The sequence below is a fragment of the Pseudomonas sp. D(2018) genome (assembly GCF_005502555.1).
GTDB classification, from domain to species: Bacteria; Pseudomonadota; Gammaproteobacteria; order Pseudomonadales; family Pseudomonadaceae; genus Metapseudomonas; species Metapseudomonas resinovorans.
In genome coordinates, this window is sequence record NZ_SCOK01000003.1 from 111627 (window position 1) to 169297 (window position 57671).

The 57671-nt window shown below is 64.1% G+C and carries 49 protein-coding genes, 2 tRNA genes and 1 pseudogene (2 of these 52 cut by a window edge); 14 read left to right on the forward strand and 38 right to left on the reverse strand.

The annotated features are described in order from the left end of the window. The 5 genes from livM to FFS60_RS03830 form a co-directional block, all read right to left on the reverse strand. Positions 1-31 carry the 5' end (the start) of a high-affinity branched-chain amino acid ABC transporter permease LivM gene (gene livM / locus FFS60_RS03810; RefSeq protein WP_137821188.1) on the reverse strand. 1256 nt of this gene lie to the left of the window's left edge, so 31 of the gene's 1287 nt are visible here — the first part of the coding sequence; the start codon lies at positions 29-31; its stop codon lies beyond the left edge, outside the window. Positions 32-33: 2 nt separating this feature from the next. After that, positions 34-948 carry a branched-chain amino acid ABC transporter permease gene (locus FFS60_RS03815; RefSeq protein ID WP_028630683.1) on the reverse strand — a complete coding sequence of 305 codons (915 nt, stop codon included), beginning with the start codon at positions 946-948 and terminating at the stop codon, positions 34-36. Between the two features lie 259 nt (positions 949-1207). After that, entirely contained in the window at positions 1208-2329 is a 1122-nt protein-coding gene (locus FFS60_RS03820) for a branched-chain amino acid ABC transporter substrate-binding protein (RefSeq protein ID WP_028630682.1), read from the reverse strand. 356 nt (positions 2330-2685) lie between these two features. Continuing rightward, a complete protein-coding gene (locus FFS60_RS03825) occupies positions 2686-3969 on the reverse strand; it encodes an FAD-binding oxidoreductase (RefSeq protein WP_028630681.1) in 1284 nt (427 codons plus the stop codon). Between the two features lie 29 nt (positions 3970-3998). Continuing rightward, positions 3999-5489, reverse strand: coding sequence for an aldehyde dehydrogenase family protein (locus FFS60_RS03830; RefSeq protein ID WP_137821189.1), 1491 nt, complete (start codon positions 5487-5489; stop codon positions 3999-4001). Positions 5490-5696: 207 nt separating this feature from the next. On the opposite strand from FFS60_RS03830, the gene FFS60_RS03835 reads away from it, so the two are divergent. After that, a complete protein-coding gene (locus FFS60_RS03835) occupies positions 5697-6590 on the forward strand; it encodes a LysR family transcriptional regulator (protein ID WP_137821190.1) in 894 nt (297 codons plus the stop codon). 170 nt (positions 6591-6760) lie between these two features. Further along, positions 6761-7780 (forward strand): DUF1338 domain-containing protein, encoded by a 1020-nt coding sequence (locus FFS60_RS03840; protein ID WP_028630678.1) that lies wholly within the window; start codon positions 6761-6763, stop codon positions 7778-7780. A 68-nt stretch (positions 7781-7848) separates the two neighbouring features. Here FFS60_RS03840 and azu read toward each other — a convergent pair whose 3' ends face one another. Continuing rightward, positions 7849-8298, reverse strand: coding sequence for an azurin (gene azu, locus FFS60_RS03845; protein ID WP_137821191.1), 450 nt, complete (start codon positions 8296-8298; stop codon positions 7849-7851). A 117-nt stretch (positions 8299-8415) separates the two neighbouring features. Between azu and FFS60_RS03850 the strand changes: the two genes are divergently transcribed. From FFS60_RS03850 to FFS60_RS03865, 4 genes are all read left to right on the forward strand, one after another. Further along, a complete protein-coding gene (locus FFS60_RS03850) occupies positions 8416-9039 on the forward strand; it encodes a LysE family transporter (RefSeq protein WP_137821192.1) in 624 nt (207 codons plus the stop codon). 250 nt (positions 9040-9289) lie between these two features. Further along, complete coding sequence (locus tag FFS60_RS03855; RefSeq protein ID WP_028630675.1) at positions 9290-9877, forward strand: TIGR00730 family Rossman fold protein; 588 nt, start codon at positions 9290-9292, stop codon at positions 9875-9877. 57 nt (positions 9878-9934) lie between these two features. Continuing rightward, the gene (locus tag FFS60_RS03860) at positions 9935-10306 is read left to right on the forward strand and encodes a DUF393 domain-containing protein (protein WP_028630674.1); all 372 of its coding nucleotides are present in this window, start codon (positions 9935-9937) and stop codon (positions 10304-10306) included. Positions 10307-10311: 5 nt separating this feature from the next. Continuing rightward, complete coding sequence (locus FFS60_RS03865; RefSeq protein ID WP_036997827.1) at positions 10312-10758, forward strand: GNAT family N-acetyltransferase; 447 nt, start codon at positions 10312-10314, stop codon at positions 10756-10758. A 155-nt stretch (positions 10759-10913) separates the two neighbouring features. Here FFS60_RS03865 and FFS60_RS03870 read toward each other — a convergent pair whose 3' ends face one another. The 7 genes from FFS60_RS03870 to FFS60_RS03900 all read right to left on the reverse strand — a co-directional run bounded on the left by FFS60_RS03870 (position 10914) and on the right by FFS60_RS03900 (position 23800). Beyond that, positions 10914-11765 (reverse strand): mechanosensitive ion channel family protein, encoded by an 852-nt coding sequence (locus FFS60_RS03870; protein WP_028630672.1) that lies wholly within the window; start codon positions 11763-11765, stop codon positions 10914-10916. A gap of 185 nt (positions 11766-11950) precedes the next feature. Continuing rightward, a complete protein-coding gene (locus tag FFS60_RS03875) occupies positions 11951-12886 on the reverse strand; it encodes a transglutaminase family protein (protein ID WP_028630671.1) in 936 nt (311 codons plus the stop codon). Beyond that, positions 12886-15384, reverse strand: coding sequence for a circularly permuted type 2 ATP-grasp protein (locus FFS60_RS03880; RefSeq protein ID WP_137821193.1), 2499 nt, complete (start codon positions 15382-15384; stop codon positions 12886-12888). The genes FFS60_RS03875 and FFS60_RS03880 overlap by 1 nt, the downstream gene beginning before the upstream one ends. A gap of 92 nt (positions 15385-15476) precedes the next feature. After that, positions 15477-18764, reverse strand: a complete 3288-nt coding sequence (locus tag FFS60_RS03885; RefSeq protein WP_137821194.1) for a DUF2126 domain-containing protein — start codon at positions 18762-18764, stop codon at positions 15477-15479. A 265-nt stretch (positions 18765-19029) separates the two neighbouring features. After that, positions 19030-20139, reverse strand: coding sequence for an SO2930 family diheme c-type cytochrome (locus FFS60_RS03890; RefSeq protein WP_137821195.1), 1110 nt, complete (start codon positions 20137-20139; stop codon positions 19030-19032). Next, on the reverse strand, positions 20136-21371 hold the full coding sequence (locus tag FFS60_RS03895) for a parallel beta-helix domain-containing protein (protein ID WP_137821196.1): 1236 nt from the start codon (positions 21369-21371) through the stop codon (positions 20136-20138). The genes FFS60_RS03890 and FFS60_RS03895 overlap by 4 nt, the downstream gene beginning before the upstream one ends. A 140-nt stretch (positions 21372-21511) precedes the next feature. Then, a complete protein-coding gene (locus tag FFS60_RS03900; RefSeq protein ID WP_028630666.1) occupies positions 21512-23800 on the reverse strand; it encodes a YgiQ family radical SAM protein in 2289 nt (762 codons plus the stop codon). A gap of 210 nt (positions 23801-24010) precedes the next feature. On the opposite strand from FFS60_RS03900, the gene FFS60_RS03905 reads away from it, so the two are divergent. Next, positions 24011-25918, forward strand: coding sequence for a diguanylate cyclase (locus FFS60_RS03905; RefSeq protein WP_028630665.1), 1908 nt, complete (start codon positions 24011-24013; stop codon positions 25916-25918). Between the two features lie 71 nt (positions 25919-25989). On the opposite strand, the gene alr is transcribed toward FFS60_RS03905, so the two are convergent. From alr to rnr, 8 genes are all read right to left on the reverse strand, one after another. Beyond that, positions 25990-27066, reverse strand: a complete 1077-nt coding sequence (gene alr / locus FFS60_RS03910; protein ID WP_137821197.1) for an alanine racemase — start codon at positions 27064-27066, stop codon at positions 25990-25992. A 71-nt stretch (positions 27067-27137) separates the two neighbouring features. Continuing rightward, a complete protein-coding gene (gene dnaB / locus FFS60_RS03915) occupies positions 27138-28532 on the reverse strand; it encodes a replicative DNA helicase (RefSeq protein ID WP_028630663.1) in 1395 nt (464 codons plus the stop codon). Positions 28533-28643: 111 nt separating this feature from the next. Next, on the reverse strand, positions 28644-29090 hold the full coding sequence (rplI, locus tag FFS60_RS03920) for a 50S ribosomal protein L9 (protein ID WP_028630662.1): 447 nt from the start codon (positions 29088-29090) through the stop codon (positions 28644-28646). A gap of 21 nt (positions 29091-29111) precedes the next feature. Continuing rightward, complete coding sequence (locus FFS60_RS03925; protein WP_137821198.1) at positions 29112-30005, reverse strand: hypothetical protein; 894 nt, start codon at positions 30003-30005, stop codon at positions 29112-29114. Positions 30006-30041: 36 nt separating this feature from the next. Next, positions 30042-30272, reverse strand: coding sequence for a 30S ribosomal protein S18 (gene rpsR / locus FFS60_RS03930; protein ID WP_003452992.1), 231 nt, complete (start codon positions 30270-30272; stop codon positions 30042-30044). A gap of 28 nt (positions 30273-30300) precedes the next feature. Further along, positions 30301-30708, reverse strand: a complete 408-nt coding sequence (gene rpsF, locus FFS60_RS03935; RefSeq protein WP_028630660.1) for a 30S ribosomal protein S6 — start codon at positions 30706-30708, stop codon at positions 30301-30303. A 208-nt stretch (positions 30709-30916) separates the two neighbouring features. After that, a complete protein-coding gene (gene rlmB, locus FFS60_RS03940) occupies positions 30917-31663 on the reverse strand; it encodes a 23S rRNA (guanosine(2251)-2'-O)-methyltransferase RlmB (RefSeq protein ID WP_028630659.1) in 747 nt (248 codons plus the stop codon). Beyond that, on the reverse strand, positions 31660-34407 hold the full coding sequence (rnr, locus tag FFS60_RS03945; protein ID WP_137821199.1) for a ribonuclease R: 2748 nt from the start codon (positions 34405-34407) through the stop codon (positions 31660-31662). The genes rlmB and rnr overlap by 4 nt, the downstream gene beginning before the upstream one ends. 205 nt (positions 34408-34612) lie before the next feature. On the opposite strand from rnr, the gene FFS60_RS03950 reads away from it, so the two are divergent. Beyond that, positions 34613-34699: transfer RNA gene (locus tag FFS60_RS03950), tRNA-Leu, on the forward strand. A 109-nt stretch (positions 34700-34808) separates the two neighbouring features. Continuing rightward, a tRNA-Leu gene (locus FFS60_RS03955) sits at positions 34809-34895 on the forward strand. 115 nt (positions 34896-35010) lie between these two features. On the opposite strand, the gene FFS60_RS29370 is transcribed toward FFS60_RS03955, so the two are convergent. The 14 genes and pseudogenes from FFS60_RS29370 to FFS60_RS04020 form a co-directional block, all read right to left on the reverse strand. Then, positions 35011-35895, reverse strand: a complete 885-nt coding sequence (locus tag FFS60_RS29370; protein ID WP_371926363.1) for a methyl-accepting chemotaxis protein — start codon at positions 35893-35895, stop codon at positions 35011-35013. After that, positions 35869-36573 (reverse strand): annotated as a pseudogene (locus tag FFS60_RS29375) (HAMP domain-containing protein); the annotation flags it as partial. The pseudogene FFS60_RS29375 and the gene FFS60_RS29370, both read right to left, overlap by 27 nt. Positions 36574-37101: 528 nt before the next feature. Beyond that, positions 37102-38397 (reverse strand): adenylosuccinate synthase, encoded by a 1296-nt coding sequence (locus FFS60_RS03965; protein WP_137821200.1) that lies wholly within the window; start codon positions 38395-38397, stop codon positions 37102-37104. A 104-nt stretch (positions 38398-38501) separates the two neighbouring features. Beyond that, complete coding sequence (locus tag FFS60_RS03970) at positions 38502-39686, reverse strand: ATP phosphoribosyltransferase regulatory subunit (RefSeq protein ID WP_137821201.1); 1185 nt, start codon at positions 39684-39686, stop codon at positions 38502-38504. 34 nt (positions 39687-39720) lie between these two features. Beyond that, positions 39721-39906 (reverse strand): DUF2065 family protein, encoded by a 186-nt coding sequence (locus FFS60_RS03975; RefSeq protein ID WP_003453007.1) that lies wholly within the window; start codon positions 39904-39906, stop codon positions 39721-39723. A 106-nt stretch (positions 39907-40012) separates the two neighbouring features. Further along, positions 40013-40882 carry a protease modulator HflC gene (gene hflC / locus FFS60_RS03980; protein WP_028630654.1) on the reverse strand — a complete coding sequence of 290 codons (870 nt, stop codon included), beginning with the start codon at positions 40880-40882 and terminating at the stop codon, positions 40013-40015. Next, complete coding sequence (gene hflK, locus FFS60_RS03985; protein WP_028630653.1) at positions 40882-42051, reverse strand: FtsH protease activity modulator HflK; 1170 nt, start codon at positions 42049-42051, stop codon at positions 40882-40884. The genes hflC and hflK overlap by 1 nt, the downstream gene beginning before the upstream one ends. 96 nt (positions 42052-42147) lie before the next feature. Further along, on the reverse strand, positions 42148-43449 hold the full coding sequence (hflX, locus tag FFS60_RS03990) for a ribosome rescue GTPase HflX (protein WP_028630652.1): 1302 nt from the start codon (positions 43447-43449) through the stop codon (positions 42148-42150). 12 nt (positions 43450-43461) lie between these two features. Then, complete coding sequence (gene hfq, locus FFS60_RS03995; protein ID WP_003453015.1) at positions 43462-43716, reverse strand: RNA chaperone Hfq; 255 nt, start codon at positions 43714-43716, stop codon at positions 43462-43464. Between the two features lie 94 nt (positions 43717-43810). Then, positions 43811-44785 (reverse strand): tRNA (adenosine(37)-N6)-dimethylallyltransferase MiaA, encoded by a 975-nt coding sequence (gene miaA / locus FFS60_RS04000; RefSeq protein ID WP_028630651.1) that lies wholly within the window; start codon positions 44783-44785, stop codon positions 43811-43813. A 2-nt stretch (positions 44786-44787) separates the two neighbouring features. Then, a complete protein-coding gene (gene mutL / locus FFS60_RS04005) occupies positions 44788-46668 on the reverse strand; it encodes a DNA mismatch repair endonuclease MutL (protein WP_137821202.1) in 1881 nt (626 codons plus the stop codon). Further along, the gene (locus tag FFS60_RS04010; RefSeq protein ID WP_162144833.1) at positions 46665-48101 is read right to left on the reverse strand and encodes an N-acetylmuramoyl-L-alanine amidase; all 1437 of its coding nucleotides are present in this window, start codon (positions 48099-48101) and stop codon (positions 46665-46667) included. The genes mutL and FFS60_RS04010 overlap by 4 nt, the downstream gene beginning before the upstream one ends. 8 nt (positions 48102-48109) lie before the next feature. Then, the gene (tsaE, locus tag FFS60_RS04015) at positions 48110-48577 is read right to left on the reverse strand and encodes a tRNA (adenosine(37)-N6)-threonylcarbamoyltransferase complex ATPase subunit type 1 TsaE (protein WP_028630648.1); all 468 of its coding nucleotides are present in this window, start codon (positions 48575-48577) and stop codon (positions 48110-48112) included. Beyond that, on the reverse strand, positions 48565-50064 hold the full coding sequence (locus tag FFS60_RS04020; RefSeq protein WP_137821203.1) for an NAD(P)H-hydrate dehydratase: 1500 nt from the start codon (positions 50062-50064) through the stop codon (positions 48565-48567). The genes tsaE and FFS60_RS04020 overlap by 13 nt, the downstream gene beginning before the upstream one ends. Positions 50065-50132: 68 nt before the next feature. Here FFS60_RS04020 and queG point away from each other — a divergent pair, with 68 nt between their 5' ends. Next, positions 50133-51215, forward strand: a complete 1083-nt coding sequence (queG, locus tag FFS60_RS04025; RefSeq protein WP_028630646.1) for a tRNA epoxyqueuosine(34) reductase QueG — start codon at positions 50133-50135, stop codon at positions 51213-51215. Here the strand turns inward: queG and orn are convergent. Continuing rightward, a complete protein-coding gene (gene orn / locus FFS60_RS04030) occupies positions 51205-51747 on the reverse strand; it encodes an oligoribonuclease (RefSeq protein ID WP_028630645.1) in 543 nt (180 codons plus the stop codon). The genes queG and orn overlap by 11 nt on opposite strands. A 95-nt stretch (positions 51748-51842) precedes the next feature. On the opposite strand from orn, the gene rsgA reads away from it, so the two are divergent. Beyond that, positions 51843-52874 (forward strand): small ribosomal subunit biogenesis GTPase RsgA, encoded by a 1032-nt coding sequence (gene rsgA, locus FFS60_RS04035; RefSeq protein ID WP_028630644.1) that lies wholly within the window; start codon positions 51843-51845, stop codon positions 52872-52874. A 98-nt stretch (positions 52875-52972) separates the two neighbouring features. Here the strand turns inward: rsgA and motB are convergent, their stop codons facing one another. Together motB and motA are read right to left on the reverse strand one after the other, a co-directional pair. Then, entirely contained in the window at positions 52973-54025 is a 1053-nt protein-coding gene (gene motB, locus FFS60_RS04040; RefSeq protein WP_137821204.1) for a flagellar motor protein MotB, read from the reverse strand. A gap of 10 nt (positions 54026-54035) precedes the next feature. Further along, positions 54036-54887, reverse strand: a complete 852-nt coding sequence (motA, locus tag FFS60_RS04045; protein ID WP_137821205.1) for a flagellar motor stator protein MotA — start codon at positions 54885-54887, stop codon at positions 54036-54038. Between the two features lie 117 nt (positions 54888-55004). Here motA and FFS60_RS04050 point away from each other — a divergent pair, with 117 nt between their 5' ends. The 3 genes in view from FFS60_RS04050 to asd are tightly spaced (at most 45 nt apart) and all read left to right on the forward strand, a layout consistent with a single transcriptional unit that may run on beyond the window. After that, complete coding sequence (locus tag FFS60_RS04050) at positions 55005-56528, forward strand: HDOD domain-containing protein (RefSeq protein WP_137821206.1); 1524 nt, start codon at positions 55005-55007, stop codon at positions 56526-56528. A 45-nt stretch (positions 56529-56573) separates the two neighbouring features. Beyond that, positions 56574-57389, forward strand: a complete 816-nt coding sequence (gene rhdA / locus FFS60_RS04055; protein WP_137821207.1) for a thiosulfate sulfurtransferase — start codon at positions 56574-56576, stop codon at positions 57387-57389. Positions 57390-57413: 24 nt separating this feature from the next. Further along, positions 57414-57671 carry the start of an archaetidylserine decarboxylase gene (gene asd, locus FFS60_RS04060; RefSeq protein ID WP_137821208.1) on the forward strand. 606 nt of this gene lie beyond the right edge of the window, so 258 of the gene's 864 nt are visible here — the first part of the coding sequence; the start codon lies at positions 57414-57416; its stop codon lies off the right edge, out of view.

Consider the following 57671-nt stretch of genomic DNA (forward strand, 5'->3'; position numbering starts at 1 on the left):
CCAGGGGTTTCCTGGCAATGGCAGAAGTCATGATTACACCTTGGCGACGTGCGGACGGCCCAGCAGGCCCTGGGGACGGAAGATCAGGATCAGCACCAGCAGGGAGAAGCTGAACACGTCCTTGTAGTCGGTATTGACCATGCCGGAGAACTGCGCCTCGGCGACGCCGAGGATGATGCCGCCGAGCATCGCGCCGGGCAGCGAGCCGATGCCGCCGAGCACCGCCGCGGTGAAGGCCTTGATGCCGATGATGAAGCCGGCATAGAAGTCGAAGGTGCCGTAGTTCATGGTGATCAGCACACCGGCCAGGGCGGCCATGGCGGCGCCGATGACGAACACGTAGGAGATCACCCGGTCCGTGTTGATGCCGAGGATCGACGCCATCTTGCGGTCCTGCTGGGTGGCGCGGCACATGCGGCCGAGCTTGGTGCGCTGGATGATGTAGGTCAGCAGGCCCATGCCGACGAAGGCCGCTATCAGGATGAATACCTTGGTGTAGGTCAGCTGCACGAAGCCGTCGCCGATGTGGAACTTCAGCGCGCCGTCGAGCAGCGTGGGCACGCCCTGCTGACGGGCACCCTGGCTGAGCTGCACGTAGTTCTGCAGGATCAGCGACATGCCGATGGCGGAGATCAGCGGCGCCAGGCGGGTGGAGTTGCGCAGCGGCTTGTAGGCGATGCGTTCGATCACGAAGCCGTACACACCGGTCACCAGGATGGTGAACAGCAGGGTGCCGAGGATCAGCAGCGGGAAGGACTCGACCCCGAAGAAGGCCAGGATGGCCAGGGTGATCGCGGCGAGGTAGGCGGAGATCATGTACACCTCGCCGTGGGCGAAGTTGATCATGCCGATGATGCCGTAAACCATGGTGTAGCCGATGGCGATCAAACCGTAGACGGACCCGAGGGTCAGCCCGTTGATCAGCTGTTGCAGGATAATACCGTCCATCACTCAGTCTCGTCTTTTGGGGGTCCGGCCTTGGGTTCGGCCAGCTCCCGCGAGTGGAATCAGACGGGCACCACTGAATTACCGTGTCAAATCGGGCAGTCACCCACCCGGCTCAAGCAAAAAAGGACTTCAGCAGTTTCCCGGAATGCACCGACCGGCCAGGCGCGGGTGGCGCCTGGCCGGTCAGCCGAGCTAGCAAACAGTGTCGATTCAGGATCGGGCGAGCCAGAGCCAGGCCGCAGACGATCCCGGCCGACACTTACTGCTGGGAGTACTTACCCTTGTCGTCCCACTCGTAGATCACGTAGTCGGAAACCTTCAGGTCGCCCTTGGCATCCCATTCCTTCTTGCCCATCACGGTCTGTACCGGATTGGCCTTCAGCCATTCACTGGCCTTGGCCGGATCGTTCGCGCCTGCGCCGTTGAAGCCGGCCGCCAGGGCTTGCAGGGTGGCATAGGCGTAGAGGGTGTAGCCTTCCGGCTCGAAGCCGCCGGCGCGGAACTTCTCGATCACAGCCTGGCCGTCAGCGATCTTGCGCGGGTCGGCGCCGAAGGTCATCTGCACGCCCTTGGTGTATTGCGGGCCGCCGGCGGTGGTAACCAGTTCGTCAGTGACGATGCCGTCGCCGGAGAGGAAGACAGCCGTCAGGCCCTGTTCGCGCATCTGGCGGACCAGCGGGCCGGCTTCCGGGTGCAGGCCGCCGAAGTAGACGACCTCGGCGCCGGTGGCGCGGATCTTGGTGACCAGGGCGTTGAAGTCTTTCTCGCCACGGGTCAGGCCTTCGTACAGGACTTCCTTCACGCCGCGCTTGGCCAGCTGCGCCTTGGTGGCGTCGGCCAGGCCCTGACCGTAGGTGTCCTTGTCGTGGATGATGGCGACCTTGGTGGCCTTGAGCTTGTCGACGATGTAGTCGCCGGCGACGATGCCCTGCTGGTCGTCACGGCCGCACATGCGGAACATGCCGGAGAGGCCGCGCTCGGTCACAGCGGGGTTGGTGGAGCCAGGAGTCATGGCGATGATGCCCGCTTCGTCGTAGACCTCGGACGCCGGGATGGTGGAGGAGGAGCAGAAGTGGCCGACGACAGCGATAGCCTTGTCCTGGTCCACCAGACGGTTGGCAACGGAAACGGCCTGTTTCGGCTCGCAGGCATCGTCAGCCTTGACCAGCTTGATCTTCTCGCCGTTGACGCCGCCAGCGGCGTTGATGTCCTCGGCGGCCTGGGAGGCGCCGCGCCAGTATTGCTCGCCAAAGGAGGCGTTTGCGCCCGTGTGCGGGCCAGCGACACCAATTACAACATCAGCCTGTGCAACGGAAGAAACGCCCAGCGCGGTGGTAACCGCCAGAGCCAGAAAGCCTTTTCTGAAAATCTTCTGCGACATGGAGTTTTGCTCCTGAGGTTTTTAGGGTTAGCGCTCGTGTTCAGCAAGTGGCGTGCCATTAGTTCTTGTAGTTGCTCCGCGCCCTGAAAGGCCCTTCCCACCTCCTACTCTTTTTATTTTTATTGTTTTAAATCAATAACTTCCAAACAAACGCAAAAAAACCATGGGCGAGTCTGGAAGCCGCACGGCATCAGTGTGCCAGCAGGTCCGGTAACAATAGACTCGCGGTACTTATTTGCACGTCACTGGTGCGCGAATTTTCCCACTCCGCACTGTTACTGCCCGGCCTTTGATCCCCCCATCCTGCAAGAAACAACCCGTTGCCTCAAAGCTGTGCAACGCACTTTTTTTGCGACCTATATCACTACGCGCAAACATTGACCGGCGTGGTAGAGCGAGAAACCGGCTTCATAAAGCGAACTTCTGAGCCCCACCGCCGAAACGGCGCGCATGGGCTGGAATGGCATGGGCAGAACCTCTTCATTGCCGCTCAAGAGGTAATCGGCGAAGGCCTTGCCCACCACGCTACCGGTGGTCACGCCACGGCCGTTGTAGCCCGTGAAGGCGAGCAGGCCAGGCGCCGGTTCGTAAAGGCGCATCAGATGATCGGGCGTGAAGTCGATGCAGCCCGTCCAGGTGAACTCCCAGTCCACCTTGCCCAGATAAGGGAAGTAATGCCGCTGGATACGATCGGCCCAGGCGCGCAGGAACCAGTCCGGCTTGCGCGAGCCATTACCCAGGCTACCGAGCAGCAGGCGACCGTCAGCATCGCGGCGGATGCTGCTGAGTACCTGGCGGGTATCCCACGAACCCTGGCCGCCCGGCAGGATGCGCGCAGCCGCCTCGCCCGAGAGCGGCGAGGAAGCCACCTGGTAGTAGTAGCCAGGGAAGAAGTGGCGGCGCAGTTCGGTCCACTCGCCTTCGGTGTAGGCATTGGAGGCGATCACCACCTGCGGTGCGATAGCCACACCGTGCTCGCTGACCACGCACCAGTTGGTGCCCTGGCGCTCCAGGCGCAAAACCTTCGAATGCTCGAAGAGCTGGCCGCCGAGGTACTTCACCGCGCGGGCCAGGCCGCGGGTGTAGCCCATGGGATTGAGGGTGCCGGCGCGGCGGTCGAGCAGCGCGGCGGCGATCTTGTCGGTGCCGGTGGCCTCGCGGCAGGCGGCGCCGGTCAGCAATTCAACGGGTGCGCCACGGCGCTTCCATTGCTCGCAACGGCTGGCGAGGTCAGCCTGGCCGCGGGCGTTGTGGGCCATGTGCAAGGTGCCTTCGCGGCGCAGCTGGCAGTCGATGTCGTAACGATCGACCAGGGAGAACACCAGCGACGGCGCAGCGCCCAGCGTGCGGTTGAGGCGGTCGCCGATCTGCTGGCCAAGGCCGGCCTCGATCTCGTCCGGAGGTATCCACATACCGGCGTTCACCAACCCCACGTTGCGCCCGGAGCCGCCGTGGCCGGCGGTGTGGGCTTCCAGCAGGCAGACGCGCTTGCCCGCCTCCAGCAGATGCAGCGCGGCGGAAAGGCCGGTGAAACCGGCCCCGATCACGCAGACATCGACCTTGACCTCGCCATGCAGCACGGGGCTTTCCGGCAGTTGTGGCGTCAGATACTCCCAGAGGCATTCCTGGCGCAGGGTCATGGGGTGCAGTCCTTAGGGCCTTAACCCACTCAGTCGAAGGTGATGCCCTGGGCCAGCGGCAACTCGTGGGAATAGTTCACGGTATTGGTCTGGCGGCGCATGTAGGCCTTCCAGGCGTCCGAGCCGGATTCGCGGCCGCCGCCGGTTTCCTTCTCGCCACCGAAAGCACCGCCGATCTCCGCGCCGCTCGGGCCGATGTTGACGTTGGCGATGCCGCAGTCGCTGCCCACTGCCGACTGGAACAGCTCGGCCTCGCGCACGTCGGTGGTGAACACGCAGGACGACAGACCCTGGGGCACGGCGTTGTTGAGGGCGATGGCGTCGTCGAAATCGCGATAGCCGATCACGTAGAGAATCGGGGCGAAGGTTTCATGGCAGACCACGGCGCTCTGGCCCGGCATCTCGACGATGGCCGGCGACACGTAGTAGGCGTTGGGGAACTGCGCTTCGAGCTGGCGCTCGCCACCGAACACCTTGCCGCCTTCAGCACACGCCTGCTCCAGGGCTCGCTGCATGCCGTCGAAGCTTGGCTTGTCGATCAGCGGACCGATCAGGCTGCCCTCCAGCGGGTGGCCGATGCGCACTTTGGCGTAGGCCGCCTTCAGGCGCTCGACGATCTCGGCCTTCACCGATTCGTGGGCGATCAGCCGGCGCAGGGTGGTGCAGCGCTGGCCGGCGGTACCGACGGCGCTGAAGAGAATGGCGCGTACGGCCAGGTCGAGGTCGGCGCTGGGCGCGAGGATCATCGCGTTGTTGCCACCCAGTTCCAGCACGCTACGGGCGAAGCGAGCCGCCACGCGCGGGGCCACTTCGCGGCCCATGCGGGTGCTGCCGGTGGCACTGACCAGTGCCACACGCGGATCGTCCACCAGGGCTTCGCCCGCTTCGCGGGCGCCGATCACCACCTGGCTGAGGTAGGCCGGGGCTTCGCTGAAATTCTTCGCCACGCGCTCGAACAGCGCCTGGCAGGCCAGGGCGGTGAGCGGGGTCTTCTCCGAGGGCTTCCACACCACCGGGTTGCCGCAGACCAGCGCCAGCGCGGCGTTCCACGACCAGACGGCGACCGGGAAGTTGAACGCGCTGATGACACCGACCACACCCAGCGGGTGCCAGGTTTCACGCATGTGGTGGCCAGGGCGCTCGGAGGCGATGGTCAGGCCGTAGAGCTGGCGCGACAGGCCGACGGCGAAGTCGCAGATGTCGATCATTTCCTGCACTTCACCCAGGCCTTCCTGGGTGATCTTGCCGGCTTCCCAGGACACCAGTTCGCCCAGCTCGGCCTTGTACTGGCGCAGCGCTTCGCCATATTGGCGGATCAGCTCGCCGCGACGCGGCGCCGGGACCTTGCGCCAGGCCTGGAAGGCCTCGGCAGCGCGGGCGATCTTCTGTTCGACTTCGGCGCGGCCTTCCAGGTGCACGGTGCCGATGCGGCTGCCGTCGATGGGCGAATGAACGGCGTGATCGCCTTGCTGGTAGAGGGATGAATCGACACCGAGGCGGTCAAGCAGTGCGGCAACCATGGGAACTCCTGTTTCGGCGAGTAATGGCACGGTCCCGGTAGGCGCCAGCTTGCTGGCGAACGCTTCGCGAGCAAGCTCGCTCCTACCGGTTCGGTGCTGAATCGGAACAGCGTCAGTAATAGCCGCGAAAAGGGCTTGCCAACAAACGACCTTTCCGACACATATCATTCCGTTAATTCATGATCCGGCCCGCCCCGAGAAATTCCGATGCTCAAACGCCACATGCCCTCGATCACCGCCCTGCAATGCTTCGAAGCGGTGGCCCGGCACCTCAGCTTCACACGTGCGTCCGAGGAGCTGAACCTGACCCAGAGCGCGGTGAGCAAGCAGGTGGCGCAGCTCGAAGAACTGCTCCAGCACTTGCTGTTCCGCCGCGTGCGCCGACGCCTGCAGCTGACCCCGGCGGGCTCGCTGTACCTCACCGAGGTGCGCAAGATCCTCGCCCAGGTGGAGATGTCCACCCACTACATGCTGTCCTACGGCGGTGATACCGAAGTGCTGCGCGTGGCCACGCCACCCACCTTCGGCGCGCGCTGGCTGATCCCGCGGCTGAAGGGCTGGCGCCTGCGTCACCCGAATATTCACCTGGACCTGCGCAACGAGCTGGAGCCCAACGCCCTGGTCCAGGGCCGTAGCGACGTAGCCTTCTATTTCGGCCATGGCGCCCTGCCCGGCGCCGAGTGCATCCGCCTGTTCAGCGAGGAAGTGGTGCCGGTCTGCGCGCCCGGCTCGATGCCCGAGCGGCCCTTCACCGAGCCGACCCAGCTCACCGAACTGGTCCTGCTGCAGAACGCCACCCGCCCGGAGGCCTGGCACGAATGGTTCCAGAGCCAGGACCGGCAGACCGAGCACAGCTACCACGGGCCGCGCTTCGACACCTCCTACATGTGCATCCGCGCCGCCCAGGCTGGCTGCGGCGTGGCCCTGTTGCCGCGCTTCCTGGTGGAAGAGGAACTGCAGGAAGGCAAGCTCGTGATCCCCTGGGACCACCCCATGCCCAGTCGCAATGCCTATTACCTGGCCTACCCTGAACATGCTGCCGAAGTACCGAAGGTGCGCGACTTCGTGCGCTGGATGCTGGAGCAGATGGATCAGGAATAAACGGGGCCGCTGCGCTGCCCTTGGCGATGAATTCGCCCCTACATTGAATGTGCTTGCCACCGCGCATGGCATCAGGAAAAAACGGAATGAACCCACCGGTTTTTTTCGTTTGCCCCAACGCAGTCGGGCTGCTTGGATAGACTCACCTTTCTCCATCCCGGAATCGTTCCATGCCTGCCAACGAACGCCTGTTTGCCCTGGTCGCCAGCGTGATCGGCGAGCCCGCCGCCCGCTGGGTCGAAGCCCATGTGGAAATCCCCGCCGGCCTGTCCGCCTTTCCATTCAGCGACGCCGCCGTGCACCGCGCCTGGCTGGCCGAGGCGCTGAACCTCTGCCTGTTCCACAAACTGGTGGAGGCAGTGCCTATTGGCCGCACCTATGTGGAGGAGCAACAGGCCAAGGGGCGCCAGGTGGTGTTCGACCATGGTGCCATTCGCACCGTCGACTGGCCGGACAACGGCGCCCTGCCCCGCGGCCGCCAGGCATTCGCCCGGTTGCTGGAGCCCCTGGGCTTCGCCGATGTGCGCACGTATCCGCTGACCAGCCTGAAGATGACCGGCTACGCCTACCGGCAGATGGACCTCCCCGAGGACATCGCCCAGTTCTTCGTCTCGGAACTGCATCCGGGTCGCTTCAGTGAAAGTTTCCAGTTGGCGGTGAGCCGCGTAGTGGGCGACAGCCGTGACCCGCTGGACGCCGGCCACAAGGCCATCCTCGATACCCTCTGGCGCCAGCGCCAGTGCAGCTACGCCGAGGCCATGCACCTGCTGCCAGCGCTCTATCGAGCCTTCGACCGCCAGCACGGGGTCGTGCATGACCACGACTATCACCTGCTGCGCGAGGAAAGCGTGGAAATGGCCTGGATCGCCACCGAGGGGAATATGTTCAACCACCTCACTGACCGCGTCGTCGACCTGCAGGCGGTGGTGGATGAACAGAACGCCAAGGGCCGACCGATGAAGGCCAGCATCGAAGTCTCGACCTCCGGCCGGGTGATGCAGACCGCCTACCGCGCGGTGCAGGTGCAGCGGGATTTCATCGACAGCAGCGGCCGCGCTGTACAACGTGAAGTGCCGGGCTCCTTCGTCGAGTTCATCCAGCGCAAGCTTGACCCGGAAACCACGCGCCTGGACCTGAACTTCGACAGCAGCAACGCCCAGGGCATTTTCAAGATGACCGCCGGTTCGTAGGGGCGAACTCCCTCTGCACAAATGAAAAGGCCGCTACACGGAGCGGCCTTTTCGCATTCACCTGGAGGTCAGTCGACCAGGGCCAGGGTTCCCTTCATCATCGACACGTGGCCCGGGAAGGAGCAGAAGAACTCATAGCCGTCACCGGCCGCCAGCTTGGCCACGTCGAAGGTCACGCTGTCGCTCTCGCCGCCGCCGATCATCTTCGTATGGGCGATGATGCGTGGGTCGTCAGCCTTGAGGTAATCCTTGTCGAGGCCGACCGTGATGCCTTCGGAGGCGATCGACGTGGCATCGGCGGTCTTGCTCAACACCCAGTTGTGGCCCATCACGTTCCTGGGCAGCTTGCCGACGTGCTTGAGATTCACGGTGAAGGTCTTGCAGCTTTTGCTGACCTTGATTTCCTTGGTATCGAAACTCATCTGGTCAGTGCCTTGCACATCCACGGCACACTCGGCGGCCAGCAAAGGCGCACTGGCCAGGGCCAGCACGGATGCGACGGCGAACTTGCGAATCATTGGTGTCTCCTTGACGTTCCGGGCAATATGCCCGGGCCGAAGACTGCCCCAGGGGAGCGCCTACCCCCATGACCTGAGGCAATGAACCTCCACTTCAGCCTTCAAGGGAACTGATTCATGCTGTCCTTCTTCATTGCCGCCATGCTGCTTGGCTTCGTATTCAATGCCGCGCCCGGCGCTGTCTTCAGCGAGACCCTGCGGCGCGGCCTGCGGGACGGCTACAAGCCCGCACTGATGGTGCAGATCGGCTCCCTGGTGGGCGATGCCACCTGGGCCGCCCTGGGCCTTACCGGCCTCGCCCTGCTGCTGGACAGCGCCGCAGTGCGCTACCCGTTGACCATCGCCAGCGCCCTCTACCTGGGCTGGCTCGGCCTGCAGTCCCTGCGTGACGCCCGTCGCCCGCCGCAACCTTCGACCGAGGAAGCAGGTGCCAGCGGCGGCGCCTTCGCCTCAGGCGCGGCGCTGTCACTGACCAATCCGCAGAACATTGTCTACTGGGCCGCAATGGGCGGTGCCATGGCCGCGATCGGCGTGGCCGAGCCAACGCCGACCCACCTGGCGGTATTCTTCGCCGGTTTCATGCTGTCTTCGCTGCTCTGGTGCTTCATCTGCGCCGGCCTGGTGGACTGGTTCCGCCGCGCCGCATCCACCCTCTGGCATCGCCTCACCTACCTGGCCTGCGGGCTCTGCCTGCTGGGGCTGTCGGGGATGACAGCGGCGGAATTGCTGAAGCTGGCCTAATCTATCGCCGCAATCGAAGCAATCAACCGGCGGACCACCGGACGCCGCTCTAACATGGCGCCATTCATCCAGAAGGAGATGCGCCATGAACTTCCTGCAAAGCCTGCTCGCCGCCTATGCCGCCGGGGCCTGCGGCGCTTCCGCCGATTAATCCTTCCCCCTACCGTTCGGAAGCTGACCACTTACGCAGCTTGGAGCACGAGAACGAAGCCGGTACTCTTGCGCGCTTTTTTCGCACCAGGAGTCCCCCATGTCCTTGCGTTCCATCTGTGTGTTCTGCGGCGCCAGCCCCGGCGCCAAGCCGATCTACCGTGAAGCAGCCGCCCTCCTGGGACACACCCTGGCCGAACGCGGCATCACCCTGGTCTACGGCGGCGGCGCAGTCGGCCTGATGGGCACCGTGGCCGACGCAGCCCTGGCTGCTGGCGGCGAAGTCATCGGGGTGATTCCGCAGAGCCTGATGGACGCCGAGATCGGCCACAAAGGCCTGACCCGCCTGGAAGTGGTGGACGGCATGCACGCTCGCAAGGCGCGTATGGCAGAACTCAGCGATGCGTTCATCGCCCTGCCCGGCGGCCTGGGCACCCTGGAAGAGCTGTTCGAGATCTGGACCTGGGGCCAACTGGGCTACCACAGCAAGCCCCTGGGCCTGCTGGAAGTGAACAGCTTCTACGACAAGCTCACCGACTTCCTCGACCACCTGGTGGAAGAACGCTTCGTGCGTGACCAGCATCGCGGCATGCTGCAGGTAGGCGGTCACCCCGAAACCCTGCTGGACCGCCTGGAAGCCTGGCGCCCCAGCAGCGCACCCAAGTGGGTCGACCGCAAGCCGCACTGACCGCGTGCGCGTCCCGGCCTTAGACTGTCGGGACGAACCCATGAGCAGGAGCGCCCCATGGAAGACGACGAGCGGATCAAGGTCTACTACAACAGCGCCTGCCCGGTGTGCAAAGCCGGGATCGAAGGCCAGATGGGCAAGACCACCGCCTGCCAGGTGGAGTGGGCCGATATCCACCAGGACAACAGCGCGGTGGAGGAAATCGGCGAAAATCTCGAGTACGTCCGCGAACGTCTGCACCTGGTGGACGAACTGGGCGTCAAGCACATGGGGATGGACGCCTTCATCGTGCTCTGGCGCCACTCGCCGCGCGAGCGCTGGAAGGCGTGGCTATTCTCCCTGCCGGTGATTCACGGCCTCGCGCAACTTGCCTACAAGGCCTTCGCCCGCCTGCTGTATCGCTGGAACAAGGCCAAGCATCACTGGTGACATGGATGACCCCTGCAATCGAAACCCTGACGATCCTCTCTCCCACCGACCGCCAACGCCTGGTGGAGGTCTGGGAAGGCGCCGTACGCGCCACCCACCACTTCCTCTGCGAAGACGACATCCAGTTCTTCAAGCCCCTGGTACGGGATGCCTACCTGGATTCGGTAGAGCTTGCCTGCCTGCGGAATACCGATGGCTGCATTGCCGGCTTTGTCGGCACCGACGGGACGAAGGTGGAGATGCTCTTCGTCGATCCGGCCCAACGCGGCCAGGGAATCGGTCGCGCGCTGATGGAGCACGCAATGGCGCTTGGCGCGCGCAGCGTCGACGTGAACGAACATAATCCGCAGGCGGTGGGCTTTTACCTGCGCCTGGGGTTCGTGCAGTACGACCGCTCGGAAGTGGATGGTTCGGGGAAGCCGTTCCCGATCCTGCATCTGCGCAAGGACTGAGCGGCGGCCCCGTAGCGTGGACCAAGCGTCACCGGTCCACCTTTCCGACACCCTCTCCCAGAAGGGATAGGGTGCGGACCATGCCAAGGTTAGGCTGAGCGCGTTTCCTGTAGGGGCGAGTTCATTCGCCAAGCAGGCCGAAGGCCTGCCACAGGTCAAGCCTGCGGCTGCTGCATGATGATGGTCTGCGCCGGCATCGGCGCGGGGAAGTCGGCACCGCCCAGCGAGTCCTTGATCACCCGGTTGGCATCGAAATACACCTGCCAGTAGTTGTCGTTATGGCAATGAGGACGCACCGCCAGCACCGGACCCACCAGGTTGAACTCGAGGATTTCCACATCCACCGGCGGATCGCTCAGCACGTTGGGGATCGCCGCAATACGCTGCTTGAGCAACGCCACGGCTGCCTGGTAGTCGGCGGCGCCGGAGAGCTGGGCCTTCAACTCGACCCGGCGGAAGGTGTTGTGACTGAAGTTCTGGATGTTGTCGCTGAAGATCTTGTTGTTGCCCACCAGGGTCATCACGTTGTCCGGGGTGTTAATGGTGGTGGCGAACAGGCCGATCTCCTTCACCGTGCCAACCACGCCGCCGGCGCTGATGAAGTCCCCCACCTTGAACGGCCGCAGGACGATGATGAAGCCGCCCGCCGCCAGGTTGGCCAGCAGCCCCGACCAGGCCATACCGATGGCCAGACCGACCGCCGCGATCAGCGCCGCCAGGCTGGTGGTCTGGATGCCGAAGAAGCCGAGGATACCCACCACCAGGAGGATGTTCAGGGTCACGGTGATGAACGAGCCGACGTAACGCAGCACCGTCGGGTCAACCTTTTGCCGCTCCAGGGAACGCTGGACCAGGCCGACCGCAAAACCGATGAGCCAGCGACCGACTACCCAGAAGGCGATGGCCGCGAGAATCTTGATGCCGAAGGTGGTGGCGTACTGCGTGACCGTGGTCATGAACGCGCTGACCTTCTCGGTACCTACATTAACGAGGGTTGTTTCATCCATGGCAAAGCACCTTGCAGGAGAGAAGTGGCCCCGAAAAAGCTAGCACGGCGCCGGCAAAGTGCTTGCCGACGGCGCAGTGAGCTTCATTCAGGATGGAGCCAGCGGCGCTTGGCGGGCCTGTGAAACCCATTGATCGCGCCTGATGGGTATCGCTCCGCTCCAGCCATCCTACGAAGGGCAAGGCGTCAGATCGCGAGTTCCCAGAGCGGCATGACGGTCACCCGCACTTCCGGGTCATGGCTGCCACCGCCAAGGATGACGCCGCGCAGGGGCGAGACATCGGAGAAATCGCGGCCCCAGGCCAGGGTGATGTGTTCCAGGTTGGGCAGGATGTTGTTGGTGGGGTCGAAGTCCACCCAGCCATTGCGCGGGCAATACACCGAGACCCAGGCGTGGGAGGCATCAGCGCCGATCAGGCGCGGCTGGCCGGGGGGCGGCTGGGTCAGCAGGTAGCCGCTGACGTAGCGCGCCGCCAGCCCACGGGAGCGCAGGCAGGCCAGCATCAGGTGGGCGAAGTCCTGGCAGACGCCACGACGGCGCTCCAGCACTTCGGTCAGCGGCGTCGCCACCTGGGTCGCCTCGGCATCGAAGGCGAACTCGCTGAAAATCTTCTCCATCAGTGCCGCCGTGCCCTGCAGCAGCGGCCTGCCGGCGGGGAAGCAGCCCGCGGCGAACTCGGCGAACTGGCGCTTGATACGTACGTAAGGCGATTCCACCCGATAACGGCAGGCGTCCAGCTCAGTGGGGGACAGCGCCCGGCCGGTGTATGCCAGGGTTGCCGGCACCAGCTCCCAGGGTGGCGAGGCGGCCAGGTCCGACGGGCCATGGGGCAGCACCTCGACCTGCAGGCGGGTATTCACCTGCAACTCGTCGTGGGGACGCTCGAAAGCCAGGCGCGTCAGCGGGTTGCCGAACACATCCAGCAGGTCCTGGCGCAAGGTCGGCTCGGGGGTGACCAGCAATTGCTGGCCACTGCACTGCTGCCATGGGCAGTCCCGCGGCCACAGGTGCACCAACTGCTGGGACAACGACACCGGCGCCGAATAGCGGTAGTGGGTGTCGTGGAACACCTGGTAGCGGGCACCCTGCACGGGGGCGATGGAGTGGGCTTGTGCACGCATCAGGTGGATACCGTTTGCTGGCTGACGTCGTCGACGTGGGCAAAATAGCGCAATCCGAGCCGATCGGAGACCAGTCCGACGTTCTGCGCGATCTCCCGCAGCAGGCCAGCCAGCCCGGCAAGCACCTCATCCAGGCTCTCGCTGCCGAACAACGGGTCTTCCAGGGTGGCCAGGTCGAAGGCCAGCAGGCGCCCGATCAAACCACTCAGCACCAACTCCTGGGGCGCGCCGAACTCCAGGTGCAGGCGTCCCAGCGAGCGCTCCAGCGCCTGCAACTGAAAGCGCAGGGCATGGGGGTTCTGCTCGTGCAGCAGGAGCAGGTCGAGCACCGGGATCAGTTGCGGTGAAGCCAGGTAGCGCGAGCGATAGGTGATGGTGCTGTTGCCCAGTTCCAGCAGCCACTCCAGGGCACCCTGATCCCAGGCGTCTCCGCCTTCGAGGAAGCCGGCGATGCTGTCGGCATAGAACTGCACCCGCTCGATGCGGCGGCCGATCATCAGGAAGCGCCAGCCATCGTCGCGGGTCATGTCATCCAGGGCAAAGCCGGACAGCGCGGCCAGGGACATCAGCAGGCGGTTGAGGAACTCCAGGGCCTCGCCCAGATCGGTGCGTTTCGGATCAAGCGCCTGGGCCTCGCGGTGCAGCTCCAGCACCGCGTGCCAGTTCTCCCGCGACAGCCGGCCACGGACCTGAGCCGCGGCCCAATGCAGGCGGCGCAGGTTGGCGCTGACGCTGCTCGGCCATTCGTCGTCCAGCAGCGCCGCCAGCAAGCGCTGCTCCAGGGGTTCCTCGCCCGGGGGCAGCAGGCCAATGGCGCCAGCCAACTGCAGGGCCGATTGCAGCGCCCGTTCATCCCCGTCGGCATCCACGTATCGCGACAGCACCACGCGCAATAGGCGCGCACCGTCATCGCAGCGTTCGCCATAGCGGCCGAACCAGTAGAGGTTCTCCACCACCCGCGACGGCAGATAGGGGTCCTGCCGAATCAGGTCGCGCACGCCGAGGGTGCGCGGGCGCAACGGCTCGCCTACGACCGGCAAGTCGGCCAGCACCCAGGTGTCCTTGCTGGCGCCACCGCGCTGCATGGAAACCACCTCGGCGTCCGCCGCCGAAGCCACCCGCGTCAGGCCGCCGGGCATGACCCAATAGTTGCCATCGGCGCTGGCCACGGCGAACACGCGCATACCGATGGCCCGCGACTGTATTTCCCCCGCTTCTCCATTCCCCTGCCAGATCGGGGCCTGGGACAGCTGTGCCATGCGCTGGGCGACATAGGCATGGGGATGGGCCTGCAGGCGCTTGCGCAGGGCCAGCAGCGCACCGTCTTCCAGGGCATGGCCGAACAGCGGCTCGAAGCTCTGGCTGGGGAACGCTGGTTTGATCACCAGTCCGGCCAGGCCTTCCAGCGATTTGCCCAGCACCGGCCCCAGGCCGCACCACCAGGTGCCTACGGTGGGCAACAGCAGGCTCTCGCCCAGCAAATACTGGCTGGCCTTCGGCAGGAAGCCCAGCAACCCCGGCGACTCCAGCACACCGCTGCCCAGGGCGTTGGCCACCAGCACCCGTCCCTTGCGTACCGCGTCCAGCAGGCCGGGCACGCCCAGGGCCGAGTCCGTGCGCAGTTCCAGCGGATCGCAGTAGTCGTCATCGAGGCGACGCAAAACGGCATGGACGCGCTTCAGGCCGCCAAGGGTCTTGAGGTAGAGGGTGGCGTCGCGCACCGTCAGGTCGTGACCCTCCACCAGCGGGAAGCCAAGCTGGCGCGCAAGGTAGAGGTGTTCGAAGTAGGTTTCGTTGAAGCGGCCGGGGGTCAGCAGAATCACCAGGGGCGTCTCGCCATCGCTGGGGGCCTGGCGGATCAGGGTTTCCTGCAGGGTGCGGAAGTAGCCGGCCAGGTACTGCACGCGCAGGTCGCGGTACAGCTCCGGCAAGGCGCGGGAGACGATCTGCCGGTTCTCCAGGGCATAGCCAGCACCGGAGGGCGCCTGGGTGCGGTCGGCCAGTACATGCCAGCGGCCATCCGCATCGCGGGCCAGGTCCACCGCATAGCTGTGCAGGAAAATGCCGCCCGGCGGCTGCACACCCTGGCAGGGCCAGAGGAAGTTGGGATGACCGTACACCAGTTCGCTGGGCAACAGCCCTTCGGCCAACAGGCGTTGCTCGCCATAGAGGTCGGCCAGTACCGCATTGAGCAGGCGCGCGCGCTGCGCCACGCCCGCAGCGATAGGCTGCCATTCTTCGGCCGAGAGCAGGTTGGGCAGCAGGTCCAGCTCCCAGGGGCGGTCGGTGCCCTTGGGATCGGCGTAGACGTTATAGGTGACGCCATTTTCCTGGATCTGCCGCGCCAGCAATTCCTGACGCTGCTGCATCTGCGCCGGACTGCTGCGCTCGAGCTGCTGGAACAGGCGCTTCCAGTGCGGGCGCACCTGGCCCTCGGCATCCAGCAGTTCGTGGTAGGCCGTGGCGGTCAGGGGATAGTTGGCTAGCAGATCGGACATCAAAGGGCTCGGCAGATGGGCAGCAGGGAAACTTTAGCGGACAGCGCGACGCCCGGCCGCCATACCGGCGGCCGGGGCGCCACGCGCACCGTTTAGCGGCGACGCAGGTCCAGGGTCATGGGCAGTTCGTCGTCGGCTCGAGGTGGAGTGACCTGCAGTTTGCCCGGTGTGTGCCCATGGCGGAAGAAGCGCGCCAGTCGCCGGCTTTCCGCCTCGTAGGCGTTCACCGGGAAGCTGTCGTAGCTGCGTCCGCCAGGATGAGCGACGTGGTACTGGCAGCCGCCCAGGGAGCGCTGCATCCAGGTGTCCACCAGGTCGAACACCAGGGGCGCGTGAACGCCGATGGTGGGCTGCAGGCAGGAAGCCGGCTGCCAGGCGCGGTAGCGCACACCGGCGACGAATTCGCCGCCCCGCCCGGTGGGCCGCAACGGCACTGGCTCGCCATTGCAGGTGAGCACATAACGGTCCGGCGGCATGCCGGTGACCTTCACCTGAACCCGCTCCAGCGAGGAATCCACATAGCGCACGGCACCGCCGCTGGCGCCCTCTTCTCCCAGTACATGCCAGGGTTCCAGGGCCTGGCGCAGCTCCAGGTCGATGCCCTTGACCTGGAAATCGCCGTACTTAGGAAAGCGGAACTCGAAGTGCGGTGCGAACCATTCAGCGCGCAGGGGATAGCCCGCGGCGTTGAACTCGTGGACCACGTCCTCGAGGTCCTGCTGGACGAAGTGCGGCAGCAGGAAGCGATCATGCAGCTCAGTCCCCCAGCGCACCAGTTTCGGTGGCGTATAGGGTTCGTCCCAGAAACGCGCCACCATCCCCCGCAGCAGCAGTTGCTGGGCCAGGCTCATGCGTGCATGGGGCGGCATCTCGAAGGCGCGCAGTTCCAGCAGGCCGAGACGACCGCTGCTGCTGTCCGGCGAGTAAAGCTTGTCGATGCAGAACTCGGCGCGGTGCGTGTTGCCGGTGACATCCACCAGCAGGTTGCGCAGCAGCCGGTCCACCAACCAAGGCGGGCAGTCGGTGCCGGGTTCGGGCATCTGCCTGAAGGCGATTTCCAGTTCGTAGAGCGCATCGTTGCGCGCCTCGTCCACCCGTGGCGCCTGGGAGGTGGGGCCGATGAACAGGCCAGAGAACAGGTAGGACAGCGACGGATGGTTGTGCCAGTAGCTGATCAGGCTGCGCAGCAGGTCCGGTCGGCGCAGGAAGGGGGAATCCGCCGGGGTGACGCCCCCCAGGACAAAGTGGTTGCCACCGCCGGTCCCGACGTGACGGCCGTCGACCATGAACTTTTCGCTGGACAGCCGGCACTGCCGCGCCGCCTCGTAGAGAAATTCGGTGCGCTCCACCAGTTCGTCCCAGTTGGCCGAAGGATGGATGTTCACCTCGATCACACCGGGGTCGGGGGTGACACGGAAGTTGGTCAGGCGCGGGTCGCCGGGCGGCTCGTAGCCCTCCAACAGCACAGGGCAGCCCAGTTCGCCGGCCGTGGCTTCAATGGCCGCCACCAGCTCCAGATAGGCCTCCAGCTCGCCCAGGGGCGGCATGAACAGGTAGAGCCGCCCTTCGCGGGGTTCGGCACAGAGGGCGGTGCGCGTGATGCCGACTGCAGACTGGTGACGGACAGGCTCGCGGAAATCACCCTGAGCCCCCGGCGCGCCATCACGCAGTTGCTCACGGATCAGCGCCGAACGGCGCAGCGGCGGGAAGGTCTGGCTGGGATCTGCCGGGTTCACGTAGGGGTAATCCGCCTCGTTGACCCAGGGTTGGGAATCCAGCGGCAGACGGTAGCCCAGGGGTGAATCGCCGGGGATCAACCGGCAATGCTCATCGCGCAGGTACCAGCGGCCGCTTTCCCAGGCGTCCCCGGCCGCGTTGCGTCCCAGCGGCAGCACCTGGCCAACCTCCTCGCCCAGGCCGCGTTCGAATACCCGGCGCAGGCGCTCGCGCTCCAGCGGGTCGGCCAGGCGGGCATCTTCCGGCGTGACGTTGCTCGGCAGCGTGCGCTCGCGCCAAAGGTAGTAGAGCCAGTCCTCGAAGGCCGGAAACTGATGCTCGCCCGATACGCCGAGACGGTTGGCCACGCGACTGAGGAAGCGCGCCGCGAGGCGGGTGTCGGCACCGTAGCTACGGCTTTCGTCGGCATACAGGGCCGGGTCCTGCCAGATGGGTTCCCCGTCCTTGCGCCAGAAGCAGTTCAACGACCAACGTGGTAGCTGCTCACCGGGGTACCACTTGCCCTGGCCGAAGTGCACCAGCCCCTGGGCCGCATAGTGCCCGCGCAGGCGATGGAACAGGTCGGCGGCCAGCCGGCGTTTGTTCGGACCCAGGGCAGCGGTGTTCCACTCCGGGTCGTCGGGGTAGTCGATGGCGATGAAGGTGGGTTCGCCGCCCATGGTCAGGCGTACGTCGCCCGCCGCGAGGTCGGCATCGATACGCGCCCCCAGTTCGCGAATGGCCTGCCACTGTTCGTCGCTGTAGGGCTTGGTCACCCGCGGCGCTTCCCAGACCCGCTCGACGCGCATGTCGTGGGAGAACTCGCACTCGCTTTCATCCACCGCGCCGCTGATGGGCGCCGCCGAGGACGGCTCCGGGCTGCAGGCGAGCGGAATGTGCCCCTCCCCGGCGAACAGGCCGGAGGTCGGGTCCAGGCCGACCCAGCCGGCGCCCGGCAGGTAGACCTCGCACCAGGCGTGCAGATCGGTGAAGTCCACCTCGGTGCCACTGGGGCCATCGAGGGACTTCTGGTCGGCGGTGAGCTGGATCAGGTAACCGGAGACAAAGCGCGCCGCCAGGCCCAGGTGCCGCAGGATCTGCACCAGCAGCCAGGCGGAATCGCGGCAGGAACCGGACGCATTCTTCAAGCTCTCTTCCGGGCTCTGCACTCCGGGTTCCATCCGGATCAGATAGCGGATATCCCGCGACAACTGCTGGTTGATCGCCACCAGAAAATCCACGCTGCCCTTGGGTGTGAGGTCGATGCGCGTGAGGTAGTCGGCGAACAACGGCGTGGCCGGCAAGCGGCTCAGGTAAGGCGCGAGTTCGCGCTGGTCATCGGTGGTGTAGCTGAAGGGGATCTGCTCGGCATAGGGCTCGAGGAAGAAGTCGAAGGGGTTGAACACGGCCATTTCGGCAACCAGGTCCACTTCCACCTTCAACTCGCGGGTCTTTTCCGGAAACACCAGACGCGCCAGGTAGTTGCCCTGGGGGTCTTGCTGCCAGTTGATGAAGTGCTTGCCCGGCGCCACCTTCAGCGAATAGCCGAGGATGCGCGTGCGGCTGTGGGGTGCCGGCCGCAGACGGATGACCTGCGGACCGAGGTTGACCTCACGATCGTAGCGATAGTGGGTGACGTGATGCAGTGCGACATGGATCGACACGGCGTGCCTCCTGCGAGCCTGGGCGATGCTGGGAGTCGCGCAAGACTTGTGCCAGCCCCCAAACCGTGAATTTCGGCCCCTCCGAGCACCGGAAAAGGGCTGCCTGTGCACCCGGATGCACCGGCCGCACAAAAATGGTTCGCGGTCGGCCGACGGGTGAGGTTCAAGCCTAGCGGCCGAAGATGAAGAAGAAGGGAATTCGCGAAAGGCTGGTTAGGCTGATTGGGTATAAGCAGCTACCGAGCACGACGACATCCGTGGGGGCTCAACACCCTCCCGGTAGCCCGGCGATCCATCGCGTCAACAGTTCCAGCCCTTCGCGGTGGGCGGTGGAGCGGCCGAGCTCGGGCATCATCACGCTGGGGTCGGTGCTCTCGACTCGATAGATCAGCACCGAGGCGTCTGGCTGGCCGGGGTGGATGTCCACCAGACGATTCCCGGAGCCCTTGCCCGCCGCCACCGGCTGCTTGCACAGGCCGTAGGGAATGCCCAGCGGAGTGGCCGCGTCGAGGTAGAGCCCCGAAGTGCGCGCCGGCCCCTTGGGGTTGTGGCAGTGGGCGCAGTTGATGTCGAGGTAGCTGCGCGCTTGCTGCTCCAGGCTTTCTGCCAGGCGCGGCGCACTGGCCTGCGCATTGCGCGGGATGTTCTCGTGCGCCGGCAGCCCCTGCAGCAGCCCCCGGCGCTGCCAGCGTTGCAGCTGGTTTTCCACACCCTCCGGATACGCCAGGTCACGGTTCAGGTGACGTGCCTTGGGGCCCAGGGGCTGAACGCCTTCGCCGTGGCGCTCTTCGTGGCAGCCGGCACACTGGTTGGCGTCGGGCACCTGGTAGTCCACCGCCAGCGTGCCCCCATGCTCGTCGTGCAGTTCCAGAGCTGCGCTGGCGCCCGCCCACTCCAGGGTCGCGTCCTGCTGTGCGTCGTCCCACACATAGGGCAACGCCACCCAACCCTGCCGCTGACGCAGCAGCACGCGGGTTTCCATCAGCTTCACCTTCGCCAGCGCCAGCGCCTGGGCCGGGTCGCGCTCATCACGCGAGGTCTTCAGCAGGCGGCCCTGGCCATCCGTCGGGTAGTAGAAGGTTTTGGTGAGCACGGTGCCGACCGGGAAATCGAAGCGCTCCGCGCCATAGCGGGCGGCCTGGCCCGGCGGCAGCCAGACGGTGCGCAGCTTGTGGGTGTAGTCGCTGAACAGCGGCGTATTGAGGTCATACGCCAGGGCCTCGGCGGCCGGCTGCAGATGGCCGTTGGCGCGCTGCACCATCCCCCAGCCACTGAGTTTTTCCGGGTAGGCCTCACCTTCAGGCAGGTAGAGCGGATCAGATTGCTGGTCGCAGCCGGCCAGCAGCACCAGCATCAGGCCGAGCGCGCGCCTCATGAGCCCTTGTTCTCCACCGCGCTGGCCAGCACCACTTCAGGCAGCGGCGGCAATTTGCAGCGGTGGGCGCTCATGTCAGTGCTGATGTTCTGGAAATTATTCGGGCCGTCGACGTTGACCAGGGTGGCCGCACCGTTGTCGACGCAGATGCCCAGTTCCGCTGGCAGCTTGCCGCCCACCAGTTTCACGGGGTTCACGTAGCCGTCCCAGAGAATGTCCGGCAAGCGACCATTGAGGCCGAACTTGGCGAGTTTGAGGGCTTTCAGTTCGAGGTGGTCGGGGCTGTCGCCAGCGGGGCCGAAACGATTGCCATGGATGGCGATGCGCTCTGGGTAGGGGTCGAAGTCCTCGCTGGTGGAAAGGTCGCTGTAGCCGGTGCTGAAGTAGCTGCTGACGATGACATTGGCGGTGCGGTGATGGCCGATGTCGTTGTCGAAGATTTCCACATCGTCGTTGGAGTTGATCACCACGCCGGAACCGGCCGGCACGCTGGCCACCGGAGTGCCCTTGTGGCCGAAGTTGTCGTGGTTGTTGCCCTCGACCCGGTTGCGATAGATGCGGGTGCCGTGCCCGGGCTGCTGCAGGTTGGGCATGTTGAACACCAGGATACCGCCGGTGTTGCCGGTGGCGACGTTGTCGTAGACGTCGGCGCCGATGGTGTTCTCGATCTCGATGCCGGCGACGTTGCGCTCGGCGCGGCTGTTGCGCACCACTACGTTACGCGACTGGCCAACGTAGATGCCGGCATCGGACGCGCCGATGGCCACTGCGCCTTCGATCAGGGTGTTATCGGTCTGCACCGGGTAGATGCCGTAGGCGCCGTTCTCGGTGGCCGGGCCGTTGGTCCATTCGGTGCGCACGTTGCGGATGACGATGTTCTTGCCACCCACCACCTTGAGGGCGTCGCCCTTGCTGTCTTCCAGGGCGAGGTCTTCGATGGTGAAGTCCGAGGCGTCCACCAGCAGCCCCTCGGCGCCGGCCTTCTGGCCCTTGAAGTTGAGGATGGTCTTGTCCATGCCGGCGCCCTTGAGGGTCACGCCGCTCACTTTGAGGCTGAGGCCGCGGTCCAGTTGCCAGATACCGGCGGGGATCTCGATGACGGTGCCGGGCTTGGCCTTGATCAGGCGGGCCTGGAGGTCTTTCTGGAAATCGGCATGGGCCACGGGGGCTTCGCCCTGATCACCGCAACCGGCAATCAGGAGCGCAAGGGCCAGGAGGGAAATCGAACGCATGGGCAGGCACCGGACTCTTCTTATTAATATTGGCACTATAGTGCCAATTACCCTTCTGATAAGAAGTTTCCGATGAGCTGGTAAGAAAAGTCAGTGCTACGCGCACATACAAAACGCCAGCCCGAAGGCTGGCGTTCTGATCAGCGCGGCGCTACCGGCCGCTTGGCCGGCTTTTTCTTGCCACCGCCCTTCTCGGACGCAGCGGCCTTGTTCTCCGCCTGCTTGCGGGCGAAGGCCGCAGCCTTGGCCTGCTCGCGCTTATCCCAGGGCTTGCTGCCGTCGCTGGCGCGGGGCGGCAAGCCGGTGTGCTGGGTAAGCACCTTGCCGACCTTCTTGCTGCCGGCCGGGGTGGAGTTCTTGCGACGGGCGCTGTGGTACTCGTCGGTAGCTGGCTGGTAGGCCGGGATCAGCTGGTGCTTGCCGTTGCCGATCAGGTCACCACGGCCCATGCGCTCCAGCGCTTCGCGCAGCATCGGCCAGCCCTTCGGGTCGTGGTAGCGCAGGAAGGCCTTGTGCAGGCGGCGCTGCTCCTCGCTCTTGACGATTTTCACGCCTTCGCTCTTGTAGGTGACCTTGCGCAGCGGGTTCTTGCCCGAGTGGTACATGGCGGTGGCGCTGGCCATGGGCGACGGGTAGAAGGCCTGCACCTGGTCCGCGCGGAAGCCGTTGCGCTTGAGCCAGAGGGCGAGGTTCATCATGTCCTCGTCCGTGGTGCCGGGGTGCGCGGCGATGAAGTAGGGGATCAGGTACTGCTCCTTGCCCGCTTCCTTCGAGTATTTCTCGAACATCTGCTTGAAGCGGTCATAGGAGCCAATGCCGGGCTTCATCATCTTGCCCAGCGGACCTTCCTCGGTGTGTTCCGGGGCGATCTTCAGGTAGCCGCCGACGTGGTGAGTCACCAGTTCCTTGACGTACTCGGGGGACTCCACGGCCAGGTCGTAGCGCAGGCCGGAGGCGATGAGGATCTTCTTCACACCGGGCAGCGCGCGGGCCGAGCGATACAGCTGGATCAGCGCCGAGTGGTCGGTGTTGAGGTTCTCGCAGATACCCGGCCAGACGCACGACGGCTTGCGGCAGTGCTTCTCGATCTCCGGGCTCTTGCACGCGATCCGGTACATGTTGGCGGTGGGGCCGCCCAGGTCGGAAATGACGCCGGTGAAGCCGGGCACCTTGTCACGGATTTCCTCGATCTCGCGGATGATCGACTCTTCCGAGCGGTTCTGGATGATGCGGCCTTCGTGCTCGGTAATGGAGCAGAAGGTACAGCCGCCGAAGCAGCCACGCATGATGTTCACCGAGAAGCGGATCATCTCGTAGGCCGGGATCTTCTCCTTGCCGTACGCGGGGTGCGGGACGCGCGCATAGGGCATGCCGAAGACGTAGTCCATTTCTTCGGTGCTCATCGGGATCGGCGGCGCGTTGAACCAGACGTCCACCTCACCATGGCGCTGCACCAGGGCGCGCGCGTTGCCGGGGTTGGTCTCCAGGTGCAGCACACGGTTGGCGTGGGCGTAGAGCACCGGATCGTTACGCACTTTCTCGAAGGACGGCAGGCGGATGACGGTCTTGTCGCGGGTCAGATGCGGGTTGGGCAGCAGCTGCACCACCTTGGCTTCCTGCGGGTCGTCTACCGGGCCTTTTTCCTGCTCGATGGCGCAGGCAGCGGTGTCCTGGGTGTTGACGTAGGGGTTGATGATCTTGTCGATCTTGCCCGGTCGGTCGATGCGGGTGGAGTCGATCTCGAACCAGTCCGCGGGGGTGTCACGACGGATGAACGCAGTGCCACGCACGTCGGTGATGTCTTCGATCTTCTGGCCGTGGGACAGGCGCTGGGCAATCTCCACCACGGCACGCTCGGCGTTGCCGTAGAGCAGGATGTCAGCCGTGGCGTCCATCAGGATGGAGCGGCGCACCTTGTCCTGCCAGTAGTCGTAGTGGGCGATGCGGCGCAGGGAGGCCTCGATGCCGCCAAGGATCACCGGCACGTGGGTATAGGCTTCCTTGCAGCGCTGGCTGTACACCAGGCTGGCGCGGTCCGGCCGTTTGCCGGCGAGTCCGCCAGGGGTGTAGGCGTCGTCGGAACGAATCTTCTTGTCCGCGGTGTAGCGGTTGATCATGGAGTCCATGTTGCCCGCAGCCACGCCGAAGAACAGATTCGGCTCGCCGAGCTTCATGAAGTCGTCCTTCGAGCGCCAGTCCGGCTGGGCGATGATGCCCACGCGAAAGCCCTGGGCTTCCAGCAGGCGACCAATGATGGCCATGCCGAAGGACGGGTGGTCGACGTAGGCGTCGCCGGTCACGATGATGATGTCGCAGGAGTCCCAGCCGAGCTGATCCATCTCTTCCCGGCTCATCGGCAGGAAGGGTGCGGGACCGAAACACTCGGCCCAGTACTTCGGATAGTCGAACAGCGGCTTCGCAGCTTGCATATTTTTTGACCAGCGGGCTTTTTCACGGGGCGCGGAATATAGCACAAAATTTGAGCAAATCCGACGCTGCCGCTAGGTTTCCTCTAGACCTGAATGCAAGCCTGTAGGAAATGGCGTACACAGTGATCACAAATTCTCCAGATCGCTATACTTCGGCCGACACAGATACCGCCAAGCCGCAGTGGAAAAAACTTACAAGGAGCATGTGCGGTGCCACGTCCGACCCTGACCCTCCTCCTGCTCCTTTGCTGGTTGGGCCTGACATTGCCAGCCCAGGCGGCCTTCGAACTCACGCCGCAGAGCAGCGGTGCGACGCTCAACGGGGCGATTGACCTGCTGGAAGACCCGGATGGCACGCTGGACATCCAGGACATGGCCGCCCCCGAGGTACAGCAGCGCTTCACCCCGGCCAATGGCCGCGCGACCGTCGGCCAGAGCCGCAGCGTCTGGTGGGTAAGGGTGCAACTCCGCCGCAGCAGCGACGCGCCGCAGCAATGGTGGCTGGAGAACTCCGGCATCACGGTATATCGGGTCAGCCTGTTCCTGCCGGATGGCCAAGGCGGCTGGAGTCGCAAGGAGACCAGTGAGGTCCTGCCCTTCGCGGAAACCCGCGACTATTCCTACAGGCGCATGCTGTTCAAGCTGCCGGAGATCGACGCCCAGCCCCTGACCCTGTACTTCCGCAGTTACGACCCGGCGGGCAACTCCTTCCCGCTGAAGGTGTGGCAGCTGGATGACCTGAAGGAGCTGAAGTCCACCGAGAACCTGGGTTTCGGCCTGGTTTACGGGGTGATCCTGGCGCTCCTCCTGTACAACCTGTTCATCCTCGCGGCACTGCGCGACACCGCCTACCTCTGGTACGTGCTGGCCACCGCGTCGGCGTTGATTTTCATCCTCAGCATGACCGGGCACGGCTTCCAGTATTTTTGGCCGGATGCGCCGGTACCCGTCTGGCTGGACCGCATCACCCTCCCCTCGCTCTGGGGCATCTTCGTGATGCGATTCACCCAGGAGCTGCTCTACACCCGCAGGAGCCTGCGCTGGGCCGATCGCCTGTTCAACGTGGCCTGCGTGCTCTACGCCATCGCCATCGTGATCAACGTCTTCGGCTACCGGGCCGAGGGCGCGATATTGATCGCCATTACCCCTATCGTCACCGTGCCCACTGCCCTGATCATTGCGGTGATCCGTTGGCGCCAGGGCTTCATTCCGGCGCGCTTCTACCTGATCGGCTACGGCACCGTGCTGATCAGTACCGCGGTACTGGTAATGCGTGCCGCCGGGTTGATCGAGCCGATCAACTTCACCGCCTACATGTTCCCCGTTGCCGTCGCCGCGGAGTCGATCCTGTTCTCTTTCGCGCTGGCCTACCGCATCCAGATGCTCAAGCAGGAGCGCGCCGCCGCCCTGGAGCAGGCCGACCGCGAGAAGACCGCACGCCTGGCACAGATGCAGGCCAGCGCGGACGAACTGCAGACTGCTGTCACCACGCGTACCGCCGAGTTGGCCGCGGCCAACCAGCGCCTCAGCGAGCGTGAGCGGGCGCTGGAACACGCCGCCTTCCACGACTCCCTGACCGAGCTGCCGAACCGCCGCTATCTGATCGAGCGCACTGAGTCGGCCCTGGCCAACGCCAAGCGTCACGACGAGCCGCTGGCGCTGATGCTGATCGACCTCGACCACTTCAAGCCGATCAACGACCGCTTCGGCCACGACGCTGGCGATGAAATGCTGCGAACCATAGGTCGACGCCTGCGCGAACATGTGCGCGGGGGCGATGCGGTCGCGCGCTTGGGCGGTGACGAGTTCGCCGTGCTGATCGGCGGGCCGGACGCCCAAGCCGAGGCCGTCGATGTGGCCCATCGTCTGCTGGAAGAGCTGGCGGCCCCCATGTGCTACGGCGCAGAGAAGCTGTCAGTGAGCATCAGCATCGGCGTCGCCCTCTACCCGCAGCATGCCCGGCATTTCTCCGGGCTCTACCAGACCGCCGACCAGGCCCTGTACAAGGTCAAGGCCCGCGGCCGCTCAGGCTTGGCGGTGTTTGGCGAAGATGGCGAGCTGTCCAGCGAGGCCAGCCTGCAACTGGATGTGCTGAAGATTCGCAGCGGGTTGCTGTAGGGACCGCGTCACCACCCATTCGCTCCCACCGCTCGAACCACCAGAGCGGCAAGGCGTTCAAGCAGGACGATTCAGGCCAGATAGCGGCGTGGCACGCGCGCAGTAACCTTGGTCAACAGCTCGTAGCCGATGGTGCCGCAGACCTGGGCCAGTTCATCCACCGGCAACTGAGCGCCCCAAAGCTCCACCGGATCACCGACACGGGCCTCCGGCATGTCGCTGAGATCCACCGCCAGCATGTCCATGGATACACGCCCTGCCAGGGGCACGCGACGACCATTGACCACGACCGGAGTGCCATTGGGCGCATGACGCGGGTAGCCATCGGCATAGCCGCAGCTGACGGTGCCAATGCGCGACGGCCGAGCCGCTTCCCAGGTAGCGCCATATCCCACCGCTTCGCGCGCTGCGATTTCGCGCACGGCGATCAGCTGGGCGCTGAGGCTCATGGCCGGTTTCAGGCCAAGATCGGCAGCACTGAGATCGGCAAACGGCGAGGCGCCGTAAAGCATGATGCCGGGACGCAGCCAGTCCATATGCGCGGCGGGGAGGGTCAGGATGGCCGCCGAGTTGGCCAGGCTGCGCTGGTCGAAGTCCAGGCTCAGCAGGTCGAGGAAGCTGTCCAGCTGCACCTCGTTGAGGCTGTGACCACGCAGGTCAGCGCAGGCGAAGTGGCTGATCAGGTTGAGTTCGGCCACCTGGGTAGCGCCACGCAGGTGGCCATGCCAGCGGCGCAGTTCGTCTGCGGCGAAGCCGAGGCGGTGCATGCCGGAATCGAGCTTGAGCCAGACGTTCAGCGGCCTCGCCAGCTCGGACGCGAGTAGCGCTTCAGCCTGCTCCGCCCCTTGCACGACCATGTCCAGGCCGAGCTGGGAGGCCAGTTGGTACTCGGCCGGTTCGAAGCAGCCTTCCAGCAAGAGGATTCGCGCTTCGTCGTCCAGGGCGCGGACTTCGGCAGCTTCTTCCAGGCACGCCACGGCAAAGCCATCAGCCTCACCGTGCAGACTGCTGACGACCTCACGCACGCCATGGCCGTAGGCATTTGCCTTGACCACCGCGAAGGCCTGCCGGCCAGGTGCGCAGCGCTTGGCCAGGGCGTAGTTGTGGCGGATGGCGGAGAGGTCGACGGCAGCGATCAGCGGGCGCATTGAGACAGGCTCATGAACGAAAACGGGCGCCCATCATACCGCCTGGACGCCCGTTCTCTTTGATCCACGACTTATTCGTCTTCGAAGTTGTAGGCACCTGGTGCCAGATTCTCGAAGCGCGAGTACTTGCCGAGGAAGGCCAGCCGCGCGGTGCCCAATGGACCGTTACGCTGCTTGCCGATGATGATCTCGGCGACGCCCTTGAACTCGGTCTCGGGGTGGTAGACCTCGTCGCGGTACACGAACAGGATGATGTCGGCGTCCTGCTCGATCGCCCCGGATTCACGAAGGTCGGAGTTGATCGGGCGTTTATTCGGGCGCTGTTCGAGTCCCCGGTTCAACTGAGACAAGGCGATCACCGGGCAGTTGAACTCCTTGGCCAGGGCCTTGAGCGAGCGCGAGATCTCGGAGATCTCGTTCACCCGGCTGTCGCCGCTGGAACCGGGAATCTGCATGAGCTGCAGGTAGTCGACCATGATCAGGCCGATCTCGCCGTGCTCGCGCGCCAGGCGGCGGGTACGGGCACGCATCTCGGAGGGCGAGATGCCGGCGGTGTCGTCGATGAACAACTTGCGGTCATTGAGCAGGTTGACCGCGGAAGTCAGGCGCGGCCAATCGTCGTCGTCCAGGCGGCCAGCGCGGACCTTGGTCTGGTCGATGCGGCCAAGGGACGCGAGCATACGAATCACGATGGATTCGGAGGGCATCTCCAGGGAATACACCAGGATCGCCTTGTCGCTACGCATCAGGGCGTTTTCCACCAGGTTCATGGCGAAGGTGGTCTTACCCATGGACGGACGACCAGCGACGATGATCATGTCGGCCGGCTGCAGGCCGCTGGTCAGGTTGTCCAGGTCGTTGAAGCCGGTGGACAGGCCGGTGATGGCATCGCCGTTGTTGAACAGCTCGTCGATGCGGTCGATGGCCTTGACCAGGATGTCGTTGATGCCCACCGGGCCGCCGGTCTTCGGGCGCGCTTCGGCGATCTGGAAGATCAGTCGCTCGGCTTCGTCGAGGATCTCTTCGCCAGTACGTCCCTGGGGGGCGTAGGCGCTATCGGCAATCTCGGTGCTGATGCCGATCAGCTGGCGCAGTGTGGCGCGCTCGCGAATGATCTGGGCGTAGGCCTTGATGTTGGCTACGGACGGCGTGTTCTTGGCCAGCTCGCCGAGGTAGGCCAGGCCGCCGACCTGGGGCAGTTGGCCTTCCTTGTCCAGTTGCTCGGACAAGGTCACCACGTCGAACGGCATGTTGCGCTCGGCCAGCTTGAAGATGGCGCGGAAGATCAGCCGATGATCGTGACGGTAGAAGTCGCCGTCGGACACCTGGTCGAGCACGCGCTCCCAGGCGTTGTTGTCCAGCATCAGGCCCCCGAGGACGGCCTGCTCGGCCTCGATGGAGTGCGGCGGCACTTTCAGGGCGGAAGTTTGCAGGTCGAACTGTTCCGGGACGGAGATATCGTTCATGGGCTCGGAAAATCTTGGGGTAGAAAGACATCGGGCACGTCATCGCTTTCGCAATGACGTGCCCGATGTTAGCGGCCCTGCACCTGAGTGCAAGTCCACTCGACGGCTTGCTTAGCCAGCGATCACGATCAGCTTGACCGCAGCTTCGACGTCGGTGTGCAGGTGCAGAGCAACGTCGTACTCGCCAACTTGGCGAATGGTGCCGTTCGGCAGGCGGACTTCAGCCTTGGCAACCGGAACGCCAGCGGCGGTCAGGGCGTCAGCGATGTCGTGAGTGCCGATGGAACCGAACAGCTTGCCTTCGTCGCCAGCGCTGGCAGTGATGGTCACTTCCAGTTCAGACAGCTGGGCAGCGCGAGCTTCGGCGGTGGCCTTCTTGTCAGCAGCCTGCTTTTCCAGCTCAGCGCGGCGAGCTTCGAACGCAGCAACGTTCGCGGCAGTAGCAGCGGTGGCCTTGCCTTGCGGCAGCAGGTAGTTACGGCCGTAGCCGGACTTTACGTTCACCTTGTCGCCCAGGTTGCCCAGGTTGGCGATTTTTTCGAGCAGGATGACTTCCATTTGAGTCTTACCTCTTAACTTTTAACCTTCACCGTTCGCGGGGCCGGCGCCATTCTTGCGCGCCTTGCGACCACGAAAATCAATCAGACTGTCGACGATGGCCAAAACCACCAGTATTGGATAGATCAGTTGCATGAACAGCAGCAGCGACAGGTAAAGCCCCACCAGCCAGAAACCGGCCAGTCCACCCTGCTTTGCCAGACCGTGCACCAAGGCAAGGCCGGCAAAAGCCAGCGGCACGCTGCAGATCGGCGTCAGCATCGCCAGCTCCAGGCCCAGGTTCGGACCCAGCAACATGGCGGCCAGCAGGCCGAAAGCCAGTGCCGCCGGCAGTTTCACGGCGCGGAACTCGCCACCGAAACCACCGGGGTTGTACAGGGCTGCCTGCCAGTAGCGACCGAGCATCAGGCTCAGCACGCTGACCAGTTGCAGCAGCGCCGCGATCAGGCCGGTCAGGACCGGCGCGACCATAGCTCCCAGGCGCGCTCGCTCGTCTTCCGCCAACTGCGAATAGACGGCGCCCATCACCTGCGGCATGAGCTTCTGCAGCTCACCCGCCATGGCGGTAATAGGCTCGCGGAACACCGCGCCCAGCACCAGGCCGTACAGCAGACCCAGCGCCACGCTGATCATCAGCACCCGCGTCCAGGACACGCTGGAACGCAGTACCAGGGCCAACCCCAACGCACCGAGCAACACCATCAGGGTGCGCGGTTCGCCGAAGTACCACCAGCCGAGGGCCGGCAGTAGAGCCCAGGCAATAATGCCGAGAGCATCGTTCATACCACGCCGCAGCAGCACCAGGCTGCCGGCGGCTGCGCTCAGCCAAAACATCATGGGCAGGGCCGCAGCACCCGCCACCACCAGGGTGGCCTGCATGCGACCGCGCATGATGAACTCAGCCAGAGCGCGCATTGCGATCTATTCCTTACCTAGGTCGACCGACCGAGATCAACGGCCGTGGCTGTCGGTGTAGGGCAGCAGGGCCAGGTAGCGGGCGCGCTTGATAGCGGTAGCCAGCTGACGCTGATACTTGGCTTTGGTGCCGGTGATACGGCTCGGAACGATCTTGCCGGTTTCGGAGATGTAGGCCTTCAGGGTGTTGAGATCCTTGAAGTCGATCTCTTTCACGCCTTCAGCGGTGAAACGGCAGAACTTACGACGACGGAAGAAACGTGCCATGAACTTGGCTCCTCAATAGATCCGTGGATTACTCGTCAGCGTTGTCGCTGTCATCGCCTTCGGCGACAGCGTCAGTCTCAACGCGCTCACGGCGCTCACGGCGCTCGCTGCGGTTTTCCTCGGCCTTGAGCATCTCGGACTGGCCAGTGATGGCTTCGTCGCGGCGGATGACCAGGTTGCGGAGGACGGCGTCGTTGTAGCGGAAGTTGTCTTCCAGCTCGGCCAGGGCTTTGCCGCTGCACTCAACGTTCAGCATCACGTAGTGAGCCTTGTGAACGTTGTTGATGGCGTAGGCCAGCTGACGACGGCCCCAGTCTTCCAGGCGGTGAACCTTGCCACCGTCTTCTTCGATGAGCTTGGTGTAGCGCTCAACCATGCCGCCAACCTGCTCGCTCTGGTCCGGGTGAACCAGGAAGATGATTTCGTAATGACGCATAAATGCTCCTTACGGGTTGTAGCCTGCCAACTTAGTGGTCAGGCAAGGAGTGAATATCTCGTTTTGGCTTGCCGAGCCGAGGGCGCGCAATAGCCTGCCCTCACGGCAAGGGGCGACATTCTAGAGAAGGGTCGAATGCCGCGCAAGGTAAATTGGCGAAACTTTGAACAGCCCGGAGCAGCAGAAAACGGCCCCGGGCGACCCCGCACTAAGTGCGGGTGCGGCGCTGGCGCACCGCTTCGAAGAGGCAGACCCCGGTGGCCACCGAGACGTTGAGGCTGCTGACGCTGCCAGCCATGGGCAGCTTGACCAGGTAATCGCAGTGCTCGCGGGTCAGGCGGCGCATGCCCTTCCCTTCCGCGCCCATGACCAGCACGGTCGGCCCGGTCATGTCCTGCTCATAGACCTCCTGAGTCGCTTCGCCGGCAGTACCGACCACCCAGAGGCCCTTCTTCTGCAGCTTCTCCAGGGTACGTGACAGGTTGGTCACCGCCACCAGCGGCATGACCTCCGCCGCACCGCAAGCGACCTTGCGCACTGTGGCATTGAGGGTCGCGGACTTGTCCTTGGGTACGATCACCGCCAGCACGCCTGCCGCGTCGGCAGTGCGGAGACAGGCTCCGAGGTTGTGCGGGTCGGTAACGCCGTCCAGGGCCAGCAGCAGGGGCGCACCGGAAGTGCGCTCGAGCAACTCGTCGAGCATGTTTTCGCCCCACACCTGGCTGGGACTGACCTCGGCCACCACGCCCTGATGGACGCCTTCTGCCCATTCGTCCAGTTCGTGGCGATCCTTGTGGCCAACCGCAATGCGGTGCTGGCCGGCCAGGTCGAGGAGGACCTGGACTCGCGGATCATGCCGACTTTCCGCCAGCCAGAGCTGCTTGACGCGCTTGGGGTGATGACGCAGCAGCGCCTCCACGGCATGTACGCCGTAAACCTTTTCCAACTGACTCATTTCTTGACCTTGCTACTGGGCGCCTTGGGTTTCGGCGGTCCCTTACGGTGTTTCGAGGGCTTACTGGCGGCCTTGGCCTTCGCCGCCTTGGCTTTCTTCTTTGGCGGCTTGGCTGCAGCGGTCACTTCACCCTTGGCAGGTTTATCCAGGGGCTTCTGCGCCGGGCGCGTGCCCTTGCTGGCCTTGGCGCCCTGACGGGCCTCGCTGAGCAAGGCCTGCTTCATAGCCCTGCTCTTGCCCACATCGGTGTTGCCGAGCATTTCCTCGGCCTGGGCGAGCATCTCCGTCGGCACGGCAGGCAATGCCTGAACCTTGCCAGCCCGCTGCCGACGCGACGCCACGGCTGCCCTCGGTTCCTGCTGGGGAGTGTCTTGCTGGGCGTGGCGAGCAGCACCCTTGGCGCCCCGACTACGACCCTTGCCGACCTTGGGCTCGGCAGCCTTGGCGTTACCTTTGACTGGGGCGGACTTGTCGGCGCCACGATTCTTGCGGCCGACCGGCGCGCCTAGGACGTTGTCGGACAGTTCGAAGTCGATCTTGCGCTCGTCCAGATCGACCCTCGCCACCACGACTTCCACCGTGTCACCCAAGCGGAAGCTGCGACCGCTGCGCTCGCCGGACAGACGATGGTGGATTGGGTCGAAGTGGTAGTAGTCGCCCGGCAAAGCCGTGACATGCACCAGGCCTTCCACATAGATGTCGATCAGTTCGACGAAGATGCCGAAGCCGGTCACCGCCGAGATCACACCAGGGAAGGTCTCACCCACGCGGTCACGCATGTACTCGCACTTCAGCCAGTTGGTGACATCGCGCGTGGCTTCGTCGGCGCGGCGCTCAGTCATCGAGCACTGCTCGCCGAGTTGCGCCAGGCGAACTTCGTCGTAGGGATAGATGCGCGCCTTGGGCATGGCTGCGGCGCCGGCGCGACGCACATGGGCGCTTTCTCGCCTGGAGCGGATCAGTCCACGGATGGCGCGGTGGACCAGCAGGTCCGGATATCGCCGGATGGGCGAAGTAAAGTGGGTGTAGGCGTCATAGTTGAGACCGAAGTGCCCTTCGTTGTCCGGGCTGTATACCGCCTGACTGAGGGAGCGCAGCATTACGGTCTGGATCAGGTGATAGTCAGGGCGCTCGCGGATCGTTTCCAGCAGGGCCTGGTAGTCGCTCGGGGTCGGCTCACTCTTGCCGCGATTGAGCGTCAGGCCCAGTTCGGCAAGGAACTGCCGCAGCTTGTCGAGGCGCTCGCTCGGCGGCCCCTCGTGAACGCGGTAGAGCGCCGGAATTTCGTGCTGCATGAGGAAGCGCGCAGTCGCCACGTTGGCGCAGAGCATGCACTCCTCGATCAGCTTGTGAGCATCGTTGCGCTGAGTCGGCAGGATCTCGGAGATCTTGCGGTCGGCGCCGAATACGATACGGGTTTCCTGAGTCTCGAAGTCGATCGCGCCACGGACCTGGCGAGCCGCCAACAACACCTTGTAGAGCTTGTAGAGCTGCTGCAGGGGCGTGACCAGATGCGGCAACTGTTCGGCGAACAGCTTGGCCTCAGTGGAGTCCGGGGTTTCCAGGAACTGGCTGACCTTGGTGTAGGTGAGCCGCGCATGCGAATGGATGACCGCCTCGTAGAACTCGTAGCCGGTGAGTTTCCCGGCGCGGGATAGGGTCATGTCGCAGACCATGGCCAGGCGATCCACCAGCGGATTCAGCGAGCAGAGGCCATTGGACAGCACCTCCGGCAACATCGGGATGACCTTCTCCGGGAAGTACACCGAGTTGCCGCGATTGCTCGCCTCTTCATCCAGCGCCGATCCCACTTTTACGTAGTGGGAAACGTCGGCGATGGCGACGATCAGACGCCAGCCGCCGCCTTTGCGGGCTTCGGCATAGACGGCGTCATCGAAGTCGCGAGCGTCCTCGCCATCGATGGTTACCAGGGCCAGGTCACGCAGGTCGATGCGTTTTTCCTTGTCCTTCTCTGCCACCTCTGGCTTGAGCTTGGCGGCTTCCTTCAACACGGCGGCCGGCCACTCATGGGGAATGTCGTAGCTGCGCAGGGCTACTTCGATTTCCATGCCCGGCGCCATGTAGTCGCCCAGCACTTCCACCACTTCACCCTGTGCGAGACGGAAGTTGCTCGGCCACTGCTCGATCTTCACCTGGACAAACTGGCCATGCTTGGCCGCACCCTGCTTGCCGGCGGGCACCAGCACTTCCTGCTGAATCTTCGGGTTGTCCGCCACGACCCGTGCAATACCGCTCTCCTCGAAGAAGCGGCCTACCAGGGTTTCATGGGCACGCCCGATGATCTCCACCAGCGCACCCTCGCGGCGGCCGCGTCGATCAAGGCCGGAAACCCTCGCAAGCGCGCGGTCACCGTCGAATACCAGGCGCATCTGTGCCGGGCTCAGGAACAGGTCGTCGCTGCCATCGTCGGGAATGAGGAAGCCGAAACCGTCGCGGTGGCCACTGACACGACCACAGATGAGGTCGAGCTTGTCCACCGGCGCATAGGTGCCGCGGCGCGTATAGATAAGCTGACCATCGCGCTCCATGGCGCGGAGTCGACGGCGCAGGGCTTCCAGCTGCTCGTCCGTGGTCAGGCCGAATTCTTCTACCAACTGCTCTCGGCTGGCGGGGGCACCGCGCTCATCGAGGCGCTGCAGGATCAACTCGCGGCTGGGGATGGGGTTCTCGTATTTTTCCGCCTCACGAGCGGCCTCGGGGTCGAGGTTCTGCCAATCGGCCATCAGGGGGTGATCACCTTTTTATCCATAGAGGGATTTGCCATGTCTCTTATTGAAGCGCGAATTCCGATTGTCGGTCAGCTTAGTCCGAAGAATAATTTTTTTCGCGCTCAGGGGTTTACAACACAAAAGTCGGCTCGTATAGTTCGCGCCCACAGCGTCGCTGAGACGTTGTGAAGGAAGCAGATGAGCAATCATCGCATCCAGTGCCCAGGTGGCGGAATTGGTAGACGCACTAGGTTCAGGTCCTAGCGGTGGCAACACCGTGGAAGTTCGAGTCTTCTCCTGGGCACCACTCTTTTGAAGCCGAGCCGCAAAGCTCGGTTTCTTGTTTAACGGATCGTATGGTTCCGTGTCGTTCAACGATGAACACCGTATAAGTCGATGAGCAATCATCGCAATGTGCCCAGGTGGCGGAATTGGTAGACGCACTAGGTTCAGGTCCTAGCGGTGGCAACACCGTGGAAGTTCGAGTCTTCTCCTGGGCACCACTCTTAAACAAAGCCGAGCTCTGCTCGGCTTTGTGCTATCTGACGTTCGGAAACCTCGATAGCGTCCAGATCAAGGGGCCGAGCCTGCGCCCCGCCCCCATCCCCTGAACGCATTCTACGCCTTGAACTGCCCCAGGCTGGCCTTGAGCTGATCGGCCAGACCGGCGAGCACACGCCCACTGCTGGCAGTCGCCGCCACCGCTTCAGCCGCCAGACTGGCCTCGGAATGGATCACGTCCACCCGACCACGCACCCCATCTGCTCCCGCCGCCTGGTGCTGCGCAGCGCGCGCGGCGGCCTGCACCGCTCCATGCACTTGCTCCACAGCCTGCTGCACGCCTTGCTGCAAGCGCTCGCTGTCGCGCAGCGCCTCCAGCCCCTCCACCGCACGCTCACGCGCCTGAGAGATAGCCGACACAGCTTCGCGCGCACCGGTCTGCAATGCAGTGATGTGCTCCTGGATATCGCCGGTGGACTGCTGGGTCTTGCTCGCAAGCGCCCTTACTTCGTCTGCCACCACGGCAAATCCACGCCCACTTTCCCCCGCCCGCGCAGCCTCGATCGCCGCGTTCAGCGCCAGCAGGTTGGTCTGCTCGGCAATACCATGAATCACCGACAACACCATCTCGATCTGTTCGCTCTGCCGCGCCAGGCGCTCGATCACCTCGGATCCGCTTTGCACTCGCGCCTCCAGGTTCTCGATCAAACCACCAACCTTGCGCGCGATAGCCGCATTGTCCTGGGCCGCCTGGCGAATTTCGCCCACCTGGCGCAGGGCATCCTGCATTGCATGACTTTCGGCCTGAGCCTCAGACACCATACCCGCCAGCACACTCAGGCTGCCTTCCACCTCACTGCGCTGGCGCTGGGTCGCAGCCTCCGCGGACTGACTACGCTCCGATAGCGCCTTGATCTCGACGCCCGTGCGCTGCGCCACATCGCCCGCCTCACGCACGATGGGCTGAAGCTTGTCGACGAAACGGTTCACCGCAGCGGCCATTTCACCCACTTCATCACGGCTGTCCAGCTGAACCCGGCGCGTCAGGTCACCTTCGCCGGCCGCCAGGTCGTTCAGCGCAGTGATCAACAGACGCAGGCGAACCACCACACGGCGCCCCAGCACCACGGCCAGCACCAGCAGCACACCAAGACCGACCAGCGCCAACCCCAAGCCGATGCGCCAGCGCAACTCACCCGCCGCCGACTCCACAGCCTGACGAGTGCCAGCACTCATGTTGCCAGCCGTCTCGCGAGCCGACTGCAGGCGGGCAGTCAGAGCCGCGCTACTTTCGGTGGCAGCGCCGGAGAGGCTCTCGCCCACCAACTCGCCACCACTGGCAATCAGGGTGGCGAAACGCTGGTCCAGCGCCTTCAACTGCTGTTCGACCGAGGCGGTGGACACACCCATTCGCACCTTGCCGATTTCCACACCATTTGGGCTGATGGAAGCATCCACCAGGTAGACCGAAGGGTCGCTGGCTGCTGCATTCAGCACCTTGTCCAGCGCCCGATCACCCTGCCCCTTGGCCAACAGCGCCTTGATCTGCGGATTTTCGCGATTGAGGTAACGGGTCAGATGCTGACCATTCGCGTCGTCATAGATGATGAACAGCACGTTGGGATTGCGCTGAGCACGACGAGCGAACTCGGACAGCGTCGGCACGTCGTTATCCCACATGGCACGCGGCGCTACGGCAGCGAGTAGCTGGGCGAGATCGTTGGCCGACTCCTTGAGGTTCTGCTCCAAGGTCTGGCGCAGCTGGGCCTGCTCCTGCTGGAGACGCTCACTGAGGCCCGCCCCCAGACGCTCGCGAGTCTTGCCGGAAAGCGCACTCAAGCTACCGGCAACCTCCTGCCCGGCGAGCCCCAGATCATCCGCGAGGCGCTGGGTATCGCTACCCAGCCGCACACCCAGCTCATCCACCAGGGAGTTCACAGTGCTCCGCGTCAGGGCAACGGCCACCACCACCTGCACCAGCAGGGCAATGCCCAAGGCGATGAAGACGGGACGCAGTAAACGGCTTTGCAACAAAGACAGGATGGCTGACACGACTTGTGGCTCCTTAACGACCGTTACCGCTATAACGGCGACAACTCGGATTTATAAAGTGCCAGCAAGGTACGTGCCGACCAGCAGCGCGACATTTGCGACCACTGAAACGACGAAGGGCCGCACGAGGCGGCCCTTCCGAGAGAGTCAGAAGACTCAGGCGTACGGGTAACGCAGGATGATCGTCTCGTTACGGTCAGGACCGGTGGAGATGATATCGATGGGCGCCCCTACCAGCTCTTCCACGCGCTTGATGTAAGCGCGGGCGTTGGCTGGCAGCTCTTCCAGGCTCTTGACCCCGACGGTGGATTCGCTCCAGCCCGGCATTTCCTCGTAGACCGGCTGCAGACCGATGTAGCTGTCGGCATCGGTAGGTGCATCCACCAGGACCTCGCCGTTCTGGTCCTTGTAGCCGGTGCAGATGCGGATGGTTTCCAGGCCGTCGAGCACGTCCAGCTTGGTCAGGCACAGGCCCGAGATGCTGTTGATCTCGATGGCGCGACGCAGGATCACGGCATCGAACCAGCCGCAGCGACGGGCACGGCCGGTGGTCGAGCCGAACTCGTGGCCACGCTTGGCCAGAAAGGCGCCGGTTTCATCGAACAACTCGGTCGGGAACGGGCCGGAACCCACGCGAGTGGTGTAGGCCTTGGTGATACCGAGAATGTAATCCAGGTACAGCGGACCGAAGCCAGAACCGGTGGCGGTACCGCCAGCAGTGGTGTTCGAGCTGGTGACGTAGGGGTAGGTACCGTGGTCGATGTCCAGGAGCGAGCCTTGCGCGCCCTCGAACATGATGTTGGCGCCCTGCTTGCGCAGCTGGTGCAGGCGCGCAGCCACGTCGACCATCATCGGCTTGAGCAGCTCAGCGTAGGCCAGGGCCTCGTCCAGGGTCTTCTGGAAGTCGACCGCCGGCTCCTTGTAATAGTGCTGGAGAACGAAGTTGTGGTAGTCCAGCAACTCACCCAGCTTGGCGGCAAAGCGCTCGCGGTGGAACAAATCGCCAATGCGCAGGCCGCGACGAGCAACCTTGTCTTCGTAAGCCGGACCGATGCCACGACCGGTGGTGCCGATCTTGGCGTCGCCGCGGGCCTTTTCGCGCGCCTGGTCCAGCGCTACGTGGTAGGGCAGGATCAGGGTGCAGGCCGGGCTGATGCGCAGGCGCTCACGCACCGGTACGCCTTTCTCTTCCAGCTTGGTGATTTCGCGCAGCAGCGCGTCGGGCGCAACCACTACGCCGTTGCCGATCAGGCACTCGACGTTCTCGCGCAGGATGCCGGACGGGATCAGGTGCAGCACGGTCTTCTCACCATCGATCACCAGGGTGTGGCCGGCGTTGTGGCCGCCCTGATAACGCACGACGGCGGCAGCCTGGTCGGTCAGCAGATCGACGATCTTGCCCTTACCCTCATCACCCCACTGGGTGCCCAGGACTACGACATTCTTACCCATAACACTTGTCCTCTTCGCAGAAGCTCGATGCCGGCAGCCGCCGGCGGAAAACACGGAAACTCGTTTGTGGCCGGCCAACTAGGCCGGCCATGCAGCCACTTTCCTCAGGAAAGCGCCGCCACCTGCCAGCGCCCATCACGCAGGACCAGAAGGCGATCGCAATCAGCCTCTTGCGCACACGCCACTTCCTGACCCGGCAAGGCCTGCACCACACGCTGCCCATCGGCACGCAGTCGCTTGACCTCGTACCAGAGGTAAGGGTCGTGACTGTCTGGCGCCCAGATGCCAGGCAGCGGCTGATCCAGCGCCATGCTCCCCAGGGTTACCAGGGTCTTCAGGTCGGTGGAGAAACCAGTCGCGGGCCGGGCACGACCGAAGTCGGCGCCGATATCATCGTAGCGGCCGCCCTGGGCAATGGACTGCCCGACGCCCGGCACGAAGGCAGCAAACACTACCCCGGTGTGATAGCGGTAACCACGCAGTTCACCCAGGTCGAAATAGAGCGGCAGCTCGGGATAACGCAGCTCCAGCGCATCAGCGATGGCGATCAGCTCATCCAGCGCGACATGCACGTCATCGGGGGCGTCCATCAGTACGCCCTGAGCGAGATCCAGCACCTCGCGACCACCGCAAAGCTCGGCAAGGGCGCGAAGCATGGAAGCCAGCTCGCGCGGTAGGTCTGCGGTCAGCTCAGCCACTTCGTCCACGGCCTTGCGCTGCAACGCGTCGAACAAGCTGCGCTCGACTTCGCCAGAGAGACCCGCAGCCTTGGCCAGCCCTCGATAGATGCCGACATGGCCGAGATCCATATGCACATCCGGCACGGCAGCCAGTTCGAGCATTTCCAGCATCAGGCTGATGACTTCCACATCGCTCGCCGGGCTTGCGTCACCGTAAAGCTCAGCACCCAACTGGATCGGGCTGCGCGCGGTGGACAGCGCGCGCGGCTTGGCATGCAGCACGCTGCCGGCGTAGCACAGTCGGTTCGGGCCTTCGCGGCGCAGGGTGTGAGCATCGATTCGCGCCACCTGCGGCGTGATGTCAGCGCGAAAACCCATCAAGTGGCCCGACTGCGGGTCGGTCACCTTGAAGGTGCGCAAATCAAGGTCCTGGCCGGCACCGGTCAGCAGGGACTCGAGATATTCAATGTGCGGAGTGACCACGAAGTCGTAGCCCCAACGCTGGAACAGGTCCAGCACCTGGCGGCGGGCTGCCTCGATGCGCGCCGCTTCGGGCGGCAGTACTTCTTCGATACCGTCTGGCAGCAGCCAGCGATCTACCGTTGCCATTTCGCCAATCCCCTCTCAACCGGGCGGCAAGCCATCAGTGAAGCAGATAAAGGAGGCCAGTCCCCAGCAACATGCTGGACAGGCCCATCAGGCGGAGATGGCGGTCCTTGAACTCCGCCAACCCAAGCACCGCGGCGCGCCAACGGCGCGGATAGAGGAAGGGCAGGATGCCTTCCAGCACCAACATCAGACAAAAGGCAATGCCAAGTTCCTGCCACATGATTCCCGCGGACGCAAAAAAGCCGGGATTTCCCGGCTGACCCATAATAACACGTTTTCCCTGACGGTCACCCCAGCGGACGATGAGCGTCCGCTGGGGGACTGATTCAGCGTGCGGCCTTGTCCAGATAGCGGAAGAATTCGCTATTGGGGTCCAGCACCATCACATCACCCTTGCTGGAGAAGCTTTCGCGGTAAGCCTGCAAGCTACGGTGGAAGGCGTAGAACTCCTGGTCCTGACCATAGGCCTTGGCGTAAATGGACGCAGCCTTGGCGTCACCGTCACCGCGGGTTTCCTCAGCTTCGCGATAGGCCTCGGCCAGCAGTACGCGGCGCTGACGGTCCGCGTCGGCACGAATACCTTCCGCCAGCTCCGCCCCCTTGGCACGGTGTTCGCGGGCCTCTCGCTCACGCTCAGTGCTCATCCGCTCGAAAACGCTACGGTTGACTTCCTTGGGCAGATCAATTGCCTTCACCCGCACGTCCACCACCTCGATACCGAGCTCCTTGTTAGCCATGCGATTCAGCGCGGCCGTGATATCCGCCATCAGCGCATCGCGCTCGCCGGAAACCACTTCATGAAGGGTCCGCTTACCGAACTGGTCGCGCAGACCAGCCTCGAGTCGGCGAGACAGACGCTCGTCGGCGATCTGTTTCATACCGGAGGTCGCGGTGTAGAAACGCTCGGCATCAGCCACACGCCACTTGGCAAAGGCATCCACCATTACCGCTTTCTTCTCGAGGGTAAGGAAACGCTGGGTTGGGGAATCCAGAGTCAGCAGGCGAGCGTCGAACTTGCGCACCTGATTGACGTACGGAATTTTCATATGCAGGCCGGGCTGCACGTCAGCTTCGACGATGCGGCCGAACTGCAGGAGAACCGCTTTCTCGGTCTGCGACACGATGTAGAGACTGCTCCACACGATCATGGCCAGCACCACACCGCCGATCAGGGCAAACAGCGATTTATTGCTCATCAGCGACTCTCCCTGGAACGCAGATTGCGCTGCTGCAAGTCGGTGGAAACACGCGAACCGAGATCACTGCCACTTGCTCCGGCAGATGCGGCTGGCGCCACCGGGGCGGAGCTACCGCCACGATTGTCGATCATCTTGTCCAACGGCAGGTAGAGCAGGTTGTTCTGGCCTTCCTTGCCGGTTACCAACACCTTGCTGGTGCTACCAAGGACGTCTTGCATGGTCTCCAGGTACAGGCGCTGGCGAGTGACTTCCGGGGCCTTGTGGTACTCGGTGAGCAACTTGCTGAAGCGGTCGGCCTCACCCTCAGCCCGGGCGATCACTTCGTCGCGGTAGCCGTTGGCATCTTCGATGATGCGCTGCGCCTGACCTCGAGCCTCGGGCACCACTGCGTTGGCATAAGCCTCAGCCTGGTTCTTGGCGCGCTGTTCGTCTTCGCGGGCACGAATCACGTCATCAAAGGCTTCCTGCACTTCACGCGGGGCAGCCGCACTCTGCACGTTGACCTGGGTAACCGTGATACCGGTGCGATAAGTATCGAGGAAGCGCTGCAGGCGCTCCTTGATCTCGCTCGCCATCAGCTCGCGCCCCTCAGTCAGCACCTGGTCCATCTCAGTCGAGCCCACCACGTGGCGCAGGGCGCTTTCAGTGGCGTGCTGCAAGCTGACCTCAGGCTGATCGACGTTCAGCACGAAATCCTGGAGGTTGCTGATCTTGTACTGGACGGTGAGCGGCACCTCGACGATGTTCTCGTCCTCGGTGAGCATCTGACCCTGCTTACTGTATGCACGTTCGCGGGTGACGTTCTCCTGGAACTTGCGATCGATCGGCGGAAAATAGAAGTTCAGGCCAGGACCGACAGTCTCGTAGTACTTGCCGAAGCGCAGCACGACGGCCTGCTCCTGCTCGTCCACCACATAGACGGCACTGTACAGCCAGACCACAGCAAGCAGTGCCAGGCCAATACCGAGCAGGCCAAAACCGCCTGATCTGCCGCCGCTGCCATCGCCGCCGCCACGTTTCTTGCCGCTGCCGAACAGCCCGTTCAGGCTGTCCTGCAGCTTGCGGAAGGCCTCGTCCAAGTCCGGTGGCCCTTTGCGGTCGCCACCACGGCGTCCACCCCAGGGATCCTGGTTGTTCGAGTTGCCACCCGGCTCATTCCAAGCCATAGCGCTCTCCATACTGATAAAGCAAAGACGCGCCCACGGCGCGCCCGCCCATGCTACCCAAGCCCGCGGCCCGCCGCAAAACCACCTAAACGGGCTTTATTGCAAAGTGTGTTGCTCGAGAAACTCGCTTGGCTGCCAACCTTCACGACTGACCAGCCGGTTCAGCTCGACACGCGGCAGGCGCACAGCCAACAACGCATCCCCTGCTTCATTGTGCTCCTCGGTCTGCACAGCGCCGAGAGCGAAGAACTGAGCCCGCAACCGGCCGAATCGCTGCGGCAGGCGCAAGGTACCCACAAACAGGTCGTCACCCAGCAGCTCAGCCACGGCCTGCTCGAGCAACTCGAGTCCACTGCCATCACGTGCCGACAGCCAGACCCGCTCCGGCTTGCCTTCTTCGTCGCGCTGGATGTGCGGCTCGACGCTTTCCAGCAGGTCCACCTTGTTGTAGACCTCCAGCATTGGCAAGCCTTCAGCACCGATCTCACCCAGCACCGCGAGCACCTGCTCGATCTGCGCCATGCGCTCAGGCTCATGGGCATCGATCACATGTAGCAGAAGATCGGCGTTGGCGGATTCTTCAAGGGTAGCCCGGAAGGCCTCCACCAGCTTGTGCGGCAAGTGGCGAATGAAACCCACGGTGTCCGCCAGCACGATCGGCCCCAGATCGTCCAACTCCAGCCGGCGCAAAGTCGGATCAAGAGTGGCGAACAACTGGTCGGCTGCATAGACCTCAGAGGAGGTCAGGGAATTGAACAGCGTGGACTTGCCGGCGTTGGTATAACCAACCAGGGAAACTGCCGGAATATCCGCACGCTTGCGCCCGCGACGAGCCTGCTCGCGCTGGCTGCGGACCTTTTCAAGACGCTGTTTGATCTGGCGAATGCGCACTCGCAGCAGGCGGCGGTCGGTTTCCAGCTGGGTTTCACCCGGGCCACGCAGGCCGATACCGCCTTTCTGGCGCTCAAGGTGAGTCCAACCGCGCACCAGGCGCGTACTCATGTGCTCAAGCTGGGCCAGTTCGACCTGCAGCTTGCCCTCATGCGTACGGGCGCGCTGGGCAAAGATATCGAGAATCAGACCGGTACGATCAAGCACCCGGCACTCGAAGGCACGCTCAAGGTTGCGCTCCTGGCTGGGTGTAAGGGTGTGATTGAAGATGACCAGCTCGGCTTGCTCAGCCCTGACCAAGTCATGCAACTCGTCGACTTTGCCGCTGCCGATCAGGTACTTCGCCGTTGGCTGGTGACGGGAAACGGAGACGAATGCCACCGTGTCCGCACCGGCCGAACGTGCAAGCTCAAGGAATTCCTGCGGGTCTTCGCGCGCCTCGGGATCTTGGCCTTCCAGATGAACCAGGATGGCCCGTTCACCACCACCAGGGCGTTCGAAAAACAAAGCAGTCTCCTATCAGGCGTTACCCGGCTCAGGCTGCTCTTGCTCGGAAGCGCTGGGCAGACGTACCGGACGACTCGGTACCACAGTGGAAATGGCGTGCTTGTAGACCATCTGGCTGACAGTGTTCTTCAGCAGAATCACGAACTGGTCGAAGGATTCGATCTGGCCTTGCAACTTGATGCCGTTTACCAGATAGATAGAAACCGGTACGCGCTCCTTACGCAGGGTATTGAGGTAAGGGTCTTGTAGCGAATGCCCTTTTGACATATGCCGCACTCCTTTAGGGATCTAGTTTTCAAATGACAAGAAAGATGAACGGTACCCGCCCTACCCCCAAGGATAGACGGTAACCGGTGAGGTCTCAGTTCAATATGGAGACCGACGTCAGGTATTTCAAGGTGCGCGGCAGATTGTCGCAAGCCAGGCTGTCCAACCAGTGCAGGTCGGACCAACTGCGTAACCAGGTGAACTGTCGCTTGGCGAGTTGGCGGGTGGCAATGATACCGCGCTCTTCCATCTCGGCCCGAGTCAGCACGCCATCCAGATAATCCCAGGCCTGACGATAACCAACCGCTCTTATAGACGGCAGTCCTGCATGCAAGTCACTTCTGCAGCGCAGCGCTTCGACCTCTTCGATGAAGCCCTGTTCCAGCATCAATCGAAAACGTTGCGCAATTCTTTCGTGCAAAACCTGACGTTGCGCGGGAGCAATGGCCAAGTGCGCGACAGTATACGGCAAATGCGCCGTTCCCGGCGTGTTCCCGGCCATATTTTGCGCAGCCTGGCGCTGTCGGTGAGCAGTCATGGTGAGCCCACTGACCTTGTAGACTTCCAGTGCCCGGGTCAGGCGCTGGGGATCATTGGGATGGATTCGTGTCGCGGACTCCGGGTCCACCACCGCCAATTCCCGATGCAGAGCCTCCCAGCCGTCACGGGCTGCGCGGGCTTCCAACTCGGCACGCACCGCGGGATCGGCGCTGGGCATGTCCGCCAACCCTTCCAGCAGCGCTTTGAAATACAGCATGGTGCCGCCGACCAGCAGCGGAATCTTGCCCCTGGCGGTGATTTCCTTCATGGCGGCGAGGGCATCGGCACGGAACTCTGCGGCTGAGTAGCTCTCGGCCGGGTCGCGGATATCGATCAGGCGATGGGGAAACTCGGCCAATGTGGCCTTATCCGGCTTGGCGGTGCCGATATCCATGCCACGGTAGATCAGCGCCGAATCGACACTGATCAGCTCGCACGGCAGCGTTCGCGCCAGCTCCAGGGCCAGGTCGGTCTTACCGGCAGCCGTGGGGCCCATGAGAAAGATCGCCGGCGGCAGCCGTTCAGTCATGTTCAGCGGCCGCGCAGGAACAGCTTGTCCAGGTCATCCATACCCAGCTGCGTCCAGGTCGGACGCCCATGGTTGCACTGACCACTGCGCTCAGTGTGTTCCATGTCGCGCAGCAGGGCATTCATTTCCGGCTGAGTCAGGCGGCGATTGGCACGCACGGCGCCGTGACAGGCCATAGTGCCGAGTAGCTCATTGAGGTGCGCCTGGATGCGGTCGCTGGTGCCGTACTCCAGCAAATCGGAGAGCACGTCGCGCACGAGCTGCGAGGCTTCGGCCTGCTTCAACAGCGCCGGAATCTGGCGGATGGCCAGGGTTTCCGGACCGAGACGCTGCAACTCAAAACCAAGCCGGCGGAACCACTCGCCATGCTCTTCAGCACAATCAGCCTCGCGCTGGCTGACGGCGATGGACTCGGGCACCAGCAGCGGCTGCCCCTTGAGCCCTTCACTGGCCATGGCCACCTTCAAGCGCTCGTAGGTGATGCGTTCGTGAGCCGCATGCATATCCACCACCACAAGCCCCTGGGCATTCTCAGCGAGTATGTAGATACCCTTGAGTTGGGCCAATGCGTAGCCCAAAGGCGGGACATCACCCTGCGACTCAGGCAGCGCAGGTGGTGCGGAAGAGGCTGTCAGCGGCGCGAAAAACTCACGATACGCACCCTGCGCCTCGGCAACCGGCACAGCTGGCTGCGAACGCGGAGCCTGGTAGCCGCCGCCTGCAGGCAGGCGCCATGCCGGCTCGACCGCTTGCTGCTCCAGCACATTGGCCGCCAGACTCATCTCACCCTGGGGCCCGAATTCATCGGCAGCGCTGCCGGTCGGGCGCATCACAACTTCGGTAGCGCCCGGCGCAGCCAACTGGTCCTCGGGGCGAACCTCACCCAAGGCGCGGTGCAAGGTGCCGTAGAGGAAGTCATGAACCATGCGACTGTCACGGAAGCGCACCTCGTGCTTGGTCGGGTGCACGTTGACGTCGACCACCGCCGGATCAACCTCGAAGAACAGCACAAAGGTCGGGTGCCGCCCGTTGTAGAGCACGTCGCGATAAGCCTGCCGCACCGCGTGGGCGACCAGCTTGTCACGTACCATGCGGCCGTTCACGTAGAAGTACTGCAGGTCCGCCTGGCTGCGGGAGAAGGTCGGCAGCCCGACCCAACCCCAGAGATGCAGGCCATTGCGTTCGACTTCGATGGGCAGCGCCTGTTCAAGGAAGGCCGGGCCGCAGACAGCCGCGACACGACGGGCTCGGGCAATGGCCTCGCGCGCCTCGTGCAGGGCGAAGATGGTCTTGCCGTTGTGGCGCAAGTGGAATGCCACGTCAAAGCGGGCCAGGGCCAGGCGCTTGATGACTTCCTGCAGGTGGTCGAATTCGGTCTTCTCTGCACGTAGGAACTTGCGGCGCGCAGGTGTATTGAAGAACAGGTCGCGCACCTCCACCGAAGTGCCCACGGGATGGGCGGCCGGCTGCACCCGGGCTTCCATGTCGCGACCTTCGGTTTCCACCTGCCAGGCCTGGTCAGCGTCGGCGGTGCGAGAAGTCATGGTCAGGCGCGCGACGGAACTGATCGACGCCAGCGCCTCACCACGGAAGCCCAGACTCATCACCCGCTCCAGGTCTTCGAGATCACGGATCTTGCTGGTGGCGTGGCGAGCCAGGGCCAGGGGCAAGTCATCTGGCGGGATACCACCGCCGTCGTCACGCACCCGCAGTAGCTTGATACCGCCCTGCTCCACCTCAACATCGATACGCCGGGCACCGGCATCCAGGCTGTTTTCCAGCAGCTCCTTGATAACCGAGGCGGGGCGCTCAACCACCTCACCGGCGGCGATCTGGTTTGCCAGCCGCGGACTCAGCAGCTGGATGCGCGCCAACTCACTCATGGCTGCGCCGCCAGCGCCGCCGCGGGGATAGTCAGCATCTGACCGACCTTGAGGTGGTCGCTCTTCAGAGAATTGGCACTACGCAGGGTGGCCATGCTCACCTCGTAACGCTGAGCAATCAGCGCCAGGCTCTCACCAGAGGTCACCACGTGCTCACGTGGACCGATGGCGATCTTCCCCTGGTCACGCAGCCAGGCGATATAGGTTCCCGGCGGAGGGTTCTGCTGGAAGAACTGCTTGATGCCGGTCTGGATCGAGCGCGCCAGCGCCTGCTGGTGGCTGCGGTTCGCCAGCTTTTGGGATTCGTTATGGTTGGAGATGAAGCCGGTCTCCACAAGGATCGACGGAATATCCGGCGACTTCAGCACCATAAAGCCAGCCTGCTCCACCCGGCGCTTGTGCAACGGGGTGACACGGCTGACGTTACTCAGCACCTTCTGTCCGACGTTGAGGCTGGAAGACAAGGTTGCCGTCATCGACAGATCAAGCAGCACACCCGCGAGCATGCGGTCCTTGTCGTCCAGACTGACGCTGCCCACACCACCGATCAGGTCGGAGCGGTTTTCGTTGTCGGCCAGCCAGCGCGCGGTTTCCGAAGTGGCACCACGGTCAGACAGGGCAAACACCGAAGCACCGAAGGCACTGCGACTTGGCGCAGCGTCGGCGTGGATGGAGACGAACAGGTCGGCGCCTTTCTTGCGGGCGATCTCGGTACGCTTGCGCAGCGGGATGAAGTAGTCGCCGGTACGCACCAGTTCGCCACGGAAGCCCTTCTCCTGGTTGATCTGACGCTGCAGCTCCTTGGAGATGGCCAGGGTCACGTTCTTCTCGTACTGCCCCTTGGGCCCGAGGGCGCCGGGGTCTTCACCACCGTGACCAGCGTCAATGGCAACCACGATATCGCGCTTGCCACCCGGCACTGGCGGCAGCTTGCTGGGGGCCGGCTGGGTCGGCGTCACGGGAGACTGAGGCGTGCTTGGCGCGATGGCGACCTGAGGTGCGCTGGCCTCAGCGGCGGCGGCTTCCTGATCGAACAGGTCCACCACCAGGCGGTTTCCGTACTGCTGGTTGGGCGCCAGGGAGAAGCTCTTCGGCGTCACGCTGGCTGACACGTCGATCACCACCCGCAGATCGGTGGGCGTGCGCTGGGCGGAACGGACGCTGGTGATCGGCGTATTGCTGAGGGACAGTTGCTCCAGCTTGGTGGCCAGCTGGGCGCCATTGATATCGATGACGATGCGATTAGGTGCAGTCAGGGTGAAGACGGAATGCTGCACCGGCCCAGACAAGTCGAAGACCAGGCGGGTATTGTCAGGCGCGCGCCAAAGCCGCACCCCGCGGACCTCCGCGGCAGCCAGGACATCAGCGGCGAACGCCGCGAGCAGAACCCCAATCCCGGCAAACAGTGCGCGCGAGCGCATACCCCACCCCATCTTTGTTTTCATGCTCCTAAGGCCAGGGCGGCACACCATGCTTCGCCGCGCTCAGTGTGTGGCGACAACCGCAGCGAACGGCCGCCCGCTTGCTGCGTAATGTTAATGTCCAGGTCAGCCTTTGGCAAAATGCCGGCGCCCCGCTGCGGCCACTCGATCAGGCACAGCGCATCGCCTTCGAAGTAATCGCGGATACCCAGAAATTCCAGTTCCTCCGGGTCGGCCAGGCGGTATAGATCGAAATGGAAGGCGCGCTTGTCACCGATTTCATAAGGCTCCACCAGGGTGAAGGTGGGGCTTTTCACCGCACCGGCGTGACCCAGGCCGCGCAGGATGCCGCGAGATAGCGTGGTCTTGCCCGCGCCGAGGTCTCCGTGCAGGTAAAGAATTCCACTCCCCTCGGTCAGGAGCGCCAAGCGGGCACCGAGGGCCAGCATGGCCTCCTCGCCTTCGGCATGCAGGATCACTTCAGGCACGGCGCAAACTCCTCGAGCAACTGACGAATGGTCGGAATTAGATCACTGGCCGCCAGCCCCCTGCCCGCTCGGGCCAGGCTTTCGCCAGCATTGGCATGCAGCCAGACGGCCAAGCAGGTGGCGGCGTAGCCGTCCATCCCCTGGGCCAGCAGTGCGCCGATCAGGCCGGCAAGCACATCCCCAAGCCCGGCCCCGGCCATCACCGGATGGCCACGATCACAGAGTGCGAGACGACCATCAGGGGCGGCCACCAGGCTACCGGCGCCCTTTAGCAGGACTACGGCATCGAACTTCTGCGCCAGCGCCAAGGCCGTACGCGGTCGGTCGGCCTGCACGTCAGCGGTGGGAACCCCCAGCAGGCGCGAGGCCTCCCCCGGATGCGGCGTGATCACAGCACCAACAGGTAGTCTGGCCTGTCCGACTGCGAGCAGGTTAAGCGCATCGGCATCCCAGACCTGGGGCACTTCCAGTCCCGCCACAACGCTGAGCAGACTGCGCCCCCAGGCGCCCTGCCCCAGCCCCGGCCCCACCACCAGCACGTCGGCCTTACTCGCCAGCGCCAGCAGCTGATTGGCGGAGCTCACTCCCGCGCTCATCAGTTCCGGGCACCGCGCCAGGGCGGCCGGCACGTGTTCGGGCCGGGTCGCCAGAGACACCAATCCAGCGCCACTGCGCAGGGCGCTTTCCGCCGACAGCAGCGCTGCACCACCCAGGCCGCGATCCCCCCCTACCACCAGCAGATGGCCGAACTGACCTTTGTGGGCAGTGCGTGGGCGTGGTGCAAGGCGTTGCAGACCGCCGACCGCCATGCGCTCTGCAACTCGCGGCGTGACCGCAAGCAAAGCCGGATCGGCCTGCAGATCATCGAACACCAACTCGCCCACCAGATTCGGCGCATCGGCAGTGAACAGGCCTATCTTGAGGCCGATAAAGGTCACCGTCAGGTCTGCTCTCACTGCGACGCCCTGCACGCGGCCGGTGTCGGCACAGAGGCCGGACGGAATATCCACGGCCAGCACCGGCAGGGCACTGGAGTTGAGCAGGCGAATGGCCTGGGCGTAGGGTTCGCGCACCGCGCCGGAAAGCCCAGTGCCCAACAGGGCGTCAACTGCCACGCCATCCAATGTCGCGCATTCGCTCCAAGGCTGGATGGTGATGCCGGCGGCAATGGCCTCATCCCGCGCCAGCGCGGCATCACCGGTGAGGGCATCGCTCGCCCCAACGGCCAACACCTTGACCCGCCAGCCAGCACGCTGGGCCAGTGCCGCTATCAGGTAGCCATCGCCGGCATTATTGCCGTGGCCGGCCAGGACGCTGAGGCTTCCTGCCTCCGGCCAACGCCGGCGCAGGGCCCGCCAGGTCGCATGAGCGGCACGCCGCATCAGCTCGAAGCCCGGAGTGCCGGCAGCGATCAGGCGGGCGTCGAGATCCCGCACCTGGGCGGCGGAATGAAGCGAAAGGGGCAGGTCGTCGCGGGAAGGAAGCATTGGATTCGGTTGTGGCTGCGAGGTCTGGCAGAATTATATCCACCTCGACACCGGTTTCCCGCCCCAGCATGACCCTTTCCTCGCAAGATCTCGCCTCCCTCGCTCAATCCATCAAGGACTGGGGCCGAGAACTGGGCTTCCAGCAGGTGGGCATCACCGGAGTGGAGCTCGGTGAACATGAACGACACCTGCAGCGCTGGCTGGACGCCGGGTTCCAAGGCGAGATGGACTACATGGCCGCCCACGGCAGCAAGCGCTCGCACCCGGACGAACTGGTGCCCGGCACCCGGCGGGTCATTTCCCTGCGCATGGACTACCTGCCCGGCGATACGCGCATGGCCAAGGTGCTGGGCCAGCCGGAAAAGGCCTATGTCTCGCGCTACGCCCTGGGGCGCGACTACCACAAACTGATCCGCAAACGCCTGCAGCACCTGGCCGAGCGCATAGAGAAGGTCATAGGCCCGTTCAACTATCGCGCCTTCGTCGACAGCGCGCCGGTGCTGGAGAAAGCCATCGCAGAGCAGGCCGGGCTGGGCTGGATTGGCAAGAACACCCTGGTCCTCAACCGCAAGGCCGGTAGCTACTTCTTCCTCGGCGAGCTGTTCGTCGACGCCCCCTTGCCGGTGGATGAGCCCCACGGCAGCGAGCATTGCGGTCGCTGTTCGGCCTGCCTGGACATCTGCCCTACCGCCGCCTTCGTCGGCCCTTACCAGTTGGATGCGCGGCGCTGCATTTCCTACCTGACCATCGAGTTCAAGGGCAGTATTCCCGAAGACTTGCGCCCGCTGATCGGCAATCGGGTGTTCGGTTGCGACGACTGCCAGATGGTCTGCCCCTGGAACCGCTTCGCCCGCCCCTCGGGTGAGGGCGACTTCCAGCCCCGCCACGGCCTGGACAACGCCGAGCTGGCTGAGCTGTTCCGCTGGAGCGAGGAAGAATTCCTCAGTCGAACCGAAGGCTCACCCCTGCGTCGCGCCGGCTACGAACGCTGGCTACGCAACCTGGCGGTGGGGCTGGGCAATGCGCCGTCGAGCATCCCGGTACTCGAAGCCCTGCAACTGCGCCGCGAATACCCATCTGAGCTGGTGCGCGAGCATGTGGAGTGGGCGCTTGCCCGGCACGGGGCAAGCGCGACGCGAGTCAGATCTTGATGAAATGCTCACGATAGTGCCGCAGCTCCGCGATGGAGTCGCGGATGTCGTCCATAGCCAGGTGGCTGCTGCTCTTCTTCACGCCATCACGCACCTTGGGCGCCCAGCGTGCGGCCAACTCCTTGACCGTGGAGACGTCCAGATTGCGGTAGTGGAAGTAGGCTTCCAGCTGCGGCATGTGCCGATAAAGGAAGCGGCGATCCTGGCAGATGCTGTTGCCGCAGATCGGTGACTTGCCCTTGGGTACCCACTGTTCGAGGAAGGCCAGGGTCTGGGCCTCGGCTTCGGCCATGCTGATACGACTCTCGCGCACACGCTGGGTCAGGCCGCTCTGGCCGTGCTGGCGGGTGTTCCATTCGTCCATGCCAGCGAGGATTTCATCGCTCTGATGGATCGCGATGGTCGGGCCTTCAGCGAGTACATTCAGCTCGCTGTCGGTAACGATTGTGGCCATCTCGATGATGACGTCCGTATCCGGATTGAGGCCGGTCATTTCCAGATCGATCCAGATCAGGTTCAAGGCATTCTGCATAGTCGGTCTCCAAGGCGAGGCGCGCATTCTAGCTTAGAGCCTGCTGTTACGGGCTGCGTGCTAAACTCGCGCGGTTTTTCACAAGCGGACCCACCATGGCAAAGCGCCAACTCAGTCGCCGGCAAAGCTGGCGCATCGAGAAAATCCAGGAAGAGCGCGCAGCCCGCGCAGCCAAACGAGAGTCCCGCGCGCTCGATGAGCTCGAAGGCGGCGACCTGGGCCCAGAGCAGACCGGCCTGGTGATCGCGCACTTCGGCGTCCAGGTGGAAGTCGAGGCACTGGAAGGCGAACAGGCCGGCCAGATCATGCGCTGCCACCTGCGCGCCAACCTGCCAACCCTGGTCACCGGGGATCGCGTGGTCTGGCGCTCCGGCAATCAAGGCATCGGCGTGATCGTTGCCCAACTGCCGCGCAGCTCGGAGCTCTGCCGTCCGGATATGCGCGGCTTGCTCAAGCCAGTGGCAGCCAACGTCGACCAGATTGTCATCGTCTTCGCACCCCTGCCCCACCCCCACGCCAATCTGATCGACCGCTACCTGATCGCCGCCGAACACGCAGGCATCCACCCGTTGCTGCTACTGAACAAGGCTGACCTGGTGGATGAACAGAACAGCGCCATGCTCGACGATCTGCTCGGCGTCTACCGCCAGCTAGGCTACCCGCTGCTGGAGGTTTCGGCGCGCGAAGGCGGCGGCATGGAGGACCTGATGTCGCGGCTCGATGGCCACATCAGCGTGTTCGTCGGCCAGTCCGGCGTGGGCAAATCGTCCCTGGTGAACAGCCTGCTTCCAGGCGTGGATACCCGAGTAGGCCCCCTTTCCGAACTCACCGGCAAGGGCACCCACACCACCACCACTGCGCGATTGTTCCACTTCCCCGGTGGCGGCGAGTTGATCGACTCCCCCGGCATCCGCGAATTTGGTCTGGGCCACGTCAGCCGTGGCGACGTCGATGCCGGCTTCATCGAGTTCAACGACCTGCTCGGGACCTGCCGCTTCCGTGACTGCAAGCATGACCGCGAGCCCGGCTGCGCCCTGCTCAAGGCCCTGGAAGAAGGACGCATCCATCCACAACGCATGGCCAGCTACCGGCATATCCTTGCCAGCCTGCCCGAGGACGAATACTGATCCTGCACGTTCGGTCGCGTTGAGCGACGTCGACCCCGCAATACCCCCCGAAAACAAAGAGGCCACGCAATGCGTGGCCTCTTTCGTATGCAGCGGGATCACTGCCCCTTGGGCTCGTCCATCCTCAGCACACCGTCTTCGAAGATGTTCAGTTTCTCTCTTAGCTCACGCGGTTGTGTGGGCTCCCCCGGGTCAGTCGCGGGCGGTTGAGGCATCGCCCCGTCACTGACTGGGGGCTCGGCTTGCTGAGGCTGCTGATCGTCAGGCTGGTCACCCTCCCCCTGTTCACCCTCGATGGCTCGCTGGGCCCTCTTGGTCAGGACGATGATATCGATGCGGCGGTTGACCGGGTTGAAAGGGTCCTTGCGATCGAACAATGCGGACGAGGCATACCCCACCACCCGCGCCACCTGCCCTTCCGGGTAACCACCGGCGATCAGGGTCCGGCGTGCAGCGTTGGCACGACCGGCGGACAGCTCCCAATTGCCGAAATCGCCATCGCCGGCATAGGGCTTGGCGTCGGTATGGCCGCTGATGCTGATCTTGTTGGGGACCGCCTTGATGGTCTCTGCAAGGATCAGCAGGATGTCTTCGAAATAGGGCTGCAGGCGGGCACTGCCAAGGTCGAACATAGGGCGGTTGGCGGCATCCATGATCTGGATGCGCAGGCCGTCCTGGGTGATCTCGAAAAGTATCTGGTCTTTGAACTTGCGCAGCTCGGGGTTCTCTTCGACCTTGTTCTGCAGCTCCTGCAGCAACAACTCCAGGCGCTCGCGCTCGATCTGCTCGGCCAGGGTTTCGACCTGGCTGGCGTCAACGGGCGCGGTATCGCTGGTGTCGGTTGGCACCTCCTGGGCATCAGGGGCGTCCTTCAGTTCCGGATTGAGAGTGCGATCAGGCGCTGGCGTCGGCGTACCCCCCAAGTCGATGACGTAGGGGCTGGCACTCTCGGTGAAGCCGATGGGGTCCTTGAAGTAGCCAGAGATGGCTTTCTTCTGCTCGGGGGTGGCCGAGGACATCAGCCAGAGCACCAGGAAGAACGCCATCATTGCGGTGGCGAAGTCGGCGAAGGCGATCTTCCAGGCGCCGCCGTGGTGACCGGCGGCGTAGCGCTTGACGCGCTTGACGATGATCGGCTGGTTGTTCTCCATGACTCAGCCTTCAGCTGCCGCGCACGGCTTGTTCCAGCTCGCTGAAGCTCGGGCGATGCGCCGGGAACAGCGTCTTGCGGCCGAACTCCACTGCCAGCGACGGCGGCATGCCGGAAGCGGAAGCCACCAGGCAGGCCTTGATAGCCTCGAACACGTTCAGCTCTTCGCGGGCATCGTGCTCCAGGGACACCGCCAGCGGGCCGAAGAAGCCGTAGGCCGCGAGGATACCGAGGAAGGTACCCACCAGCGCCGCCCCCACGTGCTGGCCAAGGGCGGCCTGCTCGGCCTCGCCCAGCATGGCCATCGTGACCACGATACCCAGTACCGCAGCGACGATACCGAAGCCCGGCAGACCATCGGCGATCCGGTTGACGGCGTGGGCAGGGTGCTCCAACTCTTCCTTCAGGCTGGCCAGTTCCATGTCGAACAGGCCTTCCAGCTCATGGGGCGCCATGTTGCCGGACGACATGATGCGCAGGTAATCGCAAATGTAGGCAGTCATCCGCTCATCCTTGAGGATGCCCGGGTACTTGCTGAAGATGGGACTAGCGGCGGCGTCCTCGATATCGGCCTCGATGGCCATCATCCCTTCGCGACGGCTCTTGTTGAGGATCTCATAGAGCAAGCGCAGCACTTCCAGGTAGAAACCGTGGGTGAAACGGGTGCCGAACATCTTCAGCGACTTCTTGAACACGATCATCGTCGTGCCGCCGGGGTTGGCCTGAAGGAACGCCCCGAGCGCGGCGCCACCGATGATCAACACCTCGAAAGGCTGGATCAACGCGGCGATTTTGCCGTGAGACAGGATGTACCCACCGAGCACGCTGGCGAATACGACGATGATGCCGATGATTTTTGCCATAGGAAGGGAGCTTGAAGAGTCAGTAGAAAGGGTTATGAAAAGAGCCCCTTCTAATTATCGGAAGATATGCGCCAGACTATAGCCTGTTCAGGCGAAAAGCCAGATTGGCGGCCCTCTATGTCAACCGCAAAGCCCTTGCCACGCAGCCTCGACGGCTGGATCAAGCACCTCGATGGAGTGCGCCTGCCCGTCCCCGCCGCCGCCCATGAGAAAGTCCGCCGCGCCCTCGGCGACGGCCGCCGCTCCCTGCGCGATATCGCCGACCTGACTCAGGAGAGTCCTGCCCTTGCCCTCAGCCTTCTGCGCGAGGCCAACGCCGCCGGCAGCATGCTGAGCAGCCCGGCGGAGAGCCTGGAAGTCGCCCTCAGCCGCCTGGGCCTGAAGCGCGCGGAAGTGTTGCTCAACCGCTTGCCGGCCATCCCCGAGGAAGAAATTCCCCACGCGCTGCGCCAGTTGCAGTTGATCAGCCAGCACGCCGCCCAGCAGGCCAACGGTCTATTCGCCGCCCGACTCGCGCGCCTCTGGCAGGAGATCCACTGGTGCAGTCTTTTATTCCTCTCCCCCCTCTGGCCGCTCCTGGCCACCCATCCGGAGCTCTTCGCCACCTGGGAAAGGCGCGTACTGGGCGAAGGCGAGCCGGCCACCAGGGTCGAGCGCGAACTGCTTGGCGTGCCGCTGCTGCGACTCTGCCAGGCCCTGGCCGAACACTGGAAGTTGCCCGGCTGGATTGTCGGGGGCTACCGCCTGCTGAATGACGATCGTCGCCTGCTGGTGAAGGCCCTCCATATCGCCCGCGACAACGAACACCCCCTGCACCAGCAGCAACAACTGGACGCCAATCCCGCCCTGGGTCGTTGGCTGACCCAACCGGGCAACACCGTCCTGCTGGCCAACGGCCTGGCGATTTCTGCCCATGCCGGCTGGTCCGGCGGCCACAGCCTTCGCTGGCAGCGCCTCACCGGGTTGTTCATGAAGATGCCGCTCGACGAACTGCAGCAGCATATCCACCAACAGGCCGCGCAGAGCGGGCGCTTGCATGCCCGCGACGACCTCTGGCACCCCGCCGAAGCACTGCTCTGGCCCTGGAACCAACATCGCCTGCACCGTGAACCCGTCACGGCACCAGCACCTACTGCGGACGCCCTGGACGACTGGCGCCGTCACTGCGGCGAGCTGATTCGCGAACCCAGCCCCTTCACCAACGTGGTGCAACTTTCCGCCTGCGCCCGAGATGCCCTGGAAAGCGGTGGCATGCGTCGGATCCTCGTACTACTGGCCGACCGCAATCACAGCCGTCTACTGTCCCAGCAACAGGCCGGACTACCAAAGGAGACCAACGGCCTGCAACTGGACCCCAACCAGAGCCAGGTGCTGCGACGCCTGCTCACCCAACCCGGACAGTTGCGCCTGGGCCCCGACAACATGGCGCAGTTTTCTGCCCTGCTGCCCGGCCAGCTCAAGAGTCTGTTCCCGGGACATCACCTGTTGCTGCGCTCCATCGCGGTGAACGGTCGGGTGGCCATGCTGGTGGTGGCGGACCAGGACGGCGCGCCTTTCGCCGAAATCAGCCTGCGCGCCTTCGCCAAGACGGCCCAATGCATCGAGCGCGCCCTCGCCACCTTCGCCAGACGCGGCCGCTAGGCTTTCCTATACAATCCGCCACTTTGTTCATTCACGGAGGCTTTCATGTCTGCCTTCTCCAACCTGCCACTGGTAATCGAGCCGGCCGAACTGGTGGCCCTGCTTGGCGCCAGCGAGCTGATCCTGGTCGACCTCACCAGCGCTGCCCGCTACGCCGCGGGCCACATCCCTGGCGCACGCTTCGTCGATCCGAAGCGCACCCAGCTCGGCCAGCCGCCGGCACCTGGCTTGCTGCCGGTCAAGGCCGATCTCGAGACGCTGTTCGGCGAACTCGGCCACCGCGCCGATGCCACCTATGTGGTCTATGACGACGAAGGCGGCGGCTGGGCCGGACGTTTCATCTGGCTGCTCGATGTGATCGGCCACCACCGTTACCACTACCTGAACGGTGGCCTGCACGCCTGGCTGGCCGAAGGCCGGGAAACCACTGAAGCCACACCCACGCCAGTGGGTGGTCCGCTCGCCCTGACCCTGCACGACGAACCCACCGCCACCCGCGAGTACCTGCAGGGCCGCCTGGGCGCCGCCGATCTGGCCATCTGGGACGCTCGCGGTCCCGGCGAGTACAACGGCACCAAGGTGCTGGCCGCCAAGGCCGGGCATATCCCCGGCGCGGTCAACTTCGAGTGGACCGCAGGCATGGACCCCGCTCGCGCCCTGCGCATCCGTACCGACATGGCAGGAATCCTCCAGTCCCTGGGCATCACGCCGGACAAGGAAATCGTCACCCACTGCCAGACGCACCACCGCTCGGGCTTCACCTACCTGGTCGCCAAGGCCCTCGGTTATCCGCGGGTCAAGGGCTATGCCGGGTCCTGGTCCGAGTGGGGCAATCATCCGGATACCCCTGTAGAGCACTGACGCCCTACCCGCCAAGGAACCCCAATGAAAGAACGCCTATTCATCATCAGCCAGTACCTGCTGCCGCATCACCTGCTGTCGCGCCTGGCCGGCTGCATCGCCGAGTGCCGCGTGCACTGGTTCAAGAATGCTTTCACCGCCTGGTTCGCCAAGCGCTACCAGGTGAACATGAGTGAAGCGCTGGTCGAAGACCTCACCGCCTACGAGCACTTCAACGCCTTCTTCACCCGTGCCTTGAAGCCTGGCGCCCGACCACTGGACGAAACCCCCGGGGCCATCCTC

Bases quoted from the DNA above. Each gene is read 5' to 3' on its own strand.
- FFS60_RS03815 (WP_028630683.1), bottom strand. From the start codon at position 948: ATGGACGGTATTATCCTGCAACAGCTGATCAACGGGCTGACCCTCGGG.
- FFS60_RS03820 (WP_028630682.1), bottom strand. From the start codon at position 2,329: ATGTCGCAGAAGATTTTCAGAAAAGGCTTTCTGGCTCTGGCGGTTACC.
- FFS60_RS03825 (WP_028630681.1), bottom strand. From the start codon at position 3,969: ATGACCCTGCGCCAGGAATGCCTCTGGGAGTATCTGACGCCACAACTG.
- FFS60_RS03830 (WP_137821189.1), bottom strand. From the start codon at position 5,489: ATGGTTGCCGCACTGCTTGACCGCCTCGGTGTCGATTCATCCCTCTAC.
- FFS60_RS03835 (WP_137821190.1), top strand. From the start codon at position 5,697: ATGCTCAAACGCCACATGCCCTCGATCACCGCCCTGCAATGCTTCGAA.
- FFS60_RS03840 (WP_028630678.1), top strand. From the start codon at position 6,761: ATGCCTGCCAACGAACGCCTGTTTGCCCTGGTCGCCAGCGTGATCGGC.
- azu (WP_137821191.1), bottom strand. From the start codon at position 8,298: ATGATTCGCAAGTTCGCCGTCGCATCCGTGCTGGCCCTGGCCAGTGCG.
- FFS60_RS03850 (WP_137821192.1), top strand. From the start codon at position 8,416: ATGCTGTCCTTCTTCATTGCCGCCATGCTGCTTGGCTTCGTATTCAAT.
- FFS60_RS03855 (WP_028630675.1), top strand. From the start codon at position 9,290: ATGTCCTTGCGTTCCATCTGTGTGTTCTGCGGCGCCAGCCCCGGCGCC.
- FFS60_RS03860 (WP_028630674.1), top strand. From the start codon at position 9,935: ATGGAAGACGACGAGCGGATCAAGGTCTACTACAACAGCGCCTGCCCG.
- FFS60_RS03865 (WP_036997827.1), top strand. From the start codon at position 10,312: ATGACCCCTGCAATCGAAACCCTGACGATCCTCTCTCCCACCGACCGC.
- FFS60_RS03870 (WP_028630672.1), bottom strand. From the start codon at position 11,765: ATGGATGAAACAACCCTCGTTAATGTAGGTACCGAGAAGGTCAGCGCG.
- FFS60_RS03875 (WP_028630671.1), bottom strand. From the start codon at position 12,886: ATGCGTGCACAAGCCCACTCCATCGCCCCCGTGCAGGGTGCCCGCTAC.
- FFS60_RS03880 (WP_137821193.1), bottom strand. From the start codon at position 15,384: ATGTCCGATCTGCTAGCCAACTATCCCCTGACCGCCACGGCCTACCAC.
- FFS60_RS03890 (WP_137821195.1), bottom strand. From the start codon at position 20,139: ATGAGGCGCGCGCTCGGCCTGATGCTGGTGCTGCTGGCCGGCTGCGAC.
- FFS60_RS03895 (WP_137821196.1), bottom strand. From the start codon at position 21,371: ATGCGTTCGATTTCCCTCCTGGCCCTTGCGCTCCTGATTGCCGGTTGC.
- FFS60_RS03900 (WP_028630666.1), bottom strand. From the start codon at position 23,800: ATGCAAGCTGCGAAGCCGCTGTTCGACTATCCGAAGTACTGGGCCGAG.
- alr (WP_137821197.1), bottom strand. From the start codon at position 27,066: ATGCGCCCGCTGATCGCTGCCGTCGACCTCTCCGCCATCCGCCACAAC.
- dnaB (WP_028630663.1), bottom strand. From the start codon at position 28,532: ATGAACGATATCTCCGTCCCGGAACAGTTCGACCTGCAAACTTCCGCC.
- rplI (WP_028630662.1), bottom strand. From the start codon at position 29,090: ATGGAAGTCATCCTGCTCGAAAAAATCGCCAACCTGGGCAACCTGGGC.
- FFS60_RS03925 (WP_137821198.1), bottom strand. From the start codon at position 30,005: ATGCGCGCTCTGGCTGAGTTCATCATGCGCGGTCGCATGCAGGCCACC.
- rpsR (WP_003452992.1), bottom strand. From the start codon at position 30,272: ATGGCACGTTTCTTCCGTCGTCGTAAGTTCTGCCGTTTCACCGCTGAA.
- rpsF (WP_028630660.1), bottom strand. From the start codon at position 30,708: ATGCGTCATTACGAAATCATCTTCCTGGTTCACCCGGACCAGAGCGAG.
- rlmB (WP_028630659.1), bottom strand. From the start codon at position 31,663: ATGAGTCAGTTGGAAAAGGTTTACGGCGTACATGCCGTGGAGGCGCTG.
- rnr (WP_137821199.1), bottom strand. From the start codon at position 34,407: ATGGCCGATTGGCAGAACCTCGACCCCGAGGCCGCTCGTGAGGCGGAA.
- FFS60_RS29370 (WP_371926363.1), bottom strand. From the start codon at position 35,895: ATGGCCGCTGCGGTGAACCGTTTCGTCGACAAGCTTCAGCCCATCGTG.
- FFS60_RS03965 (WP_137821200.1), bottom strand. From the start codon at position 38,397: ATGGGTAAGAATGTCGTAGTCCTGGGCACCCAGTGGGGTGATGAGGGT.
- FFS60_RS03970 (WP_137821201.1), bottom strand. From the start codon at position 39,686: ATGGCAACGGTAGATCGCTGGCTGCTGCCAGACGGTATCGAAGAAGTA.
- FFS60_RS03975 (WP_003453007.1), bottom strand. From the start codon at position 39,906: ATGTGGCAGGAACTTGGCATTGCCTTTTGTCTGATGTTGGTGCTGGAA.
- hflC (WP_028630654.1), bottom strand. From the start codon at position 40,882: ATGAGCAATAAATCGCTGTTTGCCCTGATCGGCGGTGTGGTGCTGGCC.
- hflK (WP_028630653.1), bottom strand. From the start codon at position 42,051: ATGGCTTGGAATGAGCCGGGTGGCAACTCGAACAACCAGGATCCCTGG.
- hfq (WP_003453015.1), bottom strand. From the start codon at position 43,716: ATGTCAAAAGGGCATTCGCTACAAGACCCTTACCTCAATACCCTGCGT.
- miaA (WP_028630651.1), bottom strand. From the start codon at position 44,785: ATGACTGAACGGCTGCCGCCGGCGATCTTTCTCATGGGCCCCACGGCT.
- mutL (WP_137821202.1), bottom strand. From the start codon at position 46,668: ATGAGTGAGTTGGCGCGCATCCAGCTGCTGAGTCCGCGGCTGGCAAAC.
- FFS60_RS04010 (WP_162144833.1), bottom strand. From the start codon at position 48,101: ATGGGGTGGGGTATGCGCTCGCGCGCACTGTTTGCCGGGATTGGGGTT.
- FFS60_RS04020 (WP_137821203.1), bottom strand. From the start codon at position 50,064: ATGCTTCCTTCCCGCGACGACCTGCCCCTTTCGCTTCATTCCGCCGCC.
- queG (WP_028630646.1), top strand. From the start codon at position 50,133: ATGACCCTTTCCTCGCAAGATCTCGCCTCCCTCGCTCAATCCATCAAG.
- orn (WP_028630645.1), bottom strand. From the start codon at position 51,747: ATGCAGAATGCCTTGAACCTGATCTGGATCGATCTGGAAATGACCGGC.
- rsgA (WP_028630644.1), top strand. From the start codon at position 51,843: ATGGCAAAGCGCCAACTCAGTCGCCGGCAAAGCTGGCGCATCGAGAAA.
- motB (WP_137821204.1), bottom strand. From the start codon at position 54,025: ATGGAGAACAACCAGCCGATCATCGTCAAGCGCGTCAAGCGCTACGCC.
- motA (WP_137821205.1), bottom strand. From the start codon at position 54,887: ATGGCAAAAATCATCGGCATCATCGTCGTATTCGCCAGCGTGCTCGGT.
- FFS60_RS04050 (WP_137821206.1), top strand. From the start codon at position 55,005: ATGTCAACCGCAAAGCCCTTGCCACGCAGCCTCGACGGCTGGATCAAG.
- rhdA (WP_137821207.1), top strand. From the start codon at position 56,574: ATGTCTGCCTTCTCCAACCTGCCACTGGTAATCGAGCCGGCCGAACTG.